This window comes from Bradyrhizobium sp. S3.2.6, from assembly GCF_040546885.1.
GTDB classification, from domain to species: Bacteria; Pseudomonadota; Alphaproteobacteria; order Rhizobiales; family Xanthobacteraceae; genus Bradyrhizobium; species Bradyrhizobium cytisi.
In genome coordinates this window covers 1-55930 of the sequence record NZ_JBEPOS010000021.1, presented here as the reverse complement: position 1 = coordinate 55930, position 55930 = coordinate 1, and the positions used below count along the sequence as shown (strand labels likewise).

Genomic DNA, 55930 nt, shown 5'->3' with positions numbered 1-55930 from the left:
CGGCGTCTGGGTCTTCGACAACGCTACCTCGACCGTTCACTTTCGGTCCATCAAGCTTGTGCGTGTGACCAGCGAAGCCGCCGTGATCTCCGGGCTGAGCTCTGGTGATCCCATTGTTTCGCTGGGCGCTCATCTCCTGCAGGACGGCGCTCACGTCAGGACCGCCTCTGAAAGCCGGAGCAACTGAAGCGTCTCAATCTTTCCGCGCTGGCCGTTGGAGAAGCCACATGCTGTACAGCTACATCGTCGAGCAAGAAATCCGAAAGACCTTCGACCACGTCAACAACCATCGCTGGGATGAAGCGGTGAAAGCAGTCGCGCCGCATGTCCATCACCGCGTTTCCGGCGCCCACGCCCTTGGCGGCGAGCGCCACGACAAACAGGCTGTGCGCCGCTGGTTTGAGCGGCTCGGACGCGTCCTGCCCACTCTCCATCTCACGGTCAACAATGTCTGGGTGAAGGGCTGGCCCTGGAACACCACTGTCTTTGTCGAGTGGGACGGCACCGCAACGCTGCTCGACGGCGACGCCTCGTACGTCAACCGCGGTCTCCACGTATTCACTCTGCGGTGGGGCAGAGTCCATGCACTCGAGGAATTTCAAGATTCACAGCAAGCCGCTCGTGGGCTTGGCGTCCAAGCGGCAGCTGGCCTCACAGAGGCTGTCGCCGAACCAATTGTGAGTTAGCAGATGAACCTCAATCTTTCCGCGATCGCTGTTCGCGAACGGGCCGTCACCCTGTTCTTCATCCTCCTGCTGGCGGCCGCGGGCGCCTACGCCTTCTTCATGCTCGGGCGGGCGGAGGACCCCTCCTTCACCATCAAGACCCTGACGGTCACCACCGTGTGGCCGGGCGCGACAGCACGCGAGATGCAGGACCAGGTCGCCGAACCCTTGGAGAAGCGGATTCAGGAACTGACCTGGTACGACCGGGTGGAGACGACGACGCGGCCCGGCTATGCGTACATGACGGTTACGCTGAAGGACAGCACGCCGCCATCGAGCGTGCAGGAGGAATTCTACCAGGCCCGCAAGAAGCTTGGGGACGAAGCGCGCAAGCTGCCCCCTGGCGTGCTCGGCCCCTTCGTCAACGACGAATATTCGGACGTGAGCTTCGCCCTCTATGCCCTCAAGGCCAACGGCATGCCGATGCGCGAACTCGCCAGGCAAGCCGAGACCATTCGCCAGGATCTCCTGCATGTACCCGGCGTCAAGAAGATCAACATCCTCGGGGAACGCCCCGAGCAGATATTCATCGAGTTTTCCTATGCCAAACTGACAACCCTCGGCGTATCGGCACCGGACATTGTTGCCGCCTTGCAGCGGCAGAACACGGTCACACCGGCAGGCTCGATCGACACCAAGGGGCCGCAGGTCTTCATCCGGGTCGATGGTGCTTACGACAGCGTTCAGGCGATCGCCGACACGCCGATCGTCGCTGCCGGGCGAACGCTGAAGCTTTCCGACATTGCCGAGGTCCGCCGCGGCTACGAGGATCCACCCACCTACATCATCCGACACCAGGGTGAGCCCACAATCATGCTCGCGGCCGTTATGCAGGAGGGCTGGAATGGTCTCGCGCTCGGCACGGCACTAGAGGAGCGGTCCGCAGCTATCGCTCGGACACTGCCACTCGGGATGAGCCTGGCCAAGGTCAGCGATCAGGCCGTCAACATCACCTCGGCGGTTGACGAGTTCATGATGAAGTTCGCGATGGCACTCGGCGTGGTGCTGCTGGTCAGCCTGCTCAGCCTCGGCTGGCGCGTCGGCATCGTTGTCGCGGCTGCCGTCCCCCTGACGCTCGCCGTCGTGTTCCTCATCATGCTGGAGACCGGCCGGTTCTTCGACCGCATCACGCTCGGCGCCCTGATCCTGGCGCTTGGTCTTCTCGTCGACGATGCCATCATCGCAATCGAGGTGATGGTGGTGAAAATGGAAGAGGGCATGGACCGCATCTCGGCGGCGGCCTATGCGTGGAGCCACACTGCGGCGCCGATGCTGTCGGGCACACTCGTGACGATCGCCGGCTTCCTGCCGGTGGGCTTCGCCCGCTCGACGGCCGGCGAATACGCCGGCAACATCTTCTGGGTCGTGGGGTTCGCTCTCGTCGTCTCCTGGATCGTCGCGGTGGTCTTCACGCCCTATCTGGGCGTCAAGATGTTGCCCGCGATCAAACCGATCGAAGGTGGTCACCACGCGATCTACGGTACGCCGAACTATCGGCGCCTGCGCGCGCTCATTACCTTCGCCGTGCGCCACAAGTTCGTTACCTGCGGCATCGTCGCCATCGCTTTCGCGCTTTCCGTCGTCGGCATGGGTGGAGTCAAGCAGCAGTTCTTCCCGACGTCCGACCGCCCCGAAGTGCTGGTGGAGGTTCGCCTGCCGGAAGGCACCAGCATCGAGACGACAACCGCCACGGTCGAGAAAGTCGAACACTGGCTGCAGGACCAGCCGGCGGCCAAGATCGTCACGAGCTATGTCGGTCAGGGCGCTCCCCGCTTCTTCTTCGCGATGGCGCCGGAGCTGCCTGATCCGGCCTTCGCCAAGATCGTCGTGCTGACGCCGGACGCGGAGGCGCGCGAGGCTTTGAAGCATCGGCTCCGACAGGCGGTGTCACAGGGCCTTGCACCTGAGGCCAATGTACGCGTCACCCAGCTCGTGTTCGGACCCTATACGCCTTTCCCTGTGGAGTTTCGGGTCATGGGTCCCGACCCCGCCCAATTATACGCGGTTTCTCAAAGGGCCCTCGAGGTCATGCGCGGCGTTCCCGACGTGCGGCAGGCGAATCGCGACTGGGGTGATCGTACGCCCGTGCTCCGTTTCATCCCGGATCAGGATCGATTGAACCTCATCGGCCTTTCGCCAGCCGAAGTGGGCCGGCAGCTCCAGTTCCTCCTCACCGGCATCACGGTTACGCAGGTCCGCGAGGACATCCGCAATGTCCCCATCGTGGCGCGCAGCGCCGGCGGTGAGCGACTGGATCCGGCGCGCCTGGCGGATTTTTCGTTGACGAGCCGGGACGGCCGATCAATTCCGCTCGATCAGGTCGGCCATTCGGAAGTCCGATTTGAAGAGCCGATTCTGAAGCGCCGCGATCGCATCCCTGTCGTCACGATACGCTCGGACATCAATGAGGCGACCCAACCTCCGGAGGTCTCTAAGGAGATCAAGATCGCCCTTCAGCCGCTGATCGCATCCCTGCCGGCCGGCTATCGTATCGAGTTGGGCGGATCGATCGAGGAGGCAACCAAGGCCAACGACGCGCTGGCGACGATCTTTCCCGCCATGATCGCTGCCATGCTGATCGTCATCATGCTGCAGGTGCGATCCTTCTCGACGATGGCCATGGTCGTGCTGACGGGACCGCTTGGCCTCGTTGGTGTCGTGCCGATGCTGCTGACCTTTCACCAGCCCTTCGGATTCAATGCGATTCTGGGCCTGATTGGACTGGCGGGCATCCTGATGCGCAACACCCTGATCTTGACCGAACAGATCAAGGAGAACCTTGCCGCCGGACTTGATGACTATCACGCCGTTATCGAGGCAACGGTGCAGCGCACGAGGCCTGTGATCCTGACCGCACTTGCTGCCGTGCTAGCGTTCATCCCCCTCACGCATTCCGTTTTCTGGGGGTCGATGGCCTATACGCTGATCGGCGGCACCGCAGTCGGAACGGTGTTGATCCTGCTGTTTCTCCCCGCGCTTTACGCTGCCTGGTTTCGGATCAAGCCCACCGCAGATGATATGCACGAGGTCTCGCGCGAGGAGCCGGAATTGCGACCAGCAATGGCTGCCGAATAAGGCTCCGTTACTCCAATGGATCGTCCGGTCCGAACGGGAAAAGAGTCCGACGAGGCCCGCGCGCGGATACTGGGAGCGGCGGAGGAGCGCTTTCGCCGCGTCGGTCATCACAGGACGTCGGTGGCCGACATCGCCGCTGAACTCGGCATGAGCCCGGCCAATATCTACCGTTTCTTTCCTTCCAGGAATGCAATCAACGAGTCCGTCTGCGGGCGTCTCATGAACGAGGTTGCCGACATCGCTTTCGCGATCGCACGCACCAACGCGCCGGCCGGGGAGAAACTCGACCAGCTTCTGACCGCCGTTCACCACCACAACAAGATGATGCTGGTCGGGGCACGGCCCATGCACGAGTTGATCGTCGCTGCCACGCAGGGAAACTGGCCAATCATCAAGGCGCATATCGAGCGGATGCTGACGATTTCTGAGGCGATCATACGCGAAGGCACCGAAGCGGGCGAGTTCGACGTCGAGGATGCCGTGCAAGCGGCGCGGGCGGTTAGATCCGCGTTCACGCCATTCTTTCATCCAATTCTGATCGAGCACTGCGTTCAGCACGACGGAACCGAAGCACGTCTGCGCGACCAGATACGCTTTATCCTGAAAGCTCTCGGCAAGACCGGTTAGCCAGTTTCCTATTTCCAGCCTACACCGAGGCCTGAGGTGCAGCGGGCAGCTGGTTAGTGGTAGCGAGGACCGTAGGTGCCCACGCGCCGAGATAACAAACAGCCCGTACATCGACGCGGATCGACTGCCACTCTCTTTATACGATCACAAAGTTCGATGCGTGCAACTGGCTGATCGCGGTGTCGATGAAATCGAGAGACCCTGCGTTAGGAGCACTGCCCAGGGCAAGCTGGGTCCCGCCATGTCCGTCGCTCTTTAGCGCGCTCATGATGTCGGCGACGGAGTGGTAATTGCCTGCGCCGTTTCCAAGGTCGATGACGCCGAGCGGGTCATTACCAAATCCGGAGATCGTATCGATTTGGCTGCTGGAGTTGACAGAGACGGTCAGACCCGTGCCGTGATCGTTGATGTTGACATGGGCCGGGCCATTGATGATCGCCTGATTGCCGAACCCGACAAAGTTGAACTGGTCTGATCCGCCATTGACGGTAATGACGTCCAGGCCAATCTGGTTTGTCACACTTGCCGTGGACCCGTTGAGCGCCACGTGATTGGCGACTCCGCCAAGTTCGATTGTATCGTGGCCCGCGCCAGCAACGACGTTATCCGCTCCGTTGCCGGCTATGATCGTGTTCGTTCCGGAACCGACGGTGATCTGGTTGACCATCCCGCCGAGATTCACGGTGTTGTCGCCATCACCGAGCGTGACGCTGTTGGCGCCGCCTCCGCCCGTGACGAGATCGTTGCCATTTCCAAGCATGACCGTGTTGCCAAATCCGGAGAGCGTCACTTGGTCGTTGCCGTTGCCAGCCGTCGTTAGGCTGGTGCCGTCACCGGGATGGACAAGATTATCGCCGTTGCCCAGCGCGATGATGTTCCCGTAGCCGCTGGCGTCGATGGTGTCGTTGCCATGACCGAGCGTAATCATGGTGGCGCCTGTCGATCCCGTCACCGTGATATTGCCGTCGCCACCGGTTACGCGGTTGCCGAACCCCTCCAGGTGGACGGTGCTGTCGCCGCTCGGCACGTCAACCGTGCCGTATAGTCCGGCGTAGATCGTGTCGTTCCCGCCATTGCCGTGGATAATATTGAACATACCATAGGCGTGGATGATGTCGTTGCCCGTCGTGCCCTGAATGGTCGCATAACCGGATGCGGGACCGTTGACCGTCGTGGGACCGGCTTGATGTGTGTCGATGACGGAGGTGTGGGCGTCGCTGACGGTCAAGCCCACGCTGCTCGTGTCGCTCAGCGTGAATATGGTCGTTGCGCTGCCGTCTCCGTGCGGCGAGGACACAAAGGTGAGCGCGTGCAGTTCGGCGGTCAGCTTGTCAGCGCTGGTCGCTGCAAGCTCGTAGATTCCATTTCCAAGCGAGGTCAATCCTGTCCCGGACAGAATGCCGGCCGCGCCCGCGAGGGTGATGAGGAGGCTATCCGTTGCTCCCGCGTTTGGATCTGTGATCGTTACGGTCGCGAATGGATTGATCGCAGCTTCGTTGCTGGTCGCTTGTCCCGATACGACTCCAGCGATGGAGGGCAGCGCTGCGGCCGTCAGCAGAATGCCGCCGGAGCCGTCTTTCGTGATGCCGAAACGCGTAACCGACGTATCCGCCAGTGAGAAGGTCTCGCTGGCCGCACCGTTGCTGACCGTGAGCTTCGAGTCGGATACAGTCGCCGTCGCGCCGCTGGAATAGGACAGACCGGAAAGATCGATCTGGTCGCCCAGCGAGACGCCCTTGATCTGGCTTGCAAAGGTCGATGGGCCCGAAACCAGCTTCTGCTCAATCTTGAATGTGCCTTGGCCGGAGAAGGTGATCGCGTCGTCCGACATCGCGCCCGCCTTGAGATCGAGCGTGCCGCCGGCGATCGTGGTCGCGCCGACAACGCCACCCGATTCGACGAGTTCCGCGGCGCCACGATAAATTGTCGACGCGTTCGCAGTGCCTTGATCCAGCACATCAAGCATGCCGCCGTTCAAAGTCGTGGAAGTGACGATGCCGCCGTCCGAGACGGAGATGCTTCCTGAATTGAGCATCGTTCCGCTCGCTGTGCTGGCGTCGACCGCCGGTGCGCTTGGGTCGCTCGTGGGGTCTGCAATCGACCCCGAAACCGTCATTACACCGCCATTGATAGTGGCGTTCTTGGCGATCCCCGCCCCGGACAGGTGCAATTGGCCGCCGCTGCCGACGACAGCTGAATCGACTTCACTTCTGATGACGAAGGCGTATTGGCCCCCGGGAGAATGATAGACGGTTTCTCCCGAAGCATTGACGATGCCGCCTGATTTGACAATTGTGCCGCTGGCAATGCCCCCATTGGTGAGATTCTGGACGCCGCCGGCATTGACGGTCGTTGACGTGACGATGCCAGTATCGACATCTTGCGCGCCGCCATTGTTGACGGTCGTATGATCGGCCCGCCCTGGACCCGGCTCATCGTGTATATAGAGGCCGGTTACACGCTGAATGCCGCCCATGTTGATCGTGGTGTAACTCGCGGTGGAGATAAGTCCAACATCCTGTTCGCCGCCATTGATAACGGTGTTGCTGGCGGTGCCTCCTTCGCCGTAGTTACCTAAGATTTCCTTGCCGCCCGCTGATATCGTCGTGTTCGTGGCTGTGCCGAACACCTCAAAGAGTATGCCGTTCGATACGGTGAAGCCGTTTTCCGTGTAGCCATAGTCGATAATAAACGTTGCGCCACTCTGGAAGGTGGTATTGGACAGCGTCGCGCCGGCTTCAGCGATAAGCGTTCCGCCTGCGGAGATACTACTGTTATTGAGGACACCGCCGTCCAAAACGGCTAGCGTCACGCTCTTCGCGACCGTAAATCCGTTCTCGATCGTGCCGTCGCCGATCTCGAGAGTGCTGCCGGCGTTGAAGACTGTCCCCGAAAAATTGGCGTTACCAAGCACTATTAAAGCGCCGTACTGATTGACGGTCGTGTTGGTCGCGGTTGCGCCAGCGGACAGTTGCATCGTTCCGTAATTGATTATCGTGCCGGTCGCTGTGCCACCTGCATCCACATTCAGCCTGCCGAAGTTTTGGAGGGTGGTCCCGGATACCAACGCTCCGTTCGATACCGTCAGGATTCCAAAACTTTCGACGGTGGTGCCGGTCGCCATGCTGGCGTCGACGGCGGGCTGGCCCGGGACGTTGGCGAACGGATCCGGTATCGATCCCGAGACGGTCATGGCGCCGCCGTTGACGATGGTGTTCACTGCAGTCCCGCCGCCAGTGACGTCGAATTCACCCTGATAGTTGATGGTTGCCGCGGTCGCCACGCTTTGGATAACCGGCGGCGGATACACCGGCGCCGTTTCCACGGTTTCACCTGAAACTTTGAGAACGCCGCCGGAATTGACGATCGTGCCGCTGGCGCTGCCGCCGTTCGTCACGTTCTGGACGCCGCCGGAATTGACGCTCGTCGCGGTTGCGCTGCCCGTGTCGATGTCCTGCTCGCCGCCGTCATTGATCGTGGTGTGATCAACCTCGCCGGGAGTTGGACCTTCATGGACAAATTCGCCAGTGACGCGCTGGATTCCGCCCTGGTTGATGGTCGTGTAGCTGGCGACGCCGTCGAAGATAACGTCCTGTTCTCCGCCATCGATGACAGTGTGGGTTGCCGTGCTCGTTGAGAAAGATCCGCCGACCGTCTGCAAGCCGCCAGTTTGGATCGTCGTGTTATCGACGGAAGCGCCGCCACTGACATCCATCGTGTCGCCATTGTGGATGGTAATGCCACTGGCGGGAGGAATAACCGTCATATGAATGCTCCGCGTTCGGTGCTTGGAAAATCAAACGAGCAAAGCAAAATCATGCGAGGGCTATTCAACCTAAAACTGCGATGGCTGAAAATGTCTGTCAAGCAGTTGCTGTCTCTGAACGAAATGTTGAACGGATGCTCGCACGATTTCTGCTGCCGAAATCGTGACCTGCATATGCGTGCATATTGCTGGATCAGTTTATCGACAGCATGACGAAAATTGCGGCGGCCACCCGTTCTCGAGTGTCTGCGCGAAACTTTTGCGGCACATGGTGGGGTATGGAAAGTTCCATCGTCGTTTCGTGGCCCGGCGAAGGTCCGAGCCCGGTTCCCCCTCTCTCCGCCAACCGGACTTATCACACCAACTTCCACCGCCCGTCCCCTGCGCGCTTCAGCGCGGGATCGCTCACCCGCACATGCTCCGCGAGGAAATCGATGAATGCGCGCACCCGCGCCGGCAGCGGCGCCGTATGGCCGACATAGACGGCGTGGATGTCTTCGCGGTCGCCGGGATTATAGTTTTGCAGCACCGGCACGAGGCGGCCGGCTTCGATGTCGGGGCCAATGTGGAAGAGGGCAAGGCGGGCAAGCCCGACGCCGCCGAGCGCAAGGCGGCGGGCTATCTCGCCATCGCTGGCGCGGGCGGCCGGCGGCGGCACGGCTTCCTCGGTCTGCTCGCCGCGCTTGAACGGCCAGCCGCGGATCGAGCGCGGAAAAGTCCAGCCGATGCCACGGTGCTCGGCGAGATCCGCCGGCGACTTCGGTATGCCCGCGCGGGCAAGGTAATCCGGCGCGCCGACCACGACCATGCGGCTGGAGCCAAGTTTTCGCGCGACGAGACGTGACGTGCGCAGGGGACCTGCGCGGATGGCGACATCGGCGCGCTCCTGCATCAGGTCGATCAGGGTGTCGGTCAGCACGAGGTCGAGCGTGACGTCGGGATGTTTGGCGAGAAAGCGCGGAATCAGCGGCATCACGTGCAGCATGCCGAAGGGGATGTTGCTGTTGACCGTGAGGCGGCCGCGGGGCGTGGCGCCGGATGCGGCTTCACGTTCGGCTTCCTCGATCTCGCCGAGGATGCGCACGGCGCGTTGGTAGAAGGCCTGGCCTTCCTCCGTCAGCGTGAGCTTGCGCGTGGTTCGGTTGATCAGCCGCGAGCCGAGCCGCGCCTCAAGCCGAGAGATCAGCTTGCTGACACCTGATGGAGTCAGGCGGAGTTTTCGCGCGGCCTGGGTGAAGCCGCCGAGGTCGATAACGCGGACGAAAACCTCCATCTCGGCGGAGCGGTTGGTGTCGAAACGGGCCATGTTGAATTCACGTCACAAATGATTGGATTGTGGACATTCTAATGGTTTTGCTGCGGCGCGGCTATCTGCGTGGCTCGTCTTCACCCATCGGAGTCACGCATGCCTCCCGCCGTTCTCGCGCTCACCGCCGGTGCCTTCGGCATCGGCACCACCGAATTCATCATCATGGGCCTGCTGCTCCAGGTCGCAGCCGACATGCATGTGTCAGTGCCGGTCGCGGGCCTGCTCATCTCCGGCTATGCGCTCGGCGTGTTCGTCGGCGCTCCTGTGCTGACGCTAGCGACCCGGCGGCTGCCGCGAAAGACCGTGCTGCTGGCGCTGATGGCGATCTTTACGCTCGGCAATGCAGCCTGTGCGCTCGCGCCGAACTACGAATTGTTGATGGCCGCGCGGGTGCTGACCTCGCTGGCCCACGGTACCTTCTTCGGCGTCGGCTCGGTGGTGGCGACCAGCCTCGTCGCCGAGGACAAGCGCGCCTCCGCGATCTCGACCATGTTCATCGGCCTCACGGTCGCGACACTGCTCGGCGTGCCCTTCGGCGCCTGGTTCGGCCTGATGCTCGGCTGGCGCGCGGCATTCTGGGCGGTGACCGTGATCGGCGTGATCGCCTTTGCGGTGGTGGCGGCGCTGGTGCCAGGTCACGTCGGTAACGGCGACAAGCCGATCTCGCTGGCCGAGGAGATTGCCGTGCTCGGGCGAGGACAGGTGCTGCTCGGCCTCGCCATGACCGTGTTCGGCTTTGCCGGCCTGTTCGTCGTCTTCACCTATATCCAGCCGATCCTGACGCGCTTCACCGGCTTTTCGGAAGCCTCGGTTTCGCCGATCCTGCTGGTGTTCGGTGTCGGGCTTGCGATCGGCAACGTCGCCGGCGGCAAGCTCGCCGATCGTGGTCTCGCGCTTGCGCTGACCGGCACGCTGGCCGCGCTCGCCATCGTGTTGCTTGGCCTCTCCGCTGTGCTGTCGGTCAAGATCCCCACCATTGCGCTGATCCTGTTGCTTGGCATCGCGTCGTTTGCGACCGTCGCGCCGTTGCAGTTGCGCGTGCTGGAGGCGGCCGGCTCGAGCGGCCGCACGCTCGCCTCGAGCCTCAACATCGCCGCGTTCAATCTCGGCAACGCGCTCGGCGCCTGGGCCGGCGGCATCACCATCGATCGCGGGTTCGGCCTTTCCGCGCTGCCGCTGGTTGCGGCCGGGATCACCGCAATTGGACTCGTGCTGGCGCTGTGGAGCCTTCAGCTCGACCGCAGGCAGGCCGCAGTTGCGGCGTGCCCGGCGGAATAAGGAGGCGCACATGGAATACCGTCATCTCGGCTCTTCGGGACTTAAGGTGCCCGTTCTCAGCTTCGGGACCGGCACCTTTGGTGGCCAGGGCCCACTGTTCTCGGCCTGGGGCCGCAGCGCCGCCGAGGAGGCGCGCAGGCTGGTCGACATCTGCCTCGAGGCTGGCGCCAATCTGTTCGACAGCGCCGACGTCTATTCGAACGGCGCCTCCGAGGAGATTCTCGGTGTCGCGATCAAGGGCCGGCGCGACAAGGTGCTGATCTCGACCAAAACGAGCCTGCCGATGGGCGACGGTCCGCTCGACGCCGGCTCGTCGCGGCATCGGCTGCTCTCATCCGTCGAGGCAGCGCTGCGGCGGCTTGGTACGGATTACATCGATTTGCTCCAGCTCCACGCCTTCGACGCGTTCACGCCGATCGAGGAGGTGTTGTCCACGCTCGATACGCTCGATACGCTCGTGCGCGCCGGCAAGCTGCGCTATGTCGGCGTCTCCAACTTCGCCGGCTGGCAGTTGATGAAGTCGCTCGCCATCGCCGATCGCCGCGGCTGGCCGCGCCATGTCGCGCACCAGGTCTATTATTCGCTGCTCGGCCGCGACTATGAGTGGGAGCTGATGCAGCTTGCACGCGATCAGGGCGTCGGCGCGCTGGTCTGGAGCCCGCTCGGCTGGGGCCGGCTCACCGGCAAGATCCGGCGCGATCAGCCGCTGCCGCAAAACAGTCGCTTGCATGCGACTGCGCAGTTCGGTCCGCCCGTGGACGAGCAGCGGCTCTATGCCATCGTCGATGTGCTCGACACGATTGCCATGGAAGCCGACCGTACTGTGCCCCAGGTCGCGATCGCCTGGCTGCTGTCGCGGCCGACGGTATCATCCGTGATCATCGGCGCCCGCGACGAGGCGCAGCTGCGCGACAATCTCGGCGCCGTCGGCTGGTCGCTGACCCCGGATCAGATCCGGCGCCTCGGCGAGGTCAGCGCGGTGATGCCGCCCTATCCGTATTATCCCTATCGCATCCAGGAAGGATTTGCGCGACTGAACCCGCCGCCGGTATGAGCGGCGGCGGCCCGTGGACAACGGCTAATAGAAAGCAGCGATCGCGGCGCTGATCCCCGCTGGAAGATTGGTCTCGCCCGTCAACGTGGTGATGAAGACGGGATCATCGACCACAGCGAGACCGTCCAGCTTGATCGGATGCAGCGGCGCCGCCGCGGCTGTGACGGCACGCAAATCGGGACCGGTCCGAATGCCGTTATATTCGAGCCGCGGTCGCAATTGGACATTGTTGCTGAACTGCTCGTCGAGCGCGAGGCGCCAACCATGACGCGACACCTTTCCGCTGGCGATCGCCGCACTCATGGCGAGGCTATGGTGCTGCAGCGTGCCGAGATTGCCGAGCGCGGCGCCCAACCGGCTGGTCGCCTCCGCCAGCGTGATTTTCTCGATGCCGGGATCCTGATCGGGCGAGGTGAAGTCGATCAGCCGCGCCGTCCCTCCGATCACGAGGTCCTCGCCGCTCCCTCCGGCCTGTTGCATGGCCCTCTTCGATCCGTAATGCGGTTGCCCACCGATCGTCACCAAAGCGATATCCTGCTCGCGCGACTTGATCAGATGATCATAAGGATCGCCATCCCGGCCGTTGACGACGAGGAGATCGGCAAACTTGCCATTCGCGATCGTTCCCAGCTTTCCATCCCATTTCAGGATCTCAGCCGGATTGCGCGTCGCCATCAAGACGATGTCGTAGGCGCTGAATCCGAGCCCGAAATGCGCTGATACGACCTTCGCAGCCTTCAGCTCGCCCAGCAGATTCTTGCTGCCCGACGGCGACCAGTCCGAGCCGAGCGCGATGGTGAGGCCGGCCGCACGTGCGGCGACGACATCCGTCGTCTTCCCGTACAGCAGCAGATTGCTCAGGGGAGACCACACGACCTTGGCCTTGTGCTCGGCCATCGTGGAGAAGTCGGTCGCGTCGAGCGCCGTGCAATGGATGCCGGCCAGCGACGGCTCGATCGCCCACGTTCCCGCGGCATTCTTCAGCGCAAGGAAATGACTATGCGCCTTGGCATCGATGCCCTCGCTGAGATGAAGCAGAAAGCATGCCGACGACTTGAGCTCGTTGTCGAACTTCGCCCAATCCTGGGCGTCCACATCGGGGATCTTCGAGTGTGCCCGCGGCAGATCGGGAGGGCTGCCGATCTCGACGGCGCGCAGCGCTCCCTTGTAGTATTTGTGGATCGTCCCGCTCCAGTTCGACAGCGTGATCCCCTGGCTCGTCGTCGTGCCGGCGACCAGACATTTGGCTTCGACGTAGCGAACCAACGCCGGCAGCAGCGAGCCGTCGTCGGCAAGCGCAATCGCGCTCATCGGGCCGGTCACCGAGGTCTTGTACGATGCCGCGTTCTGCCACTGGTCGCGGTTCTGGTACAGCTGCGGCACGGGCCAGAGCGGCAGGATGTTGTAGCTCAGGTGATTATGCAGCTCGATCAGGCCAGGGTAGATGGTGCCGCCGGTGTCGATCGCATCGACGGTCTCGAAGCCTGCCGGCGCGGACTGTCCCTTCGGCGTCACGGCAGCGATACGATGATCCTCAATGAAGATCGTTCCGCTGTCGATGATGTCGCCTTCGGCGGCCATGGTCACGATCCGCCCGGACAGGGCCCATCGTTTCGGCGCGATTGGGGCCGGGCTCATGGGATCACTCCATCGGGGACGGTGATCGCGATCGTGCGCCGCTTGGCCGCCGCGTCAGCCCCCTGGCGTGTCGCCCATGGTGCGTCTCCGCGCATCCAGACCGGCAGGCCCGCCGGAATATCCTTTGCGATGATGTCGACCAGCTCGGAAAGCTTGAAGGCGTCGCCATACGGCACGAGTGCGGCTGCTGCGTCGGGATGCTTGATCTGCGGTCCGAGAGCTGTCAGCGCGGCATTCCACTTGGTCAGCATGACCTTGGTATTCGCCGCCTGCGTCGCGGCATCGGGTGCGGAGCTCTCCGGCCAAGTCGGATGAGGAATGTGCTGATATGCAAGGGCCTTGTAGGCGGCGCCATCGGCGGTCATGAGCCAGGCGTGCCAGGCGTCGTCCGCAAGACTGCCAAGCGAGACAACGGCTTCGATGCTGCCGAGCCCCAGGACGGCCTTGAACCATTTGTTGCGATAGAGGACGATGCCCGGCTCGTTCTTGTGCTTGTTGCCGCCGCTCTGTCCGTAGACGCTGTACAGGAAGGTGTTCACCATCACATAGCTCTGCGTGATGCCGAGCTTCGTCAGAAAGCCCTGGGTCCGCCGGCCCGCAGTGCCAATCAGGATCCGGCGCACGATCGTTTCGTGCTGGGCGGGATCCTGACCGATTACGAGCACGCGCGCTGATCCGTCGAGCCGGCCGCGGTGAAAGATCGGACCCCATTCGACCCGGAAATCGTGTGGATCATAGGCCTCAGGGCCGGGGTAGTCGGCGCATAGATCGTGAAATGGCTGCTGGCCGTATCCGCTGTCGAAGTCAACGAGCATGGCAATGCTCCAATCTGTCGATGCAAAAGAACTGCTCAAAATAACTCGGTCGCAACCCGGCAATCTTAACGCTAGTTCGCCGCGCCGTTCAACCACTTTGTAGGCCATGAGCGCGGACCTAAGGGGCCTTCGCCGGGGCACGCGATGGTGCGTCGCGCCAGCGCGCCATGCAGAATCGCACCTGTACAGCCGCGCATGCCGTCCGTAACGTTCGCCGCGCAATTTCAGGAGATGCGGCGTGGCGAAGAAGACGGCGATGAAGAAAAACGCTTCCAAGAAGGCAGCGAAAACCTCTGGCCAGAAGAGTCCGGTCCGCAAAGGGGCCGTCGCCAAGACGATAAAGAAGACGACAAAGAGGACCGTGGCGCCGGCGCGCAAATCGGCCACTGCGCGCCCCCCCAAGGGGCCAGCCTGGCAATGGTCGGCGGTAGAGACCGCGGCCGCGATCCGCTCCGGCGCAATCTCTGCGGTGGAAACCGTCGAGGCGCATCTGGAGCGAATGCATGCGGTCAACCCCCGGTTGAATGCGGTCGTCGTCGATCTCGGCGACGACGCGCTGAGGGCCGGGCATGCGGCCGACAAGCGGCGCGCCAAGGGCGGCGAGCTCGGCCTGCTGCACGGCGTGCCCATCACCATCAAGGAAAACGTCGACTACGAAGGCCGACCCAATTTCAACGGCGTCCCCGCCAACAAGGATCTCGTTGCGCCATCGGATTCGCCTGTGGTGCGTAACCTGAAGAAGGCCGGGGCAATCGTCATCGGCCTCACCAATACGCCGGAATTCTCGTTCCGCGGCTTCACCGACAATCCGCTGCACGGATTGACCCTCAATCCCTGGGACCCGAACATCACCTGCGGCGGCTCCTCGGGCGGCGCGGGGTCGGCGGTTGCCGCCGGCATCGGCACCATCGCGCATGGCAACGACATCGGCGGCTCGCTGCGGTGGCCGGCGCATTGCAATGGCGTTGCCACCATCAAGCCGACGCAGGGCCGCATTCCCGCCTTCAACGCAAGCGCGACGGCGGAGCGGCCGATGCTGGCACATCTGATGTCGGCACAGGGGCCGCTCGCCCGCCACGTCGGCGACGTCCGTCTCGCGCTGGAGGTGATGAGCCAGCGCGATCCGCGCGATCCCTGGTGGGTGCCGGCGCCGCTGACCGGACCGAAGCCGAAGGGCCCGATCAAGGTCGCGCTGGCCAAGATCCCGGAAGACATGGCGGTCGATCCGGCGGTCAGCGCGGCGCTGCGCCAGGCCGCCGATCACCTGGAGCGCTCCGGCTATCGCGTCAGCGAGGTCGAGGTGCCCGACATCAACGGCGTCTGGCAGACCTGGTGCGACATCATCACCAACGAGACGGTGGTGATGCAGGAGGCCGGCATGCTGAAGGTTACGTCGGACGACTTCCACAAGGCATGGGGCGGCATGAAGACCAAAGCCAACGCGCTCGATCTCAAGGCCTGGATGCAGGCGACAGCCGCCCGCAACGGCCATATCCGTGCCTGGCAATTGTTCTTCGAGGAGTATCCGGTGGTGCTGGCGCCGACCACGGTGAAGCCGACGCCGGGTCCGCGCGACGACACCGTCAGTGCCGAACGCGTGCAAGAAATCTTCTGGGGCGAGATCCGCTTCATCTCCGCGATCAACGTGCTGGGGCTGCCCGGCGCCGTGGTGCCGGTGGCCGTGCAAGATGGCAGGCCGATCGGCGTGCAGCTCATCGCGGGCCGCTACCGCGAGGATCTCGCGCTGGACGCTGCCGCCGCGATCGAGAAGCGCGCCGGCGTGCTGACCCACCGGCTCTGGGAGACGATGGCCTGAACTTGCTCGCGGGGCTTCGCGCGGTACGTGCGAAGCCCCGCGAGAGGGGATCATTCAAATTTTAGCCAATTCACCAACAAATATTAGGGTTACTTCCTCTATCTCTAGGCGAATTATTGTCCGCTTTACCACCCGCCTCTAACAGAGGGACGGCGGACAACGCACATGCCTCATACAGGCCAATAAGTGCAGCCCGCTCCACGCGGAGGTGGTACGATGCGCAACGAGACGATTGCTATTCACGCCGGCTACGAGCCCGAAGCCACCACGCACGCGGTTGCCGTGCCGATCTACCAGACCGCGGCGTACGCCTTCGACAGCGCCGATCATGGCGCGGCCCTCTTCAATCTCGAGGCCGAAGGTTTCCGTTACAGCCGCATCGCCAATCCGACCAGCGCGGTGCTGGAGAAGCGCATCGCCCAGCTCGAAGGTGGCGTCGGCGCGCTCGCGGTCGCGACCGGCCAGGCTGCGTTGCATTTCGCCTTCGTCAACGTCGCCGACCATGGCGGCAACATCGTGTCCGTGCCGCAGCTCTACGGCACCACCCACACGCTGCTCTCGCACATCCTGCCGCGGCAGGGCATCACCGGCCGCTTCGCCGAGAGCGACAAGCTTGATGCAATCGAGAAGCTGATCGACGAGAACACCCGGGCGGTGTTCGCCGAGACCATCGGCAATCCCGCCGGCAATGTCTGCGACATCGAGGCGCTGGCCAGGATCGCGCACGCCCACGGCGTGCCGCTGATCGTCGACAACACCGTCGCTACGCCCATCCTGCTCAAGCCGTTCGACTACGGCGCGGACATCGCCGTGCATTCGCTGACCAAATTCCTGGGCGGTCATGGCACCACGCTCGGCGGCGCCATCGTCGATTCCGGAAATTTCCCCTGGGCCAGGCACGCCGATCGCTTCCCGGCCTACAACAAGCCGGACGCCTCCTATCACGGCCTCGTCTATGCCGAGCGCTTCGGCAAGACCGCCTATATCGAGCGCGCGCGCAGCGTCTATCAGCGCACCATGGGTTCGGTGCTGTCGCCGTTCAACGCCTTCCTGCTGCTCCAGGGCATCGAGACGGTGGCGCTGCGCATGGAGCGCCATTGCGAGAACGCCCGCAAGGTCGCTGAATTCCTGCGCAACGATCCGCGCGTCGCCTGGGTCAACTACACCGGCTTCCCGGATAGCCCCTATTATCCGCTGGTCCAGAAGTATCTCGACGGCAACGCCTCCTCGCTGTTCACCTTCGGCATCAAGGGCGGCATGGAAGCCGGCAAGGATTTCTATGATGCGCTGAAGCTGATCACCCGCCTCGTCAATATCGGCGATGCCAAGTCGCTGGCCTGCCATCCGGCCTCGACCACGCACCGGCAAATGTCGCCGGAGCAGCAGCGCACAGCCGGTGTGCTGCCGGAGACGATCCGCCTCTCGATCGGTATCGAGCATGCCGCTGATATCATCGAGGACGTCGACCAGGCGCTGGAGAAGGCCTGTCCGGCCGCGCGTCTTCAGGCCGCGGAGTAGGCAATCCGGCCGATGAGCGTCTTGATCGACAGGGATCAAGGTATCGCAAGCCCGGCACTGGTGCCGGCCGACGGCGATCTCGCGCGCGATCATGCCGGTGCCGAGCTCAACATCGGGCTGATCAACAACATGCCGGATACGGCGCTGAAGGCGACCGAGCGGCAGTTCATGAAGCTGCTCCAGGCCGCCGCAGGACCACGCCGCATCCGCTTCCATTGCTTCTCGCTGCCGTCGGTGACGCGCTCGCCGGAAGCGAAGTGGCATGTCGAGAGCGAATATTCCGATCTCTCCGATCTCAAGCGCGAGAGGTTCGACGGGCTGATCGTGACCGGTGCCGAGCCGGTCGCGCCCGAGCTCGATCAGGAGCCGTACTGGCGCGATCTCACCGAGCTGGTCGACTGGGCCAGGACCAATACCCGCTCGACGATCTGGTCATGCCTTGCCGCTCATGCGGCGGTGCTGCATCTCGATCGCATCGAACGGCAGCGGCTGCCGGCCAAATGTCATGGCATCTTCGACTGCGCGACTGTGACCGGCGACCCGCTGACGCGTGATGCGCCGACGCCGCTCAAGGTCTCGCATTCCCGTCTCAACGAAGTCACTGAGGGAGATCTCACGCAGGCCGGCTATCAGGTGCTGACCCGGTCGGCGCAGGCCGGCGTCGACGTCTTCGTCCAGCAGTATGACAGCCGATTCGTGTTCTTCCAGGGTCATCCCGAATATGACGCGCTGTCGCTGCAGCGCGAATATTTGCGCGACGTCGGCCGCTTCCTCGCGCGCGAACGGGAGGCCTATCCGGCGTTCCCCGTGAGTTATTTTGACGCAGCGACGGAGGAAAAACTCGCGCGCTTCGAAAAGCGGGCGAGGCACCAGCGGCATCCGGCACTGACCAATGAATTGCCGGCGCTGACTTTGCGCACCGATATTGCGGCCGGCAGCGCCGCGGCCGCGCTTTTCCGCAATTGGCTGCAATATCTCGACACGGACGCGGAAGCTCCGCTGCTGGCGCGTTAACCCAAGGCTGTAGGTCACGCGTTAGGATTACCCAGGCGTTAAGCTTGCCTCAGACCGCGCGCAAATGTTTCAGTAGAGAAATATGAAATCACAGGGAATGCACCCGTGCTGTCGGCTCTCAACGGACGCTTGAGCAATCGGCTGGCCCGGCATTTCCGCGCCGCGCCGCACCGCTTGCCGGCGCACGCGCCGATGGTGAGCTTCACCTTCGATGACGCCCCCGATAGCGCCGCAGGCGAGGGGGCCTCGCTGCTGGAAGCGCATGGCGGGCGCGGTACGTTCTATCTCGCCGGCAGCCTGATCGATCGGCCCTCGGATCATTGGCATGGCCTGTCGAACGATGCGATCGTCCGACTGCATCGCGGCGGCCACGAGATCGGCTGCCACACTTTCTCGCATTCGCGCGCGGTCGATCTCGACGAGAGCGCGATGGCGCGCGAGATCGAACGGAACCGCAGTTATTTTCTCGGCGTCGATTCCTCGATCCGGCTCGAGAATTTCGCCTATCCGTATGGCCTTGCCTCGGTCTGGCGCAAACCGCAGCTCGCCCAGAACTTCCGCTCTGCGCGAGGCATCCTTCCGGGTGTCAACAGCGATGTCATCGATCTCCAGTTCCTGCGCGCTTCGCCGTTGGTCAATTACGAGATCGATATGGCGGGCGTGGACCGTTATTTCGACGAGGCGGTCGCAAGCGGCGGCTGGCTGATCTTCTACGGCCACGATGTCGTCGACGCGCCGAGCCCCTATGGCTGCACCCCGGCCTTGTTGCGCCACGCGCTGAAGGCTGCGGAAAAGCGCAACATGCCGATCGTGACGGTCGCCGAGGCCCTGCGCCGGATCGGGGCGTAGCAGACTCTTCCCTTCTCCCCTTGTGGGAGAAGGTGGCGCGAAGCGCCGGATGAGGGGTATCTCTCCGCGAACTCCAATGCCGAACAGGAACCGGGGCTAGATACCCCTCACCCGTCTCGCCGCTTCGCGGCGAGCCACCCTCTCCCACAAGGGGAGAGGGAAAGAGCCGCGCCCGCTGCGCAAACAGTCTTGCAACGCCCGCGCCGTCATGCGACTGGCGTTATGACGAATCTCGCAAACCCCCGACACGCCACGCTCATGTCCGCCCCTTCCACCGCTCCGCTGCCAGCGCCGGCCGATGGCCGCGATGCGCTGTCGGTGCTGCATTCGGTGTTCGGCCTGCCGGGGTTCCGAGGCGCGCAAGGCGAAATCATCCGGCACGTGACCGACGGCGGCAATTGCCTGGTGCTGATGCCGACCGGCGGCGGCAAGTCGTTGTGCTATCAATTGCCGTCGCTGTTGCGTGAGGGCTGCGGTATCGTTGTCTCGCCGCTGATCGCGCTGATGCGCGACCAGGTCGCAGGTTTGATCGAGGCCGGCGTCAATGCTGCCGCGCTCAACTCGTCGCTGACATCGCAGGAGGCCTCCGACATCGAGCGGCGCCTGATCGCAGGTGATCTCGATCTGCTCTATGTCGCGCCGGAACGCCTGGTGACGCCACGCTGCCTGTCGATGCTGGCGCAGGCCAAGGTGGCGCTGTTCGCGATCGACGAAGCGCATTGCGTCTCGCAATGGGGGCATGACTTCCGGCCCGAATATGTCGGCCTGTCCATCATCGCCGAGCGCTTCCCCGACGTGCCGCGCATCGCGCTGACCGCGACCGCCGACGACCTGACGCGGAAGGAGATCGTCCAGCGACTCCAGCTGACAGACAGCCCGCAATTCGTATCGAGCTTCGACCGGCCCAACATCCGCTACGAGATCGTCGACAAGCGCAATGCGGTGTCGCAGCTGAAGGAGTTCATCCGGGAACGCCATGCCGGAGACGCCGGCGTGGTCTATTGCCTGTCCCGCAACCGCGTCGAGGAGGTTGCTGCCGCACTCGCCGAGGCCGGCATTGCGGCGCTGCCCTATCACGCCGGGCTCGATGGCCAGGTGCGCTCGCGCAATCAAGATCGCTTCCTCAATGAGGACGGCATCGTCATCGTCGCGACCATCGCCTTCGGCATGGGTATCGACAAGCCCGACGTGCGCTTCGTCGCCCATCTCGATCTGCCCAAGAGCATCGAGGCCTATTACCAGGAAACCGGGCGGGCGGGGCGCGACGGCAAGCCGTCGGCGGCGTGGATGGCCTACGGCCTATCCGACATCGTGCAGCAGCGCCGCATGATCGACGAGTCCAGTGGGTCCGATGACTTTAAGCGCGTGTCGATCGGCAAGCTCGATGCGCTGGTCGGGCTCGCCGAGACCGCGCAGTGCCGGCGCCGGCGGCTGCTCGCCTATTTCGGCGAGACCTCGTATGGCGAGACTTGCGGCAATTGCGACAATTGCCTGACCCCGCCGCAAATGCGCGACGGCAAGGTGTTGGCGCAGAAGCTGCTATCCTGCGCCTATCGCACCGGACAACGTTTCGGTGCGATGCATCTGATCGACGTGCTGATCGGACGTCTGACCGAGAAGGTGACGCAGTTCGGCCACGACAAACTGTCGGTGTTCGGCATTGGGCGCGAGCTCAACGAGAAGCAATGGCGCACCGCGCTGCGGCAGCTGGTGGCCATGGGCCATTTGCAGAGCGACAGCGAAGCCTTTGGCGCGCTGAAGCTGACGGAGACCGCGCGCGGCGTGCTGCGCGGGGAGACAGAAGTCTGGCTGCGCGAGGAGGCGCCGGGCACCCGGGTCCGGTCAAGCCGCGCAAAATCCCGCCGCGGCGACCTCGCGCCGGCGGCCAGCGCACCGAAGGGCGACGTCGATCCCGAATTGCGCGCGCGGCTGCGCTCCTGGCGCTCGGATATCGCGCGCGAACGCGGCGTGCCCGCCTATGTCGTGCTGCACGATGCCACCATCGACGGCATCGTTCGGGCCTGGCCGACCACGCTGGACGAGCTGCGCAATGTGCCGGGGATCGGCGACAAGAAGCTCGAGCACTACGGCGACGAGCTGCTGCAGATCGTCAGGACGCGGTAGGAAGTAGCGCAGCGGTTGTCGGCGCGCTCAACTCCCTCCATACGTCATCCCGGACAAGCGCAGCGAAGCGGAGCGCAGATCCGGGATCCATACCGCGTGATCTATCTTGGGGCACGCGCGGAGAGGGTCTCGGGTCTGCGCTTACGCTTGCCCGGGACGACATCGGAGTGGAGGCGCGAGGTGCTGCCTACTTCACCCGTTCCGGAACGCATACCCATAGCCGTTCAGCGCCGGCGCGCCGCCGAGATGGGCGTAGAGTATCTTCGCGCCCTTCTCGAAATGGCCCTTCCGGGTCAGGTCGATCAGGCCCTGCATCGATTTGCCTTCATAGACGGGGTCGGTGATCATCGCCTCTAACCGCGCGGTGAGGCGGATTGCCTCCTTGGTCTCCTCCGACGGCACGCCATAAGCGGGATAGGCGTAGTCCTCGATCAGCACGACGTCGTCTGCCACGATGTCCTTGCCAAGCTCGACGAGCTTTGCCGTGTTCTGCGCGATCTCGAGCACCTGTGCCTTGGTCTGCGCCGGCGTGAACGACCCATCGATGCCGATCACTTTTCGCGCGCGGCCGTCGGCGGCAAAGCCGACCAGCATGCCGGCATGGGTCGAACCGGTCACGGTGCAGACGATGATGTAGTCGAACTTGAAGCCGAGCTCTTTCTCCTGGTTGCGCACTTCCTCGGCGAAGCCGACATAGCCGAGCCCGCCAAATTTATGCACGGAGGCGCCGGCCGGGATCGCGTAGGGCTTGCCGCCCGCGGCTTTCACGTCCTCGATCGCCTGCTCCCAGCTCTTGCGGATGCCGATGTCGAAACCGTCTTCGACCAGGCGCACGTCAGCGCCCATGATGCGCGAGAGCATGATGTTGCCGACGCGGTCATAGACGGCGTCCTCGTGCGGCACCCAGGCTTCCTGCACCAGACGGCACTTCATGCCGATCTTGGCGGCGACCGCCGCGATCATGCGGGTGTGGTTCGACTGCACGCCGCCGATCGAGACCAGCGTGTCGGCGTTCGACGCGATCGCGTCGGGGATGATGTATTCGAGCTTGCGCAGCTTGTTGCCGCCATAGGCGAGACCGGAATTGCAGTCCTCACGCTTGGCGTAGATCTCGACATTGCCGCCGAGGTGCTTCGAGAGCCGTTCCAGCTTCTCGATGGGCGTCGGGCCGAAGGTCAGCGGATAGCGCGCGAATTTGTCCAGTCTCATTAGATCATCCCGATTGGCGTTGGTGTCTGGGATGTGGCTAGCATTGCACAGCAAGAAGGTGCTCTCGAATATTGCGCCCATGTTGCACATAATCTTGCAAATATTATCTTGAGACCTAATATTCCTTCCGTAGTAGCATCAATTTCCGGAAGCTTCTTCCATGTCCGCCCGTCTCGACCGTATCGACCTCAAGATGTTGAGATTGCTGCAGAATAATGGCCGGCTAAGCAACGCCGAGCTGGCCGAAACCGTCGCGATCAGCCCCGCCACCTGCCACCGTCGCACCCAGCGCCTGTTCGAGGACGGCTTTATTGCCGCGGTCCGCGCCATGGTGGCGCCGAAGAAGGTGGCCAAGGGCACGCTGGTGATGGTCGGCGTCGTGCTCGACCGCTCGACCCCGGAGAGCTTTGCGACCTTCGAGCAGGTGATCACGAGGCTGAAATTCGTGCTCGACTGCCACCTCGTCGCCGGCGACTTCGACTACTTCCTGAAAATCCGTGTCGGCGACATGGAGGACTTCAACCGCATCCATGGCGAGCAGCTCATCGCGCTGCCCGGCGTTCGCCAGACCCGCACTTTCTTCGTGATGAAGGAGGTCGTCGACAACGCGCCACTGGAGTTTTGAGCCAGAGCGTTTTCCAGCGAAGTGGAAACCGGTTCGCGGCATGAAAACGCGTCAAACAATAATGCAGAGCTATTGATGCGCGATACGCATCGTGAGAGATTCGTCCGATGCAGCCGCTTCCCTTTCGCCCGCATGAACCTGTCGCCCCGGCCTACCGGCGCGGCTGGGTCGACGAGGCCGTAGCTGCGATCGAAGCCGACCAGTGCCGCACGGCCGACACCCACCTGATCCGGCTGATCGTGCCGGCGCTGGCGGGCATCGACCTCTATCTGAAAGACGAGTCCACGCATCCGACCGGCAGCCTGAAGCACCGGCTGGCGCGCTCGCTGTTCCTCTATGCCCTCTGCAACGGCCATATCCACGAAGGTACGCCCGTTGTGGAGGCGTCATCGGGCTCGACCGCGGTGTCGGAGGCGTATTTCGCGCAGATGATCGGCGTGCCCTTTTACGCCGTGATGCCGCGCACGACCTCGGCGGAAAAGATCGCCGCGATCGAGCATTATGGCGGCAATTGCCATCTGATCGACGACGGCCGCGCGCTCTATGCGGAAGCTGCCGCGCTCGCGACCCGGCTGAGCGGCCATTACATGGACCAGTTCACCTTCGCCGAGCGCGCCACCGACTGGCGCGGCAACAACAACATCGCCGAATCGATCTTCACCCAGCTGAAGGGCGAGCCGCACCCGCTGCCGGACTGGATCGTGATGGGGGCGGGCACCGGCGGCACCTCGGCCACGATCGGCCGCTATTTGCGCTATCGCCAATATCCGACGCGGCTGTGCGTCGCCGATGTCGAGCATTCCGCGTTCTTCGACTGCTTCCGCTCGCAGGACCGCTCCCATCTCTGCGAACGTCCCTCGCTGATCGAAGGCGTCGGCCGTCCCCGGTGCGAGCCGTCGTTCGTGCCGGGCGTGGTCGACCGCATGATGAAGATTCCGGATGCGGTCACGATTGCCGCGATGAACGTTTTGTCGCGCCGGCTGCGGCGTGCGCTCGGCGGCTCTACCGGCACCAATTTCCTGGCGCTGTGCCGGCTCGCCTCGGAGATGCGCAAGGCAGGCCAGACGGGATCGCTGGTGACGCTGATCTGCGATTCCGGCGAGCGTTACCGGCAGACCTATTATGAGCCCGCCTGGCTCGCCGCGCGCGGTCTCGATCCGGCGCCGTTCGAGGCGGCCTTGTCGTCGTTCCTCGACACCGGGCAGCCGCTGGCGCTCGCGGTCGACGATATCGTCAATCCGCAGAGCCCATGACGCCCCGAAGGCTTCAGATCGGCGCCTCTCTGTCGTTTGCGAAATCGCACGGTCGTCACGGCAACTTCACTTGCCTTGCGCGCGCATGCGGGCGAGCTTTCCATCTTCTCAACGTGGAGATCCTGCCGTGCGCCTTCCCATTCTCGATCCGAAAGAGCTGAGCGACGAACAGAAGCCGCTTTATGCCGACATGCAAGCGGGCATCAAGGACCATTTCAAGGGCTTTGTGAACATGCGCGACGACGGCGCGCTGCTCGGCCCCTGGAATCCCTGGGTCCGCGAGCCGCGCTTCGGCAAGCCGGTGTGGGAGCTGGTCAAGGCGATCGCGTCGAACCCGCTGCTGCCGGCGCCGGTGCGCGAGGTCGCGATCCTCGTCACCGGTTCGCATTTCCGCTCCGGCTACGAGCTCTATGCCCATGTGCTGGTCGCCGAGCAGCGCGGCCTCTCCGACGAGAAGCTTGCGACCATCGTCGCGGGACAGCGGCCGGTCGATCTGACCAAGCAGGAAGCGGTTGCCTACGACATGGCGTCTGCGCTGGTCAGCGGCGGCGTGTTGCCCGAGCTGACCTATCGGGCTGCGGTGAAGGAATTCGGCGAGCACGGCGCGGCCGAGCTGTCCTATCTCGTCGGGGTCTATTGCATGGTCTCGGTCACGCTGAATACGTTCGACGTGCCGGTGCCGGAGTAGCCGGTACCCTAGTGGCGCACGGCATAAAGCGGCGTGCGCAGCGTCATCTGGTAGGACGGCTTCGGCATCCACGCGATCTGTGCGGTGATGCCGAACAGGCGGTTGTCATTGTCATCCATGCGGTCGAGGTCGAGGCGCAAGATCGGCTGGGTGAACGGCTCCGCAAGCGTCCGGCCTGCGAGCTGCGCACCGCCGAACGACTGCACACCGAGGCGCCCGGTGAATTTCCAGTTGCTCGGCCATTGGTAATAGCCGCCGGCGTAGAGGATTGTGTTCGGCCTGATCCGGGCAACAAGGCTGGCAATGTCGGTGTGGGTGTATTGCACGCCGGCGAGCCAGCCGCGCGTCTCGTCCTTGTCGAGCGCGTAGTCGAATTCCAGGATGTTGTTGAACGAATTCGTCATGCCCTGCTCGTTCGGCACCGATTGGGTCAGCGTGGATTGCAACGTGATCGTCGGGATCCTGCCGCCGTTCTGCTGGTAGAGGTCGGCCTGCACGCCGATGTTCCAACTGGTGATGTCGAATGTCGACCAGCCGCCGCCGATATCCGTCGTCGAACCTGATACACCGCCATAGAGCGATACGCGATCGCTGACGTCCACGGTCAGCGGCAGGTCGACGGTGATCGATTTCGCGGCCGGCAAGCCGTTCGGCAGCGTCGCGCCGCGTTGTGCCGCCAGCGCTTCGAACGCGGCCGAGAGCGAGGTGTTGCCGAAGCCGAGCCCGAGCGTGCCCGCAGGAATCGTTGCATAGGTCGTGCGAAGGTCGAGGTAGATGTTCGGGACGACAGACCTTGCCGCCGTGTCCTCGTCCCCATCGGCGGCATAGACAGCGCCCGCCGGGATCGTCAGACACAGCAGTCCTGTTGCGACCGCGCGCAAGACCAAGTCGGACGTTGGGCTGCGGTGGGACACGTGACAATCCGACGCGTGGCGATCTGGTGACGGAACCGCCCGCTAGATGGAACGTGATCGTTCGTGTGGTCAAGGTCTATCTGCGGACCATGGACGATGCGCATGCGCGCGGTTACCCTGCCGTGATCGCGCTGACACACTCGCCCGCCACAGTGCAGGCCGGACAATGGAGGACGACAGCCATGAACACGTCACGCCGCATCCTGCTCGCTGGAATGGCGGGGCTCGCCGCGGCTCCGACCGCCGTGGCCGCCGCGCGGGCACCCGCCATTGGCGATGCGACGGTGGCCGAAGAACGCTTTGCCCGCACGATCGCCGCAGCACATGCGCCTGATATCGCCTGCGCGCACCAGGCCGAGCGTTACGCCGACGCGCATTGGCGCGAGTATCTTGTGGCGGCGCGCGCTGTGCTCGACGCACGGGCGTAGTCGCGCCTCATTTCTCCACCGCGCGCCTGACCTGCTCGCCGATCTGCGACAGCACGAGCTGCGCCTGCGGCAGGATCGCACCCATGGCGTGGAAATTGTGGACCATGCCGTCATGGCAGACGTGCTCGACCGCGACGCCCGCGGCGAGCAGCTTGCGCGCGTAGGCATTGCCCTCGTCGCGCATCGGGTCGAACTCGGCGGTGTGGATGATTGCGGTCGGCAGGCCCGAGAGACGCGTCGCACGCAGTGGGGAGATGCGGGGATCGGCGGCATCCAGGCCCTCGGGCAGGTAATCTGACAGATCGGCCTCGATGGTGGTGCGGTCGATCAGATGTCCCTCGGCGAAGGCTTCGCGCGAGGGCGAGGTCTCCTCGAAATCCAGCACCGGGCAGATCAGGCATTGTGCGACAATGGAGAGGCCGGCGCTCTGCGCCTCTTCCTGGCATACGATCGCAGCGAGCGTCGCACCGGCGGAATCGCCGCCGACCACCAGCCGCTCGGCGTCGATGCCGAGAGATGAAGCTTTGCGCGCGACCCATTCGGTGGAGGCGATCGCGTCATCGACAGCAGCAGGAAATTTGTGCTCGGGCGCGAGGCGGTAGTCGACCGAAACGAGTCGACAGCCGGTCGCATGCGCCAGTGCCGCCGCGATACGGTCATGCGTCGCAATGCTGCCGGCGACGAGCCCGCCGCCATGAAAGAACACGAAGCCCGGCGCGCGCTCGCCGGCAGACGCCGGCGAATAGAGCCGATAGGGCAGCTCGCCGCCAGGGCCGGGCAACTTGCCGTCCGAGGCCGTCACATCCGGCGCCTCGGTGCGCGCGAGCTGCATCAGCTTCGCCAGCGATTGTCGCCGCGCCTCGACGCTCGGCCGGCTCCGCGCCTGCGGCGTAGCCGCAGCCATCATGGTCAACAAGCGCTTTGCGAGCGGATCGAGCGGCATGGCAAACTCCGTGAAGTGCCTGACACTATAACCTCCCGGTATGCGAGAGTTGGTGCTTCCCGGCAGCAAATCGTTTAGAAATTGGGACAATAGTGCCCGGATATTTTTCGAGGGGAGGCCGGTCATGGCCGAGATCAGGAAGCCGATCGAATATTCGCCGAGTTGGACCTTCTTCGAGGGCAAATGGCATGACGGCAACGTGCCGATCATGGGGCCGCGCACGCATGCGGCCTGGCTCGGCTCGGTCGTGTTCGACGGTGCGCGCGCATTCGAGGGCGTGGCGCCGGATCTCGACCGTCACGTCGTCCGCGCCAATCAATCCGCGATCAATTTTGGCCTGAAGCCGGTGGTCGATGCCGGCACCTGGCTTACGCTCGCAAATGAAGGCATCGCGCGCTTTGCGCCGAACGCCGAGCTCTACGTTCGTCCGATGTACTGGGCGCAGAACGGCGCAGGCGGCGGCGTGCTGTTCGATCCTGAAACCACCAATTGGTGTCTGTGCATCTACGAGGCGCCGATGCCGAAGCCGGTCGGCAGCGCGATCACGCTTTCGCCGTTCCGCAGGCCCACCGCCGAATGCGCGCCGGTCGAAGCCAAGGCCGCCTGTCTCTACCCGAACAATTCGCGGGCGCTGGCGGAAGCAGCCTCGCGCGGCTTCCAGAACGCTCTGATGCTCGACATGCTCGGCAATGTCGCGGAGTTCGGCAATTCCAACGTGTTCATGGCGAAAGACGGCGTGGTCTTCACGCCGGTGCCGAACGGCACCTTCCTCAACGGCATCACGCGCCAGCGCGTGATCGGCCTGCTCCGCGGTGACGGCGTCACCGTGGTCGAGAAGACGCTGCGCTATGCGGATTTCCTTGCCGCCGACGAGATCTTCTCCACCGGCAATTTCGCAAAGGTCGCGCCGGTGATTCGCATCGACGCGCGCGAGCTGAAGCCGGGCCCGCTCTACACCAGGGCGCGCAAGCTCTATTGGGATTTTGCGCATGCGGTGAAGCTGGCGGCCTGACGGGAGCTAGCCCCGCCGCCGAAACCGGCTGAACTGAAACGCCTGCGTCGAATGCCACGGCGTGTGGTGCGTCTCGTTGCGCGTCTCCACCAGCTCGAACTCCGGCCCGAGCTCCGCCGAAAGGCTCGTGCTGTCATGCCGCTGGACCGGCAGGCCGCTGCATTTCTCCGGGCCGTCGGGCGCGAATGTCGCGATGATCACGTGCCCGCCCGGCGCAACCGCCGACCGCAAGCGCTCGACGTAAGCGGCCCGGTCGTGCGGATCGGTCAGGAAGTGAAACGCGGCGCGATCGTGCCAGACGTCCCAGGTCTTCGCCGGTTGCCATGCGGTGACGTCGGCGACGATCCAGTCGACCGTTGAGGCGGCCGCGCCGATTCGCTTCTTCGCTATGTCGAGCGCGTTGGCGGAAAGGTCCAGCACGGCGAGATTGCGCTGTCCGTCCTGAAGCAGTGCATCGACCAATCGCGATGCGCCGCCGCCGATATCGATGATGGCGGCGTCATGATTCGGGCTGGCCGCACGAATCATCTCGAGCGAGATCGCCGGGTTGTCCTGAAACCAGCTGACCTCGGCCTCGCCCTTGGTGGCGTAGACATTCTGCCAGTGCGTGGTTCGGTCAGACATGGTGGGCTCCGGCCTTGGCCGGTATCGCGGCGACGTGGCTATGCCGCAATCAATCGGTCGTTTGCGCGCCCGCCGCATGCGGACGCGCCGGTGCGGACGAGAGACCTACTCGTCCTTCTTCGACATCTTTTCGAGGCGTTCCTGCATGTCCTTCATCTGCTGGCGCAGATCGTCGATGTTGGTGTCCTTGGCCGGCTCGGCGCTGGCGTCCGGTTCTGGCTCCGCCGTGCCCGCGGGACGGCCTGCGGTGGGGACAAACGGCTTGAACATCGAGAAGGTCTGCTGGAACAGCTCCATGTTGCGGCGGACCTGTTCCTCCAAGGGCGCAAACGGAGTTCCGGACAGCGAGTTGGCGATCTGCTTGCGGAACTTCTCCTGCTCCTGGGTCAGCGTCGCGATCGACTGCTCCAGATATTTCGGCACCACCATCTGCATGCTGTCGCCGTAGAAGCGAATCAGCTGGCGCAGGAAGGTGGTCGGCAGCAGGTTCTGGCCCGCCTTGTTCTCCTGCTCGAAGATGATCTGGGCGAGCACGGAGCGCGTGATGTCGTCGCCGGTCTTGGCGTCGTAGACCAGGAAATCTTCGCCATCCTTGACCATGGCGGCGAGGTCTTCCAGCGTCACGTAAGTGCTCGTTCCGGTGTTATAGAGCCGGCGGTTCGCGTATTTCTTGATGGTCGTGGGTTGGTCTGATTTCGCCATGGGCTCTCACTTCAAAGACGCTGAGAACGGGAACCTGCAGGGCCAATGCCGCAGGGCGGGAAGAGTACGCAACGCAACAAAATAAGCATTTTCAAAGGGGGCACGCTACCGTTTTGTGCGGCACGGTTAATCGCACAGCAAAAACGTGCTTGCGAAATCGCCAAGAACGCTATTTTGAATGCGCTGCGGCATGAATTCGGTCGCCAGCCGATTGACATGCCGCAACGACGTTAACAGGATGCCGTTCGAGACTGGCGAGCCATTTCCCAGCCCCGTCTGCCCCCATTCAACCCCAGGAGATGCCCATGTCAGACGATGTCGTCATCGTCAGCGCCGCCCGCACCCCGGTCGGAAGCTTCAACGGAGCGTTCGCGACCCTTCCCGCCCACGATCTCGGCGCGATCGCCATCAAGGCCGCGCTGGAGCGCGGTGGCATCGAGCCCGGCCGGGTCTCCGAAGTCATCATGGGCCAGATCCTGACCGCGGCTCAGGGCCAGAACCCGGCCCGCCAGGCCTCGATCGCCGCGGGCATTCCGGTCGAGAGCCCGGCCTGGGGCGTCAACCAGCTTTGCGGCTCGGGCCTGCGTACGGTCGCGCTTGGCTACCAGGCGCTGCTCAACGGCGATTCGGAAATCGTGGTCGCTGGCGGCCAGGAATCCATGAGCATGGCTCCGCACGCCCAGTATCTGCGCGGCGGCGTCAAGATGGGCCCGGTCGAGTTCGTCGACACCATGATCAAGGACGGCCTGTGGGATGCCTTCAACGGCTACCACATGGGCAACACCGCCGAGAACGTCGCGCGGCAGTGGCAGATCACCCGCGCCCAGCAGGACGAGTTCGCGGTCGCCTCGCAGCAGAAGGCCGAGGCCGCGCAGAAGGCCGGCAAGTTCAACGACGAGATCGTCCCCGTCACCATCAAGACCCGCAAGGGCGACATCGTCGTCAGCGCCGACGAATATCCGCGCCATGGCGCAACGCTTGACGGGATGGCGAAGCTCAAGCCCGCCTTCGAGAAGGAAGGCACGGTCACCGCAGGTTCGGCCTCCGGCATCAATGACGGCGCTGCCGCCGTGGTGCTGATGACCGCGAAGCAAGCCGCCAAGGAAGGCAAGAAGCCGATCGCGCGCATCGTGTCCTGGGCGCAGGCCGGCGTCGATCCGAAGATCATGGGCTCGGGCCCGATCCCGGCCTCGCGTGCCGCGCTGAAGAAGGCCGGCTGGAGCGTTGGCGATCTCGATCTGATCGAGGCCAACGAAGCCTTTGCGGCGCAGGCCTGCGCCGTCAACAAGGACCTCGGCTGGGATACCTCCAAGGTCAACGTCAATGGCGGCGCGATTGCGATCGGCCATCCCGTCGGCGCCTCCGGCGCGCGCGTGCTGGTGACGCTGCTGCACGAGATGCAGAAGCGTGATTCGAAGAAGGGCCTCGCCACGCTGTGCATCGGCGGCGGCATGGGCATCGCGATGTGCATCGCGCGCGACTGAAGATCACCGACGCGTGCGCTGCACGCGTCAGTGAGTGCGTTGCACGCGACTAAAAAGGCGGCGGTTGCAAATCAAATATTCTTCGCAACCGCGCAAGCCTCGACTAAATACAAACGCCCGGCTCAATGCCGGGCGTTTTGTTCTTGATGTCCGTCAAAGCAACCGCATAATCCGTACCTAAAAACGATCGCTCAGAAACGTCCGAAGAGTCCAAGGGAAGGAATACGACATGGCACGAGTTGCATTGGTGACGGGTGGTACCCGGGGCATCGGAGCTGCGATCAGCAAGGCGCTGAAGGCGGCCGGCTACAAGGTCGCGGCGAGCTATGCCGGCAATGATGTGGCGGCGGAGAAGTTCAAGGCCGAGACCGGCATCGCCGTCTACAAATGGGACGTCAGCAATTTCGATGCCTGCGCCGAAGGCGTGAAGAAGGTCGAGGCCGAGCTCGGCCCGGTCGATGTGCTCGTCAACAATGCCGGCATCACCCGGGACACCGCCTTCCACAAGATGACGCTCGAGCAGTGGAACGCGGTGATCAACACCAATCTCGGCTCGCTGTTCAACATGACCCGCCAGGTGATCGAGGGCATGCGTGCGCGCAAGTTCGGCCGCGTCATCTCGATCTCGTCGATCAACGGCCAGAAGGGCCAGTTCGGCCAGGTCAATTATTCCGCGGCGAAGGCCGGCGACATTGGCTTCACCAAGGCGCTCGCAATCGAGAACGCCAAGGGCGGCATCACGGTCAACGCCATTGCGCCTGGCTATATCAACACCGAGATGGTGCAGGCCGTGCCGAAGGACGTGTTGGAGAAGAACGTGATCCCGCAAATCCCGGTTAACCGGCTCGGCGAGCCCGAAGAGATCGCGCGCGCGGTCGTGTTCCTGGCGGCCGATGAGGCCGGCTTCATCACCGGCTCGACCTTGACCATCAATGGCGGTCAGTATCACGCCTGATGTGGCACCAAGCCTGTAGCTTCAGGCGCGACAAGGCGATAGTGAAGACGAACATGCCCGGCCTCGTGCCGGGCATCATCGTCCTCAGAGCCTTTGATTCATGACCCAGCGCACCGCCACACTGATCGGACTGACCGCGATCCTGCTGTGGTCGTTGCTGTCAGTGATGACGGTGGCGACCGGAAAGATCCCGGCGTTCCAGCTCGCGGCGATGACCTTTGCGATCGGCGGTCTCGTCGGCCTGCTCACCTGGATCGGCCGCGGCGATGCCGCGAAAAGCCTGCGCCAGCCGCTCGTCGTATGGCTCGTCGGCGTTGGCGGCCTGTTCGGCTATCACGCGCTGTATTTCCTCGCGCTGCGCTTTGCGCCGCCGGCCGAAGCCGGCCTTCTGAACTACATGTGGCCGCTGCTGATTGTGCTGTTCTCGTCGTTCCTGCCGGGCGAGCGGCTCGCCGTGCATCACATCATCGGCGCCGTGCTCGGTCTCGTCGGCACCGTACTGCTGTTTGCCGGCAATACCTCCGCCTTCGCGCCGGGCGCGGTGCCGGGATTGGTCGCGGCATTCGTCGCCGCCTTCGTCTGGGCGACCTATTCGGTGCTGTCGCGGCGGTTGAAGGCGGTGCCGACCGATGCGGTCGCGGGCTTTTGCCTCGCCACGTCAGTGCTCGCCGCGCTGATGCATTGTCTGCTTGAATCGACGGTGTGGCCCGAGACGAATTTGCAGTGGCTCGCGGTGATCGCACTCGGCGTCGGTCCCGTCGGCGCTGCCTTCTACGCCTGGGACATCGGCATGAAGCGAGGCGATATCCGCGTGCTCGGCGCCGCCTCCTACGCGACGCCGCTGCTCTCGACCGGCTTTCTCATCGCCGCCGGATTTGCCAAAGCCAGCGCCAACATTGCGATTGCCGCAATCCTGATCGCTGGCGGCGGCCTGATTGCGGCAAAGGACATGGTGCTGCGGAAGCGATGAGGCGCATCAAAGCGCCGGCTGCCAGCCCAACGGGCGGTACTTCGCTTCCGGTATCTGTCCGAGCTCTGAGCGCCGCAAACGTTGCGGCGTCAGGCCATAGAATTCCTGGAAGCTGAGGATCAGCGGCCGCCATTTGTCGGGATCGATGCGGTTGTCCACGCCGTCCATCATGATGTCGGGGTGCGCATGAACACGGGTGATCCGGAGCTCGATCGCCACGAGACGGCTGCGCCAGACTGCATCGTCCTGTGCCATCCCGTGCACATGCGCGACCTTCGCTTCCATCTGCACCGGGCATTCGGCAACGCGCGGCGCACTGACTGTCTCGCCGGCTAACGCCGTCAGGTCGCTCAAGCCGAACTTGTCCTTCTCGTGCCGGTAGCCACGATAGAGTTTGCCTGGCGGCACGGGATCCGAGCCCGTGGTGCGGGCGAGACGGTCGACAGCCGCGACGAGGTCCGCAGACGGCAGATTGAGCACGCATTCGCCTGTGCGCATCATGTTCTCGGTCGTCTTGGAATTGCTTGCGAGCCCGAGCATGCAACGCCATCCCACCCACCACGCCGACGACATCGGCGCGAGATTGTAGGTGTCGTCGTCATTGGTCGACCCGATGAGGACGACCGGCGTTCCGAAATATAAAATGGCCGGGTCGATCTGGACGGCGGCGGGATCGAGTGTTCCATGCATCGTGCGCTCCTATTGATTGGAAGCGCAGTCCTAATGGGGGAAAGGCATCGAACCCACCCGATTCCAGATCTGGCGTTACGGCTCCCAGCCCCGCGGCGCGAGCTCGAATTTTGCGAACTCGAAGGCGGGCGCCACGGTGCAGCCGACCAGCGTCCATTCGCCGGTGGTCTCCGCCATCTGCCACGCATCCGCCGGGACGATGGCCTGCGGCCGCTCGCCGCTCACGAGGTCCGTGCCGAGCCGCACCTCGTGCTGGGAGCAGCCCTCATGCGCGATGCGCAGCATCAAGGGGCTTCCGGCATAGTAATGCCAGGTCTCGACCGCATCGATGCGATGCCAGTGCGAGCGCTCGCCGCGCGCGAGCAGGAAGTAGATGAGGGTCGAGCGCGAGCGGCCATTGGCGTCGGTGGTCTGGTCGCGAAAGGTCTCGCGATAATGTCCGCCCTCGGGGTGCGGGCGGAGCTCAAGGCGCGCGATGATCTCGGCTGCAGTCGGCATCGATCCCCGTCAGGACTTGGTCTTCAGGACTCGGTCTTCAGGACTTGTGCTTCAGGACTTGTTTTTGCGCTCGCGCAGCTCGCCGAACACCGCGGCGGCATCCGCGCCCTTCATGTGTAGCCTGGCTGCGACCGACGGTTCATCGGCGCGCAGGAACACGTTTGCTCGCTTCTCATCACCAAGCAGTGAGGGAATGGTCGGCTTGTTCTCCGCCCGCAGCCTCGTCACTTCCGCCGCGCGCGCCTGGAGGGCCGCATTGTCGGGATCGACGGTCAGCGCGAACTTGACGTTGGACGCCGTATATTCGTGGCCGCAATAGAGCTTGAAGTCGTCGGGCAGGGCGCGCAGCTTCAACAGCGAGTCCCACATCATCGGGTAACTGCCCTCGAACACGCGGCCGCAGCCGATCGAGAACAGCGTGTCGGCGGCGAACAGGGTCTTCTCGGTGTCGAACACGTAGGAGATATGGTCGAGCGTATGGCCGGGCGTTTCCAGCACACGCCCGAGCAGCGTGCCGACCTTGACCACATCGGCATTGGCGACGCGCAGGTCGACGTCTGCGATCTTTGTCGTCTTGTCATGCGGCGCGACGACGCGGCAATTGAATTTCTGCTTGAGTTCGGCGACGCCCCCGACATGATCGCCATGATGATGGGTGATCAGGATGTCGGTGAGCTGCCAGCCCTCGCGCTCGAGCGCCGCCAGGATCGGACCGGCCTCCGGCGCGTCGATCGACGCCGTCGCCTTGGTTTCCACATCGTGGATCAGATAACCGAAATTGTCGTTTAAACAGTTGAAAGTACGAATTTCGGCGGCCATGTCATCTCCATCGCGCTCAGCCCCGTCAGACAAATATGGCGTTAACGCTGCGCAGGCAATGCAATATTCCGCGCGCAGCCGCCGCCTTGTGCATGTTACATTGCCGTCATGACCATCGACGTCGTCGACCTTCGCGAGTTCTATTCCCGGCGCCTCGGCATCGTGGCACGGCAGATGATCAATCGCGGCATCCGGGAGCGGTGGCCGAATGCCGATGGCCAGCGCGTGCTCGGCATCGGCTATCCGACGCCCTATCTCGGCCTGTTCCGCGAGGACGCGGAGCGCTGCATCGCCTTTATGCCGGCGGCCCAGGGCGTGTTGAAATGGCCCACTGGGCGGCCCGCGCTGGCTGCGCTGGTCGATGAGTTCTCGCTGCCGCTTCCCGACGCCGCGGTCGACCGTATCCTGCTGGTCCATGCGCTCGAGATGTCGGACGACCCGGCCGCGCTGCTGCGGGAGGTCTGGCGGGTGCTGTCGCCGTCCGGCCGCGTCATGGCGGTGATCCCGAATCGGCGCGGCGTGTGGACGCGCAGTGACAACACGCCGTTCGGCCATGGCCGTCCCTATTCGCGCTCGCAGATCACGGACCTGTTGCGCCAGACCTGGTTCACGCCGACCGGCTGGGGCGAGGCCTTGTTCATGCCGCCTTACGCGGGCCGATGGGTGCTGAAATCTGCGCAGATGTGGGAACGTGCCGGTGCTGCGCTGTCGCTGCCGTTTGCCGGCGTCCACATCGTCGAAGCGACCAAGCAGGTCTATCGCGCGATCCCCGCCAAGCGCGAACGGGCGCGGCTGATTCCGTCTTTGAAGCCGGTGCTGGTGCCGTCCTCGACGGTGACGCGGACCTGAAAACAAATCGTCCCGGCGAGGCCGGGACGATGCAGTTCATAAAATCAGGACAAGCGTTCCGGCTTACTCGCTGGGGGCGAGATCGTCGCCGGAAGCGGCAGGAGCTGCCTCGCGCTCGGGGCGCGGGCCGTTATGCGGCCGGCGGCGCCGCCGCGGAAAACGCTCGCCACCGCCGCCATTGCCACCTTCGAGGCTGCCCGGAGTGCCGCTCGTCTGTGGCTGCGCGCCGGTGATGAACGACGGCAGGCGGTCGACATTGCCGGCGTCGGCGACGACAGGCTGCGGCTGGTTCGGCGGTTGCGGCTGGTGCTGCTGATATTGCGGTTGCGGACGATGGTCGCGTTCGCGGTGCTCGCGCGGCTGCTGCTGGTCGCGAACATAGGGCTGCTGGTTATTGTCGCGCTGCTGATAGTCGCGATTGTGATCGCGCTGGCCGTCACGCTGATAGGGCTGTTGCTGCTGCGGCGGCTGTGGAACAAAGCCTGGCTCCTGGCCGAAATTCGAGAAGTTCTCGCCGTCGTCCTCGCCGTCGTCGCTGCTGGTGCTGATGGGCTCGTCGCCGCGCGGCTGCTGATTCTGGCGGAACTGTTCCTGCGCCGCCGCGATCAGGCGGAAATAATGCTCGGCATGCTGGTAGTAGTTTTCGGCGGCGACCGGATCGCCGGAGGAGCGCGCGTCACGCGCCAGCTGGAGATATTTCTCGGCGATGTGGGAGGCGGTGCCGCGGATCTTGATGTCGGGGCCGTTCGATTCGTAGACCCGGGTCATCGGGTTCTGGCCGCGCCGGTTATTGTTGTTGTTGTTATTATTATTGTTGCGGTTGCGCATCCGCTGCTTGTTCTGACCGTTTCTCATGTCCTGCCTTTAATTACAGCCCTAAAGGTTGCACGCACTACTGATTGCCACGAGTGACCTGATGACAGCGGTTCACATGCCTCACGCGCACCGCGCGCAAGAGCGGATTAAACCCTGCCGATGTTCGTCGACCGTCGCGTTCAACAAAGACGCGTTCCCCACCGCCAGCATTCATTGCCAGCGAACCCATTCATATCGCTTGCCGAAACAAGCCCTGCTTTGTTGCGTAAGTCTTCAAGCGCAATATCAGGCTTTCGTTCACGTTGCGGTCGGAAAGCAGCGTACCTCAATGGGCCATCGCGCTTAACAGGACCTGCGGCTTGGAACCTTAAATCAGTGAAGCTCTCGCCTGAGAGCCCGGCTTTCGCCCGTAGGTCTACGGGGCCGACACCGATGTGCTGATCGGAAGGTAGTCGTTCCCAGGGGATATTCCAAGAGGTTTTTTAGAGCCCAATCCGGCTTTTATCGGGGCATTTTTCGGGCCGAGACCGCCCTGGGAATGCCCGCCAGGTCGGCCTTGGGCGGCGTGTCGATCGATAACGCGGCCGCCGCCATCAAGGTCTGGATATCGCCGGCCTGGCCCTGTCCGGCCTCGACGATCAGGGTGCCGCCGGGCACGAGCCGTTCGGCCGCCTGCGGAATCAGCGCGCGGTAGGCGTCATAGCCGTCATTTCCGCCGTCGAGTGCCAGATGCGGATCGTGCTCGCGCACCTCGACGCTCAGTTTCGGAATTTCCCCGGCAGGAATATAGGGCGGGTTCGACACGATCAGATCGAACGGGCCATGAAGCGCCGACGCATAGGAGCAGGCGACGAACGCCGCGCGATCGGCAAGGCCGAGGGCGGCGGCATTGCCTTTTGCCGTGCCAAGCGCAGTGAGGCTGAGATCGGTGCCGACGCCGAAAGCATCCGGAATCTCGTGCAGCAGTGCGAGCAGGATCGCGCCTGATCCGGTGCCGATATCAGCAATACGTAGGCCCTGTCCCGCGGTCGTGCGTTCGCGAAAAATATCGAGCGCCAGCTCCACCACGGTCTCTGTGTCCGGCCGCGGCACCAGCGTCGCCTCGGAGAGGCGGAACGGCAGGCCCCAGAATTCCCGCGCGCCGAGAATGCGGGCGACCGGCTCATGTGCAAGCCTTCGCTCCGCATATGCTTCGAGCCGCACAGCCTCCTCGGGTGTGAGATGTCGTGCCGCCTGCGCGATCAGGCCGGTCAGATCGAGCCCCAGCGCGGCGCCGACGAGAAGGCGCGCATCGAGAGACGGCTCTTCGATGCCGGCCGATTGCAGCCGCGCCACGAGCGCGCGCCGCGCACTCTCGATGCTGTGTCCGGAATCGAAACCTGTCGCCAATGGAGCCATCCTGCCTGGCATCGTGGATAGATCGGCGGCATTGCTTGCGTCAACGGAAAGCAGCGCGTTTGATCGCTCTGCGCAGCCGAGGAGGGCATCCATGACGGCCTATGACGATCAGAACGTGTTCGCAAAGATCCTGCGCGGCGAGATTCCCTGTTTCGAGGTGTTCAGGGATGACCGCAGCTTCGCCTTTCTGGACATCATGCCGCGCTCGCCGGGGCACACGCTGGTCATCCCGAGGGCGCCGGCGCGCGGTATTCTCGACATTGCGGATGACGATCTCGCCGCGGTGGCGCGAACCGCCAAACGGATCGCGATTGCGGCGATGAAGGCGTTCGACGCGGAAGGGATTATCCTGCAGCAGTTCAGCGAGCCGGCCAGCGGGCAGGTGGTCTTTCACCTGCACCTGCATGTCATGCCGGTCTGGGCTGGCGTCGAGCTGCTACCGGCGCAGACGCGCAAGGAGGAGATGGCCGTGCTCGCCGGTCATGCCAAGCGGATGATCGCGGCAATTGGTGGCTGATGAGCGACTGACTAGACGCCGAGATAGCGCTGCAGCAGCTCCGGCTGGGCCTTGAGCTCCTGCGCCGGCCCCTCGTGGACGATGTGGCCGTTATTGATGATGTAGATCCGCGTCGCCAGTGCCAGCGTTGCCGCCAGATTCTGCTCGACCAGCACGATGGTCTGGCCGGCGGCCGCGAGCTCGCGACAGGCCTTGACGAGATCGTGGACGATGACGGGCGCCAATCCTTCGAACGGCTCGTCCAGCAGCACGATCTTGGGATCGCGCACCAGCGCCCGCGCAATCGCGAGCATCTGCTGCTCGCCACCGGAGAGCTCAGTGCCGCGGTTGCCGCGTCGCTCTTTTAGCCGCGGGAACATCTCGTAGATGCGCCCGAGCGGCCAGCGTTTCGGGGCGGTGATCCCGGCGAGGACGATGTTCTCCTCCACCGACAGGCTGCCGAAGATGCGGCGTTCCTCGTGCACGAGCTGCATGCCAGCCTGCGCGATCTTGTGGCTCCTGCGGCCGGCGATATCGGTGCCGTCGAACTTCACGCTGCCGCTGCGTGGCGTCACGACGCCCATCAGGCTTTTCAACGTGGTGCTCTTGCCGGCGCCGTTGCGGCCAAGCAGCGCCACCACCTCATGACGTTCGACATGCATGGCGACGTCGAACAGGATGTGGGAATCCCCGTAATAGCTGTTCAGGCCTTTGACCTCGATCAGGCTCATGCGGCGATCTCTCCGTGCACGCCGCCGAGATAGGCTTCCTGCACTGCGGCGTTGGTCTTGATTTCCTCAGGCGTGCCGGAGACCAGCACGCGACCCTCCTGCAGCACGGTCACGCGCTCGACCAGCTCGAACAGCGAATCCATGTCGTGATCGATGATGATCATGGTGCGGCCACGCGCGATCGATTTGAGCAGCTTGACGGTCTCGACCCGCTCGCGCGGGCTCATGCCGGCCAACGGCTCGTCGAGCAGCAGCAGGCGCGGCGACGTCGCGAGCGCGAGCCCGATCTCCAGCCTGCGTTTCTCGCCATAGGCGAGCTCGGACACGGGCGTGTCGGCACGGCGGGTCAGGTTCACCAGAGCGAGCGTGTGCTCGACCTGCTCCGTCAGGCCCTTGACGCCGGAGAGCGTGCGGAACAGGTCGAGCCGGAATTTTCCGCGCAGCTCGGCGAGGGCTGCGATCGTCAGGTTCTGCCGCACCGTCAGCCCGGTGAACAGCTGGTTGACCTGATAGCTCTTGGTGAGGCCGAGTTGGCAGACTTCAGTGATCCTCAAGCCCGTGATATTGCGCCCCTCGAATACGATCTGGCCCGAAGTCGGCGGGATCTCGCAGGTCAGCATCTTGAAGAAGGTGGATTTGCCGGCTCCGTTGGGGCCGATGATGCCGCGCAGCTCGCCCTGATTGACGCTGAAGTCGATGTCGCTGTTGGCAACGAGGCCGCCGTAGCGCTTGGTGAGACCGGTGGCTTTCAGGATCGGCCCGGAATAGGCGGGATGCTCGACCTTCCTGGCCTGCATCGGCGCCGGGGCAGGTGGCTGCGTGACTTCAGCATCCGGCTCCGCTTCCGTCCGCTTATGCTTGCCGAACACGAGGCCGTAGAGATCGACGATGCCGCCGATGATGCCGCCGCGCAGGAAGCAGACCAGCAGCACGAACACGACGCCGAGCACGAGCTTCCAGGCCGCTCCCAAGCCGAGCGCGGACTGGAGGAAATCCTGCAGGAACAGCCACACGGTTGCGCCGACCAGCGGACCGAACAGCGTGCCCCTTCCGCCGATGGCGGTCTGCATCACGAGCTGGCCGGAGGTGTCGAAAGTGAAAGCGTCCGGCGGCATGAAGGCCTGGAGCACGCCGAGCAGGCCGCCGGCGAAGCCCGCGTAAGCGGCGGCGATGACGAAGGCGGTCAGCTTGTAGCCGTGGATGTTGTGGCCGACGGCGCTGGCGCGCAGCGGATTGTCCCGGATCGCGCTCAGGATCGCGCCGACCGGTGAGCGCACGATCCTGAGCGCGATGATGATGCCGATGAAATAGCACAGCGCGATGAACTGATAGAGCGACCAGCCATCGGTGAAGTGGATGGTGGTGAAGCCGAGATTGAAGCTCGGGGCCGGCACGCCCGGCAGGCCGTTCTCGCCGCCGGTGAAATCCGAGAGCGGATTGAACTCGACGAAGAAGAACACTTCCGCGATCGCCACCGTGATCATGGCGAAGTAGATGCCGGTGCGGCGCAGCGCAATCAGGCCGATCAGATAGCCGGTCGCCGCCGCCGCGATCATGCCGATGACCAGCGCGCCCAACACGTTGCTGAAGCCGGTGCGGGTCAGGAGGTAAGCGGCAACGAAGCCGCCGGTGCCGTAAAAGGCGGACTGTCCGAACGACAGCAGCCCGGTGAAGCCGAACAGGATGTCGAAGCCGAGGCCGAACAGGCCCCAGACCAGGATCCGGTTCACCGTGTTCGGCGCAAAGCCGAGATGAGGCAGCACGAAGGGAGCCACAATCAGGCCGATGGCCGTCAGTGTCTCGATCAGGAACGGGCGTTGCTTGAGCATCAGCGGATCACTTACTCGCGGCCCGGGACGCCGAGCAGGCCATGCGGTCGCACAACGAGCACGAGCGTCATCGCCGCAAACAGCATCACATAGGCGTAACCGGGGTTGAACATGGAGGTGACACTGATGATCTCGCCGGCGATCAGGCCGCCGAGGATCGCGCCGGGGAACGAGCCGACGCCGCCGATCACCACCACCACGAAGGTCTGAACCAGGATGTCGTCGCCGATGCCCGGCGTCAGCGACACCACCGGCGCGTTGACGATGCCGGCGAAGCCCGCGGCCATTGCGCCGATGCCGAACACGATCATGAAGACGCGGTAGACATTGATGCCGAGCGAATCGACCATCACCGAATCCTCGATGCCGGCGCGCACGATCATGCCGAGCCGGGTGCGGTAGAGGATGATGAACAGCGCGCCCAGTGCGGCCGCGACGATGCCGACCACCGCGAGGCGGTAGGTCGGATAGAACATGAAGCCGAGATTGGTGATGCCCTGGAACAGCGCCGGCGGCGGCACCAGCTGCGACTGGCTCGAAAAGATCAGGCGCACGAGTTCGACGAAGCAGATGCCGAGCCCGAAGGTCACCAGCAGCTGATCTTCGTGCGGGCGATGATAGAAGTGGCGGATGATGACGCGTTCCATCACGACGCCGAGCAGCATCACGAACAGCGAGCCCGCGATGACGGCGAGGATGAACGATTCCGTGTACTGGTAGGTGACGAAGCCGGCATAGCCGCCGATCATGAACATCGCGCCATGCGCGAGATTGAGCACGCCGAGCGTGCCGTAAATGATGGTCAGGCCGGAGCTGATCAGCGCAAGCAAGGCGCCGAGCGCAAGCCCGTTGAAAAGCTGCGAAACGAGATTGGGCCAACTAATCATGCGACGATCGCTGTTGTGACGCGCGAAGGGCTTGCGTCAAAAAAGGTGACGCCGCAGGTCCAGAGGCGGCCTACGGCGTCACAGGGGTTAGCTCGGGATCAGGTGTAGTCGCCGAGATGGCAGCCGAATGCGTCCGGCTTCTGCATCAGGCCTTCACCCGGGACGATCTCGACGACGTCGTACCAGTCTTCCTTGTTCTTCATGTCTTTCTGCTGCTTGCCCTTGACGATGATCACCGGGCGAATGCACTGGTGATCCTCGGGGCGGTAATGCACCTCGCCGACGAGGGAGGGGATCGTCTCGCCCTTCTCATAGGCCTTGATCACGTCGGGCGGATTGAAGCTGCCGGCTTCCTCGCACATGCGGGCCCAGTGAGCGAAGCTGACATAGGCGTTCTCGGCGCCCCATTCCGGCTTGTAGCCGTACTTCTTCTCGAAGGTCTCGTTGAACATTTTGGCCAGCGGGAACTTGTCTTCGATCGTCCACCAATAGTCGGTCGCGGCGTAGACGCCTTGCATCAGGCCGCCGGTTTCACGCGCGATGAACGGCACCTGGTAGGGAACCACCAGCTTCATCTTGTCGAGCACGCCGAACTGCTTGGCCTGCTGGGTCGAGAGCACCGCGTCATGACCCCAGTTGACGTTGATCAGGACGTCGGCGCCGGAGTTCGCGACGTTGAGCAGATACGAGGAATAATCGGGCGCGCCGAGCGGCGCGACCTGGTTGGTCACGGTGGTCCAGCCGGCGCTCGCCAGGAAGTCCTGCATCGATTTGGTGACGGTGTGGCCGTAGGTGTAGTCCGGCGTGAGATACGCGGCCTTCTTGCCCTTGCCGAACTGCCGCACCATCACCGGGCCGATCGCCGCCGCCGCGGTCTGGCCGAAGAAGTTCTGACGGACGCCGTAGCGCACGCAGTCCTTGCCGGTGGTATCGTTCGAGCCCGAGATGCCGCATACGAACAGCACATGCTCGCGCTGCGCGAGCTTGTTCAGCGCGACCGCAACGGCGCTCGACGTGCCGCCGGTGATCATGATCGCCTTGTTCTCGCTGATGAAGCGCTGCTGCGCCTGCACCGCTTCGTTTGGCTTGGCCGCAGAATCCGCGACGCCGAACTTCAGCTCCTTGCCGAGCACGCCCTTGCTGGTCTTGGGCGAGATCTTCTTGATCAGCTCATGGCCTTCATTGATGTGCTCGATCGCGAGCTGATAGCCCTTGAGCTCGTCCTCGCCCTGCACGGCGTAGGTCCCGGTGCGCGGCACGGAAATTCCGATGAAGGCCGTGGAACCCGACACGCCCGCCGGATAGGAGCCGATCGCCGGCTTGTCCTCGGCTAAGGCCGGCATCGCCGGCAGCACCGTGCCGCCGATCAGGCCCGCTGTGGTCTGGAGCAGGCCACGGCGCGAAAGGCCGCGGCGGATGAGATCGTCAGTCATGGTCGTTTCCTCCGAACATCGTTCTTGTTTGCAGGCAAAACACGACCTGTCCGGCGGCAAGCCGGCCTCATAGGCCTGCCTGCGCCGGGCACGTCACATCCGCGTGTAGCTCTCGGCCATAAGCATTGCTTGTGAACGCCTTCTGTCAATTTCGTCTTTGGTCGAACGACGAAAATTATGTCGTGAAAACATATCGGAGAACGATATATATTAGCCTTTGTGAGTACGGGGCTGGCGGGTTCGGCGAGCGAGATGGCGCGGCAGACGACAGTGGCAGGTGCCCGGAAGCGACGATCCTGGCCGCGGGAGGCGGAGCGGCCTGAGGCGGCGTGGCCCGCGGAGGGCAACGACCAGCGCGCGACGCCGCAGTCCGGCGAGCCCTCCCGCACGTCCGAGCCACGCAACCGGCCGGCCGGCGAGCGGGGACCGGCCGTCGGCTCCGTTCCGGCCAAGCGCGCGCCGGCGCCGATGAAGAGACTGAGCGTGCGGGCCCAGAACGTCCTGAAGGAGCTCGCGGTCGAGCTCACCGGCGAGCAGCCGCCGAAGGGCGACTGGTCGCCTTCACGCGAGCTGCTGCGCGCCCTGACGGCCGAGCGCCTCGCGACCGCGCGCAATTGCGGTCCGCATACGATACGGGAGATCGTCGACTGGGCGCAGGGCTGTGGCGTCACCATCAAGCCGGTGCTTCCGCCCGGCGGCTCGCTGTCGCAGATGTGGTCGGAGCTGATCGCCAATGCGTCGGCCGGCGCCTTGACCAGTGCGGAGATCGCCGGCGCGCTGCAGCGCTCGATCCGGCGGAAGAGCGTCCGCATCCCGATCGCATTTCAGGTCATCCTGGTGAAGATCCTGTTGTCCAGCTTCGAATAGGCGGTCGGATAACTGTGCATCCGTGACACCGGCCGGTTGGTCCGGCTGCGGCCGCTTGCTACTTTAGGCTATGTCTCCCGCGACGCGGGGCGGCATGGTCGAGGTGGCATGGTTCAGGCGAAGAAGGCGCAGCGGTCCAAGGTGGTGACGTCGGCCAGGCGCACCGGCAGCGCGATGCGTGATTCCGATTACGCAGCGCTGGCGCAGTTTCGCTACCAGATCCGGAGCTTTCTGGCATTCAGCGAGGCGGCGGCTGCCGAACAGGGATTGACGCCGACGCAACACCAGGCGCTGCTTGGCATCAAGGGTTTTGTCGGCCCCGGTCCCGCGACCGTCGGTGATGTCGCGCGCTTCCTGCTGGTCCGGCATCATTCCGCTGTCGAGCTGATCGATCGATTGGCCAAGCTCGGGCTCGTCAGCCGCGGTGCCGATCCGGAGGACGCCAGGCGCGTACATCTCAAGCTGACGAAGAAGGGCGAGCAGAAGCTCCAGGCGCTCTCGCGGAAGAATCTCGAGGAGCTCCGCCGTGCTGCGAGCCCGGCGCTGAGTCGTCTGTTGAAATCGTTCGGAGAGTCCAGCGAGGCCTGAGCGCCGCGCCGCCCGTCACGCTGCCGCGCCCTGCGCGGCGAGCTGTGCGGCCTGGTGCTCGGTGGTCAGCGCATCGGTCAGTTCGCCAAGCGCTTCGCCCGCGATCACCTGCGGCAGCTTGTAGAGCGTCAGATTGATGCGGTGGTCGGTGACGCGCCCTTGCGGGAAATTATAGGTGCGGATGCGCTCGCTGCGGTCGCCGGAGCCGACCTTCTCCTTGCGCTCGGCCGAGCGCGCGGCATCGAGGCGCTGCTGTTCGGCGTCGTAGATGCGCGAGCGCAGGATGTTCATGGCGGAGGCGCGATTCTTGTGCTGCGAGCGGCTGTCCTGCATCATCACCACGATGCCGGTCGGAATGTGGGTGATGCGGATTGCCGATTCGGTCTTGTTGACGTGCTGCCCACCCGCGCCTTGCGCGCGCATGGTCTCGATGCGCAGATCGTCGTTCTTGATCTCGACGTCGACCTCCTCGACTTCGGGCATCACGGCGACGGTGGCGGCCGATGTATGGATACGCCCCTGCGTCTCGGTGTCGGGCACGCGCTGCACGCGGTGAACGCCGGATTCGAACTTCAGCTTCGAGAACGCGCCGCGGCCCTGCACCTCCGCGATGATTTCCTTGTAGCCGCCGACGGTGCCTTCGCTGGCCGAGATCACCTCGACCTTCCAGCCCTGCAGGCTTGCGAAGCGTTCGTACATCCGGAACAGATCGCCGGCGAACAGCGAGGCCTCGTCGCCGCCGGTGCCGGCGCGGATTTCCAGCACGACGTTGCGGTCGTCCATGGCATCCTTGGGCAGCAGCGCGACGCGGATTTTCTGGACCAGCTCCTCGATCTTCGGCGTCAGCTCGTCGCGCTCGGCCTCGGCCATGCTGCGCATCTCGGCATCGGTCGCAGGATCGGCGATCAGCGCCTCGGTGTCGGCGAGTTCCTTGAGCGCCGACCGATAAGTCTTCACCGCCTCGATCAGCGGGGTGATCTCGGCGAGCTCGCGCGTGACCTGCACGTAGCGCTCGGAAGAGAGCTGTCCCAGCGATTCGGCCTCGAGCGAGGCGTGATGCGCGAGCAGGACGTCAAGTTTGGCTTCGGGGAGTGACGACATCGGTTTGGTCTCAAAAGGCGGAGGGGAGGCGAGGCGGCGAGCGGCAGGCCCGCTACAACGCCAAGCCTTCGGCCTCGGCAAATTCCGTCAATTTCTGCCGGATCGAGACGCTGCCGGTCGGCGCATCCAGCAGCGGCCCAAGCATCGCTTCGGCCTTCTTGGCGTCGAGGTCAATCACCATCGCCTTGACCGGGCCGAGCGCGGTCGCTGATAGCGACAGCGAACGGTAGCCCATCGCGATCAGCGCCAGCGCGCCGATCGGCTTCGAGGCCATCTCGCCGCAGAGCGACAGTGATTTCTTCGCGGCGAGCGATTTTTGCGCGATGTCGCGTAGCGCGCGCAGGATCGGCGCCGACATGGTGTCGAAGCGTTCGGAGACCTTGGCATTGCCTCGGTCGACCGCGAACAGGAACTGGAACAGATCGTTGGAGCCGACCGAGATGAAGTCGACCTTCTTCAAGAGCTCGTCGAGCTGGTAGAGCAGCGCCGGCACCTCGACCATGGTGCCGATGTCGATGCGCTCCGGCAGCGTGTGGCCGTGCTGGCGCAGATAAGTCAGCTCGCGCTCGACCAGCGCCTTCGCGGAATCGAACTCGGCGACCTCCGAGATCATCGGGAACATGATGCGCAGCGCGCGGCCGCCGCCGGCGCGCAAGAGCGCGCGGATCTGGCCACGCAACAGGCCGGGACGGTCGAGCCCGAGCCGGATCGCGCGCCAGCCGAGCGCGGGATTCTCCTCGATCACCGTCTCCATATAGGGCAGCGCCTTGTCGCCGCCGATGTCGAGGGTGCGGAAGGTGACGGGTTTCTGGCCCGCGGCATCCAGGACGGTGCGGTAGAGCGCGAGCTGATCGCTGGTGCGCGGCAGGCTCTGGCCGACCATGAATTGCAGCTCGGTGCGGAACAGGCCGATGCCGCCGCTGCCGGTGTCCTCGATATGCGGCAGGTCGATGGCGAGACCGGCATTGATCAGCAGCTCGACCTTCTGGCCGTCCTTGGTGACGCAAGGCCGGTCACGTAGCGCCAGATATTGCGCCTGGCGCCGGGCGCGGAAGCGGACGCGCTCGGCAAAGGCCGCCTCGATCTCCTGCGACGGCCGCACATAGATCGTGCCCGACGTGCCGTCGACGATGACAGCGTCGCCGGGATCGGCGATGCCCGGCGCATTCGGCACCTCGCCGACTGCGGGAATGCCGAGCGCGCGCGCCACGATCGAAACGTGGGAATTGGCGGTGCCTTCCTCCAATATGATGCCGCGCAGGCGCTTGCGGTCGTAGTCCAGCAGCGCCGCCGGTCCCATCGCGCGCGCAATGACGATGGCGTTGTCGGGCAGTTGCTCGCGCGAGGGCGCGTGGTCCTGGCCGACCAGCTGCCGCATCAGGCGGTAGCCGAGATCCTCGAGATCGTGCAGCCGGTCGCGCAGATAGGGATCGGTCACGCGCAGCATGCGGGCGCGGGTGTCGGACTGGACGCGTTCGACCGCGGCTTCCGCCGTGAGGCCGGTGGCGACCGCCTCGTGCAGCTTGTGCGACCAGCCCTGGTCGTTGGCGAACATGCGGTAGGCTTCGAGCACGTCGCGATGCTCGCCGCCCTCGGCGACGTCGCCGCGCTCAAGCATCCGGTCGAGATCCGAGCGCAGCTTGGCGAGCGCGGTGTCGAGCCGCTTGATCTCCTTCGGCAGATCCTCGGCGATGTAGTCCTTGATGACGACGCGCGGCTCGTGCAGCACGACATGGCCGAGCGCAATGCCTTCCGAGAGGATCGCGCCGGCCTTCTGCGTGGAATGGCGCGCGGCCGGCTCGAGGCCCGGCTGAGCGAGCGCGGACAATTCGCCCGACGCAATCAGCTCCGCCAGCACCATGGCCGTCGTCTGCAGCGCCTCGAGCTCTTCCTCGACATAGGTGCGCTTGGCGCGATTCTGCACCACCAGCACGCCGAGCGTATTGCCGGCGCGCAGGATCGGCACGCCGAGGAACGAGTGGTAGATCTCTTCGCCGGTTTCGGGGCGGAACGAGAAGGCCGGATGGCTCTGTGCGTCGTTCAGGTTGAGCGGCGTCGCCTCGCTGGCGACGAGACCGACCAGACCCTCATGGGCACTCAGCACGGTATGGTGCACGGCCTCGCGGTTGAGGCCTTCGGTGGCGTAGAGCTCGAGGGTGTTGTCGACGCGCAGCACGTAAACCGAGCACACCTCGGCCACCATGTTGGCGGCGATCAGCACCACGATCTTGTCCAGCCGCTCCTGGGCCGAGACCTGCTCCGCCATGGTTTCGCGGAGCCGTCTCAACAAGACGCGGGGACCTCCCGACGCGCTCCGCATGAACCGTCAATCTCCTCCGTCTGCCCGACCCGGCGATATTGGCCGGCGGCTGGCCTAAAATTCCAGAAAAACAATCAAATTGTCCGTCCGGCGCAGGCGCAAGCCACCGCTTGCACCGAATCAGCAGCCTGAACTGGGACACAGTCTGCGGCAGCCCACCCTGTTCGCCGTATAGCGAATTGAGGCTTGTTTTGCCAAGCAAAACGCCTGCCAAACGCGAAGGTGTGTACACTTCGCGTTTGCTGCAACCGCTAAGAGAAAATTAGTCTAAACCTGATCGAGGCCGTAAAGTGTATGCAGGGTGCGCACCGCAAGCTCGGTATAGGCGGTGTCGATCAAAACCGAGAATTTGATCTCGGAGGTTGTAATGGCCCGGATGTTGATGTTCCGTCCGGCGAGGGCCGAAAACGCCTGAGCGGCGACGCCGGCATGGCTGCGCATGCCGCTGCCGATCACCGAGATCTTGGCGACGTCGGTGGCGGTATCAAGCCTGATATAGCCGATTTTGGCCTTGGCGGCGGTAATCGTGTCCTTGGCGCGGTTGTAGTCGGCGGCCGGCACCGTGAAGGTGAGGTCGGTGGTCTTGCCGTCCTCGGACACGTTCTGAACGATCATATCGACGTTGATATTGGCATCCGCGAGCGGGCCGAAGATCGACGCCGCCACGCCGGGCTTGTCCTCGATCTGGCGCACCGAGATCTGGGCCTCGTCCTTCGAAAAGGCGATGCCGGTGACGACGTGGCTTTCCATGATCTCCTCCTCGCTGCAGATCAGCGTGCCGGGCGGCTGGTTGGCATGCGGGTCGATGTCCTCGGGCTTGTCGAAGCTCGAGCGGACGAAGATCGGCATGTTGTGGACCATGCCGAGTTCCACCGAGCGCACCTGGAGCACCTTCGCGCCCTGGGAGGCCAGTTCCAGCATGTCTTCAAACGCGATCTTGTCGAGCCTTTTGGCCTTCGGCACGATTCGCGGGTCGGTGGTGTAGACGCCGTCGACGTCGGTGTAGATGTCGCAGCGGTCGGCCTTGACGGCGGCGGCGATCGCCACGGCCGAGGTGTCGGAGCCGCCGCGGCCGAGCGTGGTGATGCGGTTGGTCTTGGGATCGATGCCCTGGAAGCCGGCGACGACCGCGACCTCCTTGCGATCCCTGAAACGGGTGATGATCTCGCTGCCGTCGATGTCCTCGATCCGGGCCGAGGCATGGGCGTCGCTGGTCTTGATCGCGATCTGCCAGCCCTGCCAGGAGCGGGCCTGGATACCCATGCCCTGGAGCACGATGGCGAGCAGGCCCGAGGTCACCTGCTCGCCGGAGGCGACGACGGCGTCGTATTCGCGCGCATCGTGCATCGGCGAGGCCTCGGTGCACCAGGCCACCAGCTCGTTGGTCTTGCCCGACATCGCCGAGACGACCACAGCCACTTCATGGCCGGCGTCGACCTCACGCTTCACATGGCGTGCGACGTTGCGGATACGTTCGATGTTGGCGACGGACGTGCCGCCGAATTTCATCACGAGGCGGCTCATGACGACGCGTGCATTCCCTCATAAGGATCAGTATGGTGACCCGCAATGGACCGGTGCTTGCGGACACCGACCGCGCGTATACATAGCGGCGGGGCCGGGGGCAAGCGGGTTCCTGCGGGGCAGGCTTGAGGTCGCCTTTGGGGGCGTCGCCTTTGGGGGTAATGGGTTAACCGAGATCATGGCGCGTTATATCGACGAGATCCTGCAGCCGGGCGAGCGGGTGCTGTATTCGACCAATGCGCACTGGATCTTCTATTTTCCGGCGATTGTGGCCTGGATCGTAGTCTTGGCGCTGTTCGTGGCGTCCCGGCAAACCATTGTTGAAGGCCTCGTCCTGCTCTGTCTCGTCGCGTCCGGCCTCGTGGCTCTGGCAGCGCTCTACTGGACCGTGAAGGGCTGGTTCCATCGCTTCACCACCGAGACCGACGTCACCAACCTCCGGGTTGTGCACAAGACCGGCTTCATCAAGCGCCGCACCTTCGAGATGGCGCTGGACAAGGTCGAGAGCGTCGACGTCGATCAAACCATTCTTGGACGAATTCTCAACTACGGCGACGTGACCATTCGCGGCGTCGGCGAGGGCATTGAGACGATCAAGACCATCGCCTCGCCACTCGCCTTCCGTAGTTCGATCACCACGCGGTAGGACCGCGCGTAACCCATGAGCATGCAGCAAGATACTTCCGCAACCGCACCCCGCGCGCCGGGCTCGACCGTCGATGCCGCCGAGATCGCGAAATTCTCAAAGCTCTCGGCCGAATGGTGGGACCCCAAGGGCAAGATGGCGCCGCTGCACCGGATCAATCCGTTGCGGCTCGGCTATATCCGCGACGCCGCCTGCCGCAAGTTCGAGCGCAATGTGCGCAGCCTCAACTGCCTCGGCGGCCTGCGCGTGCTCGACATCGGCTGCGGCGCCGGCCTGTTGTGCGAGCCGCTGTCGCGGCTGGGTGCGCAGGTCATCGGCGTCGATCCGTCGGCCAGCAACATCGCCGCGGCGAAGCTGCATGCCGACAAGAGCCATCTGTCGATCGACTATCGCTGCACCACGGTGGAGGAGATCGATCCGCGCGAGCGTTTCGACATCGTGCTGGCGATGGAGGTGGTCGAGCACGTCGTCGACGTCGGCGTCTTCCTGAAGCGCTGCGCCTCGATGCTGAAGCCCAACGGCCTGATGGTCGTGTCTACCCTCAACCGCAATTGGAAGAGCTTTGCGCTCGCCATCGTCGGCGCCGAATACGTCCTGCGCTGGCTGCCGCGCGGCACCCACGAGTGGAACAAGTTCGTCACCCCCGACGAGCTGACCAAGTATCTCCTCGACAACCGCCTCGTCATCACCGAGCAGACCGGCGTGGTCTACTCCCCCTTCGCCGACAAATGGACCCTCTCGTTGGATATGGACGTGAACTACATGGTCGTGGCGGAGCGGATGGTGTGAGGGGGTGAGCGAGGCGCGAGCATCGCTCCTATGACGTTGCGCCGATTGACCTGTTGCCGCGCCCTCGGCAGTTTGCAGTCATCCACCCCGTAGTGCAGTCACCCCCCGCTCACACACCCCATGTTCACCGTCACCAGCCTCTGGATTCCCTTCACCGTCATTGCTGCGCTCGGCCAGGTCGCGCGCAATGCGATGCAGCGATCGCTGACGAAGCCGCTGGGGACCTGGGGCGCGACCAATATCCGCTTCCTGTTCGGCTTCCCGTTCTCGCTGCTATTCCTAGGGTTTGTGCTGGTCGCGACCGGCGATCGTCTCGACATGCCGCCGACCGTGTTCTGGCCGTGGCTGCTGCTCGGTGCGCTCAGCCAGATCGTCGCCACCGGGCTGATGCTGCTCGCGATGAACGACCGCTCCTTCGTGGTGACGACAGCCTATTTGAAGACCGAGGCGATCCAGACTGCGATCTTTGGCTTCGTCTTCCTCGGCGATCACCTGACCTGGCTGAAGGTGTTGGCGATCGTGATCGCGACCGTCGGCGTCGTCATCACCGCGCTGCGGCCGGGCGGCGAGAAGAGTTTTGCGGAGCTGAAGCCGACGATCACCGGCCTGGTAGCGGCCGCGGCCTTCGCGCTCTCCGCTGTCGGCTTCCGCGGCGCGATCATCAACGTTCCCGGCGTCTCGTTCGTGACCTCGGCCTCGTTCACGCTGGTGCTCGGCCTGTTCGTGCAGACGCTGATCCTGACGATCTATCTGCTTTGGCGCGCGCCAAAAGTGCTTCAGTCGATCCTGGGGCTGTGGAGGCCGTCACTGCTGGCGGGCTTCATGGGGGCCTTCGCCTCGCAATTCTGGTTCCTGGCGTTCGCGCTGACGGCTGCCGCCAATGTCCGCACGCTCGCGCTGATCGAGGTGCTGTTCGCGCAAGCCGTGGCGTATTACTCGTTCAAGCAGCCGATCGCGCCGCGCGAGATTTTTGGCATCGTGCTGATCGTGGTCGGCGTGGCGCTGCTGGTTGGAGTTTAGGAAAAATCAGCGAAGTCCGACGAGGATGCCGGACGCCAGAACGCGCAACTCGCCGCTCAAGATCGGGTTTGCCAAATCGAAGATCGCGGCTTCGATCAGCTCCTCAAACCCTGCTTCGAAGCCGATATCCTCACGGCATTCCACAAGATTAGCCCAATCTTCAACGGTGGGCGCATCGATCTCTCCCCTGGAATATCGATCGAGGACAGCAGCGATATGGCTCCGCATTAACGTAACCAGCGGATCGCTGTCCCAAGTCAACGTGCCAAGTTCGGCCTTGAGCTGCTCTACTGGCGCATCGAACTTGAGCAGAGACGAAAGAATCGATTCGCGGCTCATGGACCTCGGGTCAATTCCTGTCTTCCGGCAGCGTCGGCAGCGGCGAGACCTCGATGCCCTCGTCGATCAGCGATTTTGCCTCGTCCGGCGAGGCCTCGCCGTAGATCGGGCGGTGCTCCTTGTCGCCGTAGTGCATCGCGCGGGCTTCGTTGGCAAAACGCTCGCCGACATTGTCGGCGTTCTTGACGATGTGGTCGCGCAGCTCTTTCAGCTTGGTGCGGAGCTCGCGCTCCTGCGCCATCATCAGCGAGGTGGATCCAGACTGCGCCGCTTCGGGCGTTGACGTCGTGGTCGGCTCCGGCGGCGGTGTCGCGCGGCCGCGTCCCTTCTTGCCGACGATGCGCGGTGCCATGATCGCCTTGTCGACCTTGGCCGAGCCGCAGATCGGGCAGGTCACGAGCTTGCGCTTCACCTGCGAATCATAAGCCGACGAACTCTGGAACCAGCTCTCGAACGCGTGCTTGCGGTCGCAATGGAGCGCGTAGCGGATCATATCGATCCCCGCACCAGGTGCAGATGATCCGGCCCGGCCTTGGGATCGGAGACGCCGAAGCGGCGGCCGTGCTGGAGCGAGGGGATCGCGCGGCGTGCGGTCTCGACCTTGGCCGGGTCGATCTTGGCCATGATGATGCCGGGCTCGACACCGCCCTCGGCGAGAATCTCGCCCCAGGGATCGATGATCAGCGAGTGACCATAGGTCTCGCGCTTGTTCTCGTGCAGGCCGGCCTGCGCAGCTGCGAAGATGAAGCAGCCCGTCTCGATCGCGCGCGACCGCAGCAGGATGTGCCAGTGTGCCTCGCCGGTCTTGCGGGTGAAGGCCGACGGCACTGTGATGAAATAGGCGCCACTTTCAGCGAGCGCGCGGTAGAGCGCGGGGAAGCGCACGTCGTAGCAGATCGTCAGCCCGATGCGGCCCCAGGGCAGGTCGGAGATCACGGCGGTCTCGCCCGGCTGGTAATTGGCGGATTCGCGATAGCTCTCGCCGTCCGGCAGCTCGATGTCGAACATGTGGATCTTGTCGTAGCTCGCGAGCACGTTGCCCTCGGGCCCGATCAGGAAGGAGCGGTTGACCGCCTTCTCCGGCGAGAAGCGCAACGCCAGCGAGCCGACATGGATGTGGATCTTCAGCTCGGCCGCGAGCGAGCGATATGCCTTCAGCGAGGCGTCGTCCTCTTCGCTCTGGAGATGCTCGAACAGCGCCTTGCGGTTCAGCTGCATCATGTTGCTGACCTCGGGCGTTTGCACGTAGTCGGCGCCCTTGGCAGCCGCCTCCCGGATCAGTTTCGTCGCCTGTGCGAGGCTCGGCTCGGACATCAAGCCGGTGCGCATCTGCACCATGGCGGCGGTGAAGGTCCTGCTGTCGCTCATGAGGCCGCCTTGACGCTTTCGAGGAGGCCGTCCAGCTTGCCTTCGCGGTCGAGCGCGTAGAGGTCGTCGCAGCCGCCGATATGGGTTCCGCCGATCCAGATCTGCGGGAAGGTCGAGCCCTCGCCGGCGCGGTCGTACATCTCGTCGCGCCATGACGCGTCCTTGGCGACGTCGAATTCCGTGAAGCTCGCCTTCTTGCGGGTCAGAAGCGACCGGGCTGCGGAACAATAGCCGCAGCCCGGCCTGGTGTAGATCTCGACAGCAGCGGTCATGGCGTCCAGCGCTTTCATGTCATGAATTTGTTGAATTATATGGGAGTTTAGCGGCTCTCGACAACCCGGGCAAAGACCAGCACGTCGACCTGGGCTGCCTTGGCGCGCAGCAAGGCCCGCGCGCAGGCATCCAGCGTCGCACCTGATGTCAGGACATCGTCGACCAGGACGATGCGCCGGCCCTGGATCTCGGCCTGACGGTCCGGGGATACCTGGAATGCGCCTTGCACATTGGTGGCGCGCTGGGCTCGCGACAGGCCTATCTGCTGCTCCGTGTGGCGCACCCGGCGCAGCACCTCGCCCCGCACCTTGATCCCGCTCTGTCGCGCGATGATGTGCGCCAGCGCACCGGACTGGTTGTAGCGGCGGCGCCAGGCCCGGCGCCAATGCAGGGGCACCGGCACCAGCATGTCGGCGCCGGCAAGCAGCTCACCGCCCGCGCGTGCCATCCAGCGGCCCATGGCGGGCGCGAGATCCGTGCGGTCCTGGTATTTCAGCGCATGCACCAGCGTGCGCGCGACGTCGTCATAGCGCACCGCCGCGCGTGCCCGCTGGTAGGCCGGTGGACTCGCGATCGCCTCCATCGACAGCATGTCGGGGCCGGGATCATAGACAAAGGGAATACCGAGCCGCGGGCAATAGGGCCGCTCGATGAACGACAGCCTTGCCCAGCACGCCGCGCATACACCCTCGCCATCCACCGGCTCGCGGCAGGAGACGCACAAGGTCGGTAGCGCAATGTCGAGCGCGAGCCTTGGCAGATGCGCCAGCACACCGCGGCAGGCCTTGAGCGCGCCGCGCAGATGGCTGGAAATGGAGCGTGATGGTGATGCCTCGGCGTCCATTGGGCAAGGCTAGCCCCGTCCTGCGCCACGCTCAAGCCAACGGGCTGCTCTTGTCTGTGCCCGGCCTACGGCCCTTTCGGCAGCACGGGCCGGAAGAACGATCGCTCATAGCGACGGAAGCAGCGCGTTTGCCTTGCGAAGTCGATCGCCTTCTGGACGTCTGGATCTTCGGCGCTGTCCTTCCGATATTGTTCGTACGCCGCGAAGCTCGGGAAGCTGAACATCGCGAGGGCGACGTCGCTCGCCCCTTCCGATGGCAGGAAGTAGCCGTGGTGGATGCCGCCGAATCTTGGCACTAGTTCAGCGTTTTCTTGGTTCGAATCATATCAGGCGGCGTCGGCGAGTTTGTAGGACCAGGTATGGATGACGGGATGGCGATTGATGTCGTCG

General features: G+C 64.0%; 52 protein-coding genes and 1 pseudogene (1 of these 53 cut by a window edge). 26 read left to right on the top strand and 27 right to left on the bottom strand.

The annotated features are described in order from the left end of the window. The 4 genes in view from ABID58_RS28920 to ABID58_RS28905 are tightly spaced (at most 40 nt apart) and all read left to right on the top strand, a layout consistent with a single transcriptional unit that may run on beyond the window. Window positions 1-187 carry the final stretch of an efflux RND transporter periplasmic adaptor subunit gene (locus tag ABID58_RS28920; RefSeq protein ID WP_354036234.1) on the top strand. Its footprint begins 920 nt before the window's first position, so the window shows 187 of its 1107 coding nt (coding positions 921-1107); its start codon lies beyond the left edge, outside the window; it ends in the stop codon at window positions 185-187. A 40-nt stretch (window positions 188-227) separates the two neighbouring features. Next, a complete protein-coding gene (locus tag ABID58_RS28915; RefSeq protein WP_148741716.1) occupies window positions 228-686 on the top strand; it encodes a nuclear transport factor 2 family protein in 459 nt (152 codons plus the stop codon). 3 nt (window positions 687-689) lie between these two features. Next, window positions 690-3800, top strand: coding sequence for an efflux RND transporter permease subunit (locus tag ABID58_RS28910; protein WP_148755839.1), 3111 nt, complete (start codon window positions 690-692; stop codon window positions 3798-3800). A 15-nt stretch (window positions 3801-3815) separates the two neighbouring features. Continuing rightward, complete coding sequence (locus ABID58_RS28905; RefSeq protein WP_148755838.1) at window positions 3816-4427, top strand: TetR/AcrR family transcriptional regulator; 612 nt, start codon at window positions 3816-3818, stop codon at window positions 4425-4427. Window positions 4428-4563: 136 nt separating this feature from the next. On the opposite strand, the gene ABID58_RS28900 is transcribed toward ABID58_RS28905, so the two are convergent. Both ABID58_RS28900 and ABID58_RS28895 read right to left on the bottom strand, forming a co-directional pair. After that, window positions 4564-8193 (bottom strand): hypothetical protein, encoded by a 3630-nt coding sequence (locus ABID58_RS28900; RefSeq protein ID WP_354036233.1) that lies wholly within the window; start codon window positions 8191-8193, stop codon window positions 4564-4566. 355 nt (window positions 8194-8548) lie between these two features. Beyond that, window positions 8549-9499 carry a LysR family transcriptional regulator gene (locus tag ABID58_RS28895; RefSeq protein ID WP_354036231.1) on the bottom strand — a complete coding sequence of 317 codons (951 nt, stop codon included), beginning with the start codon at window positions 9497-9499 and terminating at the stop codon, window positions 8549-8551. Between the two features lie 99 nt (window positions 9500-9598). On the opposite strand from ABID58_RS28895, the gene ABID58_RS28890 reads away from it, so the two are divergent. Continuing rightward, entirely contained in the window at window positions 9599-10780 is a 1182-nt protein-coding gene (locus ABID58_RS28890) for an MFS transporter (protein ID WP_354036230.1), read from the top strand. Window positions 10781-10790: 10 nt separating this feature from the next. Beyond that, entirely contained in the window at window positions 10791-11834 is a 1044-nt protein-coding gene (locus ABID58_RS28885) for an aldo/keto reductase (RefSeq protein ID WP_354036228.1), read from the top strand. A 24-nt stretch (window positions 11835-11858) separates the two neighbouring features. Here the strand turns inward: ABID58_RS28885 and ABID58_RS28880 are convergent, their stop codons facing one another. Both ABID58_RS28880 and ABID58_RS28875 read right to left on the bottom strand, forming a co-directional pair. Continuing rightward, on the bottom strand, window positions 11859-13472 hold the full coding sequence (locus tag ABID58_RS28880) for an amidohydrolase family protein (RefSeq protein WP_354036227.1): 1614 nt from the start codon (window positions 13470-13472) through the stop codon (window positions 11859-11861). Next, complete coding sequence (locus ABID58_RS28875) at window positions 13469-14674, bottom strand: uracil-DNA glycosylase family protein (RefSeq protein WP_354036226.1); 1206 nt, start codon at window positions 14672-14674, stop codon at window positions 13469-13471. The genes ABID58_RS28880 and ABID58_RS28875 overlap by 4 nt, the downstream gene beginning before the upstream one ends. Between ABID58_RS28875 and ABID58_RS28870 the strand changes: the two genes are divergently transcribed. The 5 genes from ABID58_RS28870 to recQ all read left to right on the top strand — a co-directional run bounded on the left by ABID58_RS28870 (window position 14649) and on the right by recQ (window position 21608). After that, window positions 14649-16103, top strand: coding sequence for an amidase family protein (locus ABID58_RS28870; protein ID WP_354036225.1), 1455 nt, complete (start codon window positions 14649-14651; stop codon window positions 16101-16103). The two genes, ABID58_RS28875 and ABID58_RS28870, sit on opposite strands and share 26 nt — an antisense overlap. A gap of 216 nt (window positions 16104-16319) precedes the next feature. Further along, window positions 16320-17621, top strand: coding sequence for an O-acetylhomoserine aminocarboxypropyltransferase/cysteine synthase family protein (locus ABID58_RS28865; protein ID WP_354036224.1), 1302 nt, complete (start codon window positions 16320-16322; stop codon window positions 17619-17621). Window positions 17622-17633: 12 nt separating this feature from the next. Beyond that, window positions 17634-18635 carry a homoserine O-succinyltransferase MetA gene (metA, locus tag ABID58_RS28860; protein ID WP_354036223.1) on the top strand — a complete coding sequence of 334 codons (1002 nt, stop codon included), beginning with the start codon at window positions 17634-17636 and terminating at the stop codon, window positions 18633-18635. 105 nt (window positions 18636-18740) lie between these two features. Beyond that, complete coding sequence (locus ABID58_RS28855; RefSeq protein ID WP_354036222.1) at window positions 18741-19484, top strand: polysaccharide deacetylase family protein; 744 nt, start codon at window positions 18741-18743, stop codon at window positions 19482-19484. Between the two features lie 258 nt (window positions 19485-19742). After that, complete coding sequence (recQ, locus tag ABID58_RS28850; RefSeq protein WP_354036220.1) at window positions 19743-21608, top strand: DNA helicase RecQ; 1866 nt, start codon at window positions 19743-19745, stop codon at window positions 21606-21608. A 192-nt stretch (window positions 21609-21800) separates the two neighbouring features. Here recQ and ABID58_RS28845 read toward each other — a convergent pair whose 3' ends face one another. Next, window positions 21801-22817: a 1-aminocyclopropane-1-carboxylate deaminase gene (locus ABID58_RS28845; RefSeq protein WP_354036218.1), complete on the bottom strand. Its 1017-nt coding sequence runs from the start codon at window positions 22815-22817 to the stop codon at window positions 21801-21803. Window positions 22818-22977: 160 nt separating this feature from the next. On the opposite strand from ABID58_RS28845, the gene ABID58_RS28840 reads away from it, so the two are divergent. The 3 genes from ABID58_RS28840 (at window position 22978) to ABID58_RS28830 (ending at window position 25383) form a co-directional block, all read left to right on the top strand. Beyond that, window positions 22978-23442, top strand: coding sequence for an Lrp/AsnC family transcriptional regulator (locus tag ABID58_RS28840; protein WP_354036217.1), 465 nt, complete (start codon window positions 22978-22980; stop codon window positions 23440-23442). A gap of 107 nt (window positions 23443-23549) precedes the next feature. Further along, window positions 23550-24695, top strand: coding sequence for a PLP-dependent cysteine synthase family protein (locus ABID58_RS28835; protein WP_354036215.1), 1146 nt, complete (start codon window positions 23550-23552; stop codon window positions 24693-24695). Window positions 24696-24822: 127 nt separating this feature from the next. Further along, on the top strand, window positions 24823-25383 hold the full coding sequence (locus ABID58_RS28830; protein ID WP_187435405.1) for a carboxymuconolactone decarboxylase family protein: 561 nt from the start codon (window positions 24823-24825) through the stop codon (window positions 25381-25383). An 8-nt stretch (window positions 25384-25391) separates the two neighbouring features. Here ABID58_RS28830 and ABID58_RS28825 read toward each other — a convergent pair whose 3' ends face one another. Next, window positions 25392-26264 carry a hypothetical protein gene (locus ABID58_RS28825; RefSeq protein WP_354036295.1) on the bottom strand — a complete coding sequence of 291 codons (873 nt, stop codon included), beginning with the start codon at window positions 26262-26264 and terminating at the stop codon, window positions 25392-25394. Between the two features lie 215 nt (window positions 26265-26479). On the opposite strand from ABID58_RS28825, the gene ABID58_RS28820 reads away from it, so the two are divergent. Then, complete coding sequence (locus ABID58_RS28820; RefSeq protein ID WP_354036293.1) at window positions 26480-26725, top strand: hypothetical protein; 246 nt, start codon at window positions 26480-26482, stop codon at window positions 26723-26725. 7 nt (window positions 26726-26732) lie between these two features. On the opposite strand, the gene ABID58_RS28815 is transcribed toward ABID58_RS28820, so the two are convergent. Next, window positions 26733-27668 (bottom strand): alpha/beta hydrolase, encoded by a 936-nt coding sequence (locus ABID58_RS28815; protein ID WP_148756470.1) that lies wholly within the window; start codon window positions 27666-27668, stop codon window positions 26733-26735. 124 nt (window positions 27669-27792) lie between these two features. Here ABID58_RS28815 and ABID58_RS28810 point away from each other — a divergent pair, with 124 nt between their 5' ends. Continuing rightward, window positions 27793-28680: a branched-chain amino acid aminotransferase gene (locus tag ABID58_RS28810; RefSeq protein ID WP_354036214.1), complete on the top strand. Its 888-nt coding sequence runs from the start codon at window positions 27793-27795 to the stop codon at window positions 28678-28680. Between the two features lie 6 nt (window positions 28681-28686). On the opposite strand, the gene ABID58_RS28805 is transcribed toward ABID58_RS28810, so the two are convergent. Together ABID58_RS28805 and phaR are read right to left on the bottom strand one after the other, a co-directional pair. Then, a complete protein-coding gene (locus ABID58_RS28805; RefSeq protein WP_354036212.1) occupies window positions 28687-29304 on the bottom strand; it encodes a class I SAM-dependent methyltransferase in 618 nt (205 codons plus the stop codon). Window positions 29305-29409: 105 nt separating this feature from the next. Further along, window positions 29410-30006: a polyhydroxyalkanoate synthesis repressor PhaR gene (gene phaR, locus ABID58_RS28800; RefSeq protein ID WP_148756467.1), complete on the bottom strand. Its 597-nt coding sequence runs from the start codon at window positions 30004-30006 to the stop codon at window positions 29410-29412. Window positions 30007-30311: 305 nt separating this feature from the next. Between phaR and ABID58_RS28795 the strand changes: the two genes are divergently transcribed. The 3 genes from ABID58_RS28795 (at window position 30312) to yddG (ending at window position 33415) form a co-directional block, all read left to right on the top strand. Next, window positions 30312-31490, top strand: coding sequence for an acetyl-CoA C-acetyltransferase (locus ABID58_RS28795; RefSeq protein ID WP_148756466.1), 1179 nt, complete (start codon window positions 30312-30314; stop codon window positions 31488-31490). Window positions 31491-31719: 229 nt separating this feature from the next. Continuing rightward, entirely contained in the window at window positions 31720-32445 is a 726-nt protein-coding gene (gene phbB / locus ABID58_RS28790) for an acetoacetyl-CoA reductase (protein WP_085403614.1), read from the top strand. Window positions 32446-32545: 100 nt separating this feature from the next. Beyond that, window positions 32546-33415 carry an aromatic amino acid exporter YddG gene (gene yddG, locus ABID58_RS28785; protein WP_354036210.1) on the top strand — a complete coding sequence of 290 codons (870 nt, stop codon included), beginning with the start codon at window positions 32546-32548 and terminating at the stop codon, window positions 33413-33415. Window positions 33416-33421: 6 nt separating this feature from the next. Here yddG and ABID58_RS28780 read toward each other — a convergent pair whose 3' ends face one another. The 3 genes from ABID58_RS28780 to gloB form a co-directional block, all read right to left on the bottom strand. Then, window positions 33422-34105: a flavin reductase family protein gene (locus ABID58_RS28780; protein WP_148756464.1), complete on the bottom strand. Its 684-nt coding sequence runs from the start codon at window positions 34103-34105 to the stop codon at window positions 33422-33424. Window positions 34106-34180: 75 nt separating this feature from the next. Then, a complete protein-coding gene (locus ABID58_RS28775) occupies window positions 34181-34603 on the bottom strand; it encodes a cupin domain-containing protein (RefSeq protein ID WP_148756463.1) in 423 nt (140 codons plus the stop codon). Between the two features lie 51 nt (window positions 34604-34654). Further along, window positions 34655-35422: a hydroxyacylglutathione hydrolase gene (gene gloB, locus ABID58_RS28770; RefSeq protein WP_148756462.1), complete on the bottom strand. Its 768-nt coding sequence runs from the start codon at window positions 35420-35422 to the stop codon at window positions 34655-34657. Window positions 35423-35530: 108 nt separating this feature from the next. Between gloB and ABID58_RS28765 the strand changes: the two genes are divergently transcribed. Continuing rightward, entirely contained in the window at window positions 35531-36271 is a 741-nt protein-coding gene (locus ABID58_RS28765; RefSeq protein WP_148756461.1) for a methyltransferase domain-containing protein, read from the top strand. Between the two features lie 63 nt (window positions 36272-36334). Here the strand turns inward: ABID58_RS28765 and ABID58_RS28760 are convergent, their stop codons facing one another. Beyond that, window positions 36335-37126, bottom strand: a complete 792-nt coding sequence (locus tag ABID58_RS28760) for a DUF4167 domain-containing protein (protein WP_148756460.1) — start codon at window positions 37124-37126, stop codon at window positions 36335-36337. 462 nt (window positions 37127-37588) lie between these two features. Continuing rightward, entirely contained in the window at window positions 37589-38485 is an 897-nt protein-coding gene (gene prmC / locus ABID58_RS28755) for a peptide chain release factor N(5)-glutamine methyltransferase (protein ID WP_354036208.1), read from the bottom strand. Window positions 38486-38576: 91 nt separating this feature from the next. Here prmC and ABID58_RS28750 point away from each other — a divergent pair, with 91 nt between their 5' ends. Then, window positions 38577-39002: an HIT family protein gene (locus ABID58_RS28750; RefSeq protein WP_354036207.1), complete on the top strand. Its 426-nt coding sequence runs from the start codon at window positions 38577-38579 to the stop codon at window positions 39000-39002. 11 nt (window positions 39003-39013) lie between these two features. Here the strand turns inward: ABID58_RS28750 and ABID58_RS28745 are convergent, their stop codons facing one another. From ABID58_RS28745 to ABID58_RS28730, 4 genes are all read right to left on the bottom strand, one after another. Further along, entirely contained in the window at window positions 39014-39712 is a 699-nt protein-coding gene (locus ABID58_RS28745; protein WP_148756457.1) for an ABC transporter ATP-binding protein, read from the bottom strand. Beyond that, on the bottom strand, window positions 39709-41541 hold the full coding sequence (locus tag ABID58_RS28740; protein ID WP_354036206.1) for a branched-chain amino acid ABC transporter ATP-binding protein/permease: 1833 nt from the start codon (window positions 41539-41541) through the stop codon (window positions 39709-39711). Before ABID58_RS28740 ends, ABID58_RS28745 begins: the two co-directional genes overlap by 4 nt. Before the next feature lie 11 nt (window positions 41542-41552). Further along, entirely contained in the window at window positions 41553-42428 is an 876-nt protein-coding gene (locus tag ABID58_RS28735) for a branched-chain amino acid ABC transporter permease (protein ID WP_354036204.1), read from the bottom strand. Window positions 42429-42526: 98 nt separating this feature from the next. Continuing rightward, on the bottom strand, window positions 42527-43861 hold the full coding sequence (locus tag ABID58_RS28730; protein ID WP_354036202.1) for a substrate-binding protein: 1335 nt from the start codon (window positions 43859-43861) through the stop codon (window positions 42527-42529). Between the two features lie 252 nt (window positions 43862-44113). Between ABID58_RS28730 and ABID58_RS28725 the strand changes: the two genes are divergently transcribed. Next, the gene (locus tag ABID58_RS28725; protein ID WP_354036200.1) at window positions 44114-44728 is read left to right on the top strand and encodes a hypothetical protein; all 615 of its coding nucleotides are present in this window, start codon (window positions 44114-44116) and stop codon (window positions 44726-44728) included. Window positions 44729-44836: 108 nt separating this feature from the next. Next, window positions 44837-45316: a MarR family winged helix-turn-helix transcriptional regulator gene (locus ABID58_RS28720; RefSeq protein WP_354036199.1), complete on the top strand. Its 480-nt coding sequence runs from the start codon at window positions 44837-44839 to the stop codon at window positions 45314-45316. Window positions 45317-45331: 15 nt separating this feature from the next. Here ABID58_RS28720 and prfA read toward each other — a convergent pair whose 3' ends face one another. From prfA to ABID58_RS28705, 3 genes are all read right to left on the bottom strand, one after another. Continuing rightward, on the bottom strand, window positions 45332-46417 hold the full coding sequence (prfA, locus tag ABID58_RS28715) for a peptide chain release factor 1 (RefSeq protein WP_148756451.1): 1086 nt from the start codon (window positions 46415-46417) through the stop codon (window positions 45332-45334). Window positions 46418-46469: 52 nt separating this feature from the next. Then, window positions 46470-48737 carry a phosphoenolpyruvate--protein phosphotransferase gene (gene ptsP / locus ABID58_RS28710; protein WP_354036197.1) on the bottom strand — a complete coding sequence of 756 codons (2268 nt, stop codon included), beginning with the start codon at window positions 48735-48737 and terminating at the stop codon, window positions 46470-46472. A 267-nt stretch (window positions 48738-49004) separates the two neighbouring features. Continuing rightward, window positions 49005-50261: an aspartate kinase gene (locus ABID58_RS28705; protein ID WP_148756449.1), complete on the bottom strand. Its 1257-nt coding sequence runs from the start codon at window positions 50259-50261 to the stop codon at window positions 49005-49007. A 178-nt stretch (window positions 50262-50439) separates the two neighbouring features. Here ABID58_RS28705 and ABID58_RS28700 point away from each other — a divergent pair, with 178 nt between their 5' ends. The 3 genes from ABID58_RS28700 to ABID58_RS28690 all read left to right on the top strand — a co-directional run bounded on the left by ABID58_RS28700 (window position 50440) and on the right by ABID58_RS28690 (window position 52716). After that, window positions 50440-50907, top strand: coding sequence for a PH domain-containing protein (locus ABID58_RS28700; RefSeq protein WP_148756448.1), 468 nt, complete (start codon window positions 50440-50442; stop codon window positions 50905-50907). A gap of 15 nt (window positions 50908-50922) precedes the next feature. Next, on the top strand, window positions 50923-51696 hold the full coding sequence (ubiG, locus tag ABID58_RS28695) for a bifunctional 2-polyprenyl-6-hydroxyphenol methylase/3-demethylubiquinol 3-O-methyltransferase UbiG (protein ID WP_187435493.1): 774 nt from the start codon (window positions 50923-50925) through the stop codon (window positions 51694-51696). A 120-nt stretch (window positions 51697-51816) separates the two neighbouring features. Further along, entirely contained in the window at window positions 51817-52716 is a 900-nt protein-coding gene (locus ABID58_RS28690) for an EamA family transporter (RefSeq protein WP_354036196.1), read from the top strand. 6 nt (window positions 52717-52722) lie between these two features. On the opposite strand, the gene ABID58_RS28685 is transcribed toward ABID58_RS28690, so the two are convergent. From ABID58_RS28685 to ABID58_RS28660, 6 genes and pseudogenes are all read right to left on the bottom strand, one after another. Beyond that, window positions 52723-53055: a hypothetical protein gene (locus tag ABID58_RS28685; protein ID WP_354036194.1), complete on the bottom strand. Its 333-nt coding sequence runs from the start codon at window positions 53053-53055 to the stop codon at window positions 52723-52725. Between the two features lie 10 nt (window positions 53056-53065). Next, a complete protein-coding gene (locus ABID58_RS28680) occupies window positions 53066-53548 on the bottom strand; it encodes a DUF1178 family protein (RefSeq protein ID WP_354036193.1) in 483 nt (160 codons plus the stop codon). Then, window positions 53545-54423: a carbon-nitrogen hydrolase family protein gene (locus ABID58_RS28675; protein WP_354036192.1), complete on the bottom strand. Its 879-nt coding sequence runs from the start codon at window positions 54421-54423 to the stop codon at window positions 53545-53547. The genes ABID58_RS28680 and ABID58_RS28675 overlap by 4 nt, the downstream gene beginning before the upstream one ends. Next, entirely contained in the window at window positions 54420-54695 is a 276-nt protein-coding gene (gene grxC, locus ABID58_RS28670) for a glutaredoxin 3 (protein ID WP_148756472.1), read from the bottom strand. Before grxC ends, ABID58_RS28675 begins: the two co-directional genes overlap by 4 nt. A gap of 47 nt (window positions 54696-54742) precedes the next feature. Then, window positions 54743-55540, bottom strand: a complete 798-nt coding sequence (locus ABID58_RS28665; RefSeq protein ID WP_148756444.1) for a ComF family protein — start codon at window positions 55538-55540, stop codon at window positions 54743-54745. A gap of 65 nt (window positions 55541-55605) precedes the next feature. Beyond that, a pseudogene (locus ABID58_RS28660) lies at window positions 55606-55842 on the bottom strand (NIPSNAP family protein); the annotation flags it as partial. Window positions 55843-55930: the final 88 nt, after the last annotated feature.

What these genes read in the sequence shown, in the direction of transcription:
- ABID58_RS28915 (WP_148741716.1), top strand. Translation starts at nt 228, where the DNA reads ATGCTGTACAGCTACATCGTCGAGCAAGAAATCCGAAAGACCTTCGAC.
- ABID58_RS28910 (WP_148755839.1), top strand. Translation starts at nt 690, where the DNA reads ATGAACCTCAATCTTTCCGCGATCGCTGTTCGCGAACGGGCCGTCACC.
- ABID58_RS28905 (WP_148755838.1), top strand. Translation starts at nt 3,816, where the DNA reads ATGGATCGTCCGGTCCGAACGGGAAAAGAGTCCGACGAGGCCCGCGCG.
- ABID58_RS28900 (WP_354036233.1), bottom strand. Translation starts at nt 8,193, where the DNA reads ATGACGGTTATTCCTCCCGCCAGTGGCATTACCATCCACAATGGCGAC.
- ABID58_RS28895 (WP_354036231.1), bottom strand. Translation starts at nt 9,499, where the DNA reads ATGGCCCGTTTCGACACCAACCGCTCCGCCGAGATGGAGGTTTTCGTC.
- ABID58_RS28890 (WP_354036230.1), top strand. Translation starts at nt 9,599, where the DNA reads ATGCCTCCCGCCGTTCTCGCGCTCACCGCCGGTGCCTTCGGCATCGGC.
- ABID58_RS28885 (WP_354036228.1), top strand. Translation starts at nt 10,791, where the DNA reads ATGGAATACCGTCATCTCGGCTCTTCGGGACTTAAGGTGCCCGTTCTC.
- ABID58_RS28880 (WP_354036227.1), bottom strand. Translation starts at nt 13,472, where the DNA reads ATGAGCCCGGCCCCAATCGCGCCGAAACGATGGGCCCTGTCCGGGCGG.
- ABID58_RS28865 (WP_354036224.1), top strand. Translation starts at nt 16,320, where the DNA reads ATGCGCAACGAGACGATTGCTATTCACGCCGGCTACGAGCCCGAAGCC.
- metA (WP_354036223.1), top strand. Translation starts at nt 17,634, where the DNA reads ATGAGCGTCTTGATCGACAGGGATCAAGGTATCGCAAGCCCGGCACTG.
- recQ (WP_354036220.1), top strand. Translation starts at nt 19,743, where the DNA reads ATGTCCGCCCCTTCCACCGCTCCGCTGCCAGCGCCGGCCGATGGCCGC.
- ABID58_RS28845 (WP_354036218.1), bottom strand. Translation starts at nt 22,817, where the DNA reads ATGAGACTGGACAAATTCGCGCGCTATCCGCTGACCTTCGGCCCGACG.
- ABID58_RS28840 (WP_354036217.1), top strand. Translation starts at nt 22,978, where the DNA reads ATGTCCGCCCGTCTCGACCGTATCGACCTCAAGATGTTGAGATTGCTG.
- ABID58_RS28835 (WP_354036215.1), top strand. Translation starts at nt 23,550, where the DNA reads ATGCAGCCGCTTCCCTTTCGCCCGCATGAACCTGTCGCCCCGGCCTAC.
- ABID58_RS28820 (WP_354036293.1), top strand. Translation starts at nt 26,480, where the DNA reads ATGAACACGTCACGCCGCATCCTGCTCGCTGGAATGGCGGGGCTCGCC.
- ABID58_RS28815 (WP_148756470.1), bottom strand. Translation starts at nt 27,668, where the DNA reads ATGCCGCTCGATCCGCTCGCAAAGCGCTTGTTGACCATGATGGCTGCG.
- ABID58_RS28810 (WP_354036214.1), top strand. Translation starts at nt 27,793, where the DNA reads ATGGCCGAGATCAGGAAGCCGATCGAATATTCGCCGAGTTGGACCTTC.
- ABID58_RS28805 (WP_354036212.1), bottom strand. Translation starts at nt 29,304, where the DNA reads ATGTCTGACCGAACCACGCACTGGCAGAATGTCTACGCCACCAAGGGC.
- phaR (WP_148756467.1), bottom strand. Translation starts at nt 30,006, where the DNA reads ATGGCGAAATCAGACCAACCCACGACCATCAAGAAATACGCGAACCGC.
- ABID58_RS28795 (WP_148756466.1), top strand. Translation starts at nt 30,312, where the DNA reads ATGTCAGACGATGTCGTCATCGTCAGCGCCGCCCGCACCCCGGTCGGA.
- phbB (WP_085403614.1), top strand. Translation starts at nt 31,720, where the DNA reads ATGGCACGAGTTGCATTGGTGACGGGTGGTACCCGGGGCATCGGAGCT.
- yddG (WP_354036210.1), top strand. Translation starts at nt 32,546, where the DNA reads ATGACCCAGCGCACCGCCACACTGATCGGACTGACCGCGATCCTGCTG.
- ABID58_RS28780 (WP_148756464.1), bottom strand. Translation starts at nt 34,105, where the DNA reads ATGCATGGAACACTCGATCCCGCCGCCGTCCAGATCGACCCGGCCATT.
- ABID58_RS28775 (WP_148756463.1), bottom strand. Translation starts at nt 34,603, where the DNA reads ATGCCGACTGCAGCCGAGATCATCGCGCGCCTTGAGCTCCGCCCGCAC.
- gloB (WP_148756462.1), bottom strand. Translation starts at nt 35,422, where the DNA reads ATGGCCGCCGAAATTCGTACTTTCAACTGTTTAAACGACAATTTCGGT.
- ABID58_RS28765 (WP_148756461.1), top strand. Translation starts at nt 35,531, where the DNA reads ATGACCATCGACGTCGTCGACCTTCGCGAGTTCTATTCCCGGCGCCTC.
- ABID58_RS28760 (WP_148756460.1), bottom strand. Translation starts at nt 37,126, where the DNA reads ATGAGAAACGGTCAGAACAAGCAGCGGATGCGCAACCGCAACAATAAT.
- prmC (WP_354036208.1), bottom strand. Translation starts at nt 38,485, where the DNA reads ATGGCTCCATTGGCGACAGGTTTCGATTCCGGACACAGCATCGAGAGT.
- ABID58_RS28750 (WP_354036207.1), top strand. Translation starts at nt 38,577, where the DNA reads ATGACGGCCTATGACGATCAGAACGTGTTCGCAAAGATCCTGCGCGGC.
- ABID58_RS28745 (WP_148756457.1), bottom strand. Translation starts at nt 39,712, where the DNA reads ATGAGCCTGATCGAGGTCAAAGGCCTGAACAGCTATTACGGGGATTCC.
- ABID58_RS28740 (WP_354036206.1), bottom strand. Translation starts at nt 41,541, where the DNA reads ATGCTCAAGCAACGCCCGTTCCTGATCGAGACACTGACGGCCATCGGC.
- ABID58_RS28735 (WP_354036204.1), bottom strand. Translation starts at nt 42,428, where the DNA reads ATGATTAGTTGGCCCAATCTCGTTTCGCAGCTTTTCAACGGGCTTGCG.
- ABID58_RS28730 (WP_354036202.1), bottom strand. Translation starts at nt 43,861, where the DNA reads ATGACTGACGATCTCATCCGCCGCGGCCTTTCGCGCCGTGGCCTGCTC.
- ABID58_RS28725 (WP_354036200.1), top strand. Translation starts at nt 44,114, where the DNA reads ATGGCGCGGCAGACGACAGTGGCAGGTGCCCGGAAGCGACGATCCTGG.
- ABID58_RS28720 (WP_354036199.1), top strand. Translation starts at nt 44,837, where the DNA reads ATGGTTCAGGCGAAGAAGGCGCAGCGGTCCAAGGTGGTGACGTCGGCC.
- prfA (WP_148756451.1), bottom strand. Translation starts at nt 46,417, where the DNA reads ATGTCGTCACTCCCCGAAGCCAAACTTGACGTCCTGCTCGCGCATCAC.
- ptsP (WP_354036197.1), bottom strand. Translation starts at nt 48,737, where the DNA reads ATGCGGAGCGCGTCGGGAGGTCCCCGCGTCTTGTTGAGACGGCTCCGC.
- ABID58_RS28705 (WP_148756449.1), bottom strand. Translation starts at nt 50,261, where the DNA reads ATGAGCCGCCTCGTGATGAAATTCGGCGGCACGTCCGTCGCCAACATC.
- ABID58_RS28700 (WP_148756448.1), top strand. Translation starts at nt 50,440, where the DNA reads ATGGCGCGTTATATCGACGAGATCCTGCAGCCGGGCGAGCGGGTGCTG.
- ubiG (WP_187435493.1), top strand. Translation starts at nt 50,923, where the DNA reads ATGAGCATGCAGCAAGATACTTCCGCAACCGCACCCCGCGCGCCGGGC.
- ABID58_RS28690 (WP_354036196.1), top strand. Translation starts at nt 51,817, where the DNA reads ATGTTCACCGTCACCAGCCTCTGGATTCCCTTCACCGTCATTGCTGCG.
- ABID58_RS28685 (WP_354036194.1), bottom strand. Translation starts at nt 53,055, where the DNA reads ATGAGCCGCGAATCGATTCTTTCGTCTCTGCTCAAGTTCGATGCGCCA.
- ABID58_RS28680 (WP_354036193.1), bottom strand. Translation starts at nt 53,548, where the DNA reads ATGATCCGCTACGCGCTCCATTGCGACCGCAAGCACGCGTTCGAGAGC.
- ABID58_RS28675 (WP_354036192.1), bottom strand. Translation starts at nt 54,423, where the DNA reads ATGAGCGACAGCAGGACCTTCACCGCCGCCATGGTGCAGATGCGCACC.
- grxC (WP_148756472.1), bottom strand. Translation starts at nt 54,695, where the DNA reads ATGACCGCTGCTGTCGAGATCTACACCAGGCCGGGCTGCGGCTATTGT.
- ABID58_RS28665 (WP_148756444.1), bottom strand. Translation starts at nt 55,540, where the DNA reads ATGGACGCCGAGGCATCACCATCACGCTCCATTTCCAGCCATCTGCGC.